This is a genomic window from Allostigmatella hybrida, assembly GCF_020103775.1.
In the GTDB taxonomy this organism is placed as follows: Bacteria; Myxococcota; Myxococcia; order Myxococcales; family Myxococcaceae; genus Hyalangium; species Hyalangium aurantiaca.
Genome location: NZ_JAHXBH010000017.1, coordinates 57,672 through 113,492, shown reverse-complemented (window position 1 = coordinate 113,492; position 55,821 = coordinate 57,672). Strand labels below are relative to the sequence as shown.

At 67.9% G+C, this 55,821-nt stretch carries 51 protein-coding genes, 6 tRNA genes and 2 pseudogenes (2 of these 59 running past the window's edge); 41 read left to right on the top strand and 18 right to left on the bottom strand.

The features are described from left to right. Positions 1-62, bottom strand: the start of a protein-coding gene (locus KY661_RS23785) for a hypothetical protein (RefSeq protein WP_398577230.1). The gene continues 451 nt to the left of window position 1, outside the view; only the first 62 of its 513 coding nucleotides appear in the window; the start codon lies at positions 60-62; its stop codon lies off the left edge, out of view. Between the two features lie 85 nt (positions 63-147). Between KY661_RS23785 and KY661_RS23780 the strand changes: the two genes are divergently transcribed. The 4 genes from KY661_RS23780 to KY661_RS23765 all read left to right on the top strand — a co-directional run bounded on the left by KY661_RS23780 (position 148) and on the right by KY661_RS23765 (position 4,753). After that, positions 148-2,214 (top strand): ATP-dependent helicase, encoded by a 2,067-nt coding sequence (locus KY661_RS23780; RefSeq protein WP_225412386.1) that lies wholly within the window; start codon positions 148-150, stop codon positions 2,212-2,214. A gap of 167 nt (positions 2,215-2,381) precedes the next feature. Beyond that, positions 2,382-2,828, top strand: coding sequence for a 50S ribosomal protein L13 (gene rplM, locus KY661_RS23775; protein ID WP_075004780.1), 447 nt, complete (start codon positions 2,382-2,384; stop codon positions 2,826-2,828). A 36-nt stretch (positions 2,829-2,864) separates the two neighbouring features. Then, positions 2,865-3,266: a 30S ribosomal protein S9 gene (gene rpsI, locus KY661_RS23770; RefSeq protein ID WP_075004781.1), complete on the top strand. Its 402-nt coding sequence runs from the start codon at positions 2,865-2,867 to the stop codon at positions 3,264-3,266. Between the two features lie 122 nt (positions 3,267-3,388). Next, positions 3,389-4,753: a type IV pilus twitching motility protein PilT gene (locus KY661_RS23765; RefSeq protein ID WP_225412385.1), complete on the top strand. Its 1,365-nt coding sequence runs from the start codon at positions 3,389-3,391 to the stop codon at positions 4,751-4,753. Between the two features lie 60 nt (positions 4,754-4,813). On the opposite strand, the gene KY661_RS23760 is transcribed toward KY661_RS23765, so the two are convergent. Continuing rightward, a complete protein-coding gene (locus tag KY661_RS23760) occupies positions 4,814-5,551 on the bottom strand; it encodes a hypothetical protein (RefSeq protein WP_225412384.1) in 738 nt (245 codons plus the stop codon). Between the two features lie 34 nt (positions 5,552-5,585). Between KY661_RS23760 and KY661_RS23755 the strand changes: the two genes are divergently transcribed. The 13 genes and pseudogenes from KY661_RS23755 to KY661_RS23695 all read left to right on the top strand — a co-directional run bounded on the left by KY661_RS23755 (position 5,586) and on the right by KY661_RS23695 (position 13,057). Next, positions 5,586-6,092 (top strand): regulatory protein RecX, encoded by a 507-nt coding sequence (locus KY661_RS23755; RefSeq protein ID WP_225412383.1) that lies wholly within the window; start codon positions 5,586-5,588, stop codon positions 6,090-6,092. Between the two features lie 15 nt (positions 6,093-6,107). After that, entirely contained in the window at positions 6,108-6,884 is a 777-nt protein-coding gene (locus tag KY661_RS23750; protein ID WP_075004785.1) for an outer membrane protein assembly factor BamD, read from the top strand. After that, on the top strand, positions 6,881-7,582 hold the full coding sequence (locus KY661_RS23745) for a hypothetical protein (RefSeq protein ID WP_225412382.1): 702 nt from the start codon (positions 6,881-6,883) through the stop codon (positions 7,580-7,582). The genes KY661_RS23750 and KY661_RS23745 overlap by 4 nt, the downstream gene beginning before the upstream one ends. A gap of 27 nt (positions 7,583-7,609) precedes the next feature. After that, a pseudogene (locus tag KY661_RS23740) lies at positions 7,610-8,347 on the top strand (tetratricopeptide repeat protein); the annotation flags it as partial. 37 nt (positions 8,348-8,384) lie between these two features. Beyond that, a complete protein-coding gene (locus KY661_RS23735; protein WP_225412380.1) occupies positions 8,385-9,332 on the top strand; it encodes an FHA domain-containing protein in 948 nt (315 codons plus the stop codon). 2 nt (positions 9,333-9,334) lie between these two features. Further along, positions 9,335-10,390: a selenide, water dikinase SelD gene (gene selD, locus KY661_RS23730; protein ID WP_225412379.1), complete on the top strand. Its 1,056-nt coding sequence runs from the start codon at positions 9,335-9,337 to the stop codon at positions 10,388-10,390. A gap of 6 nt (positions 10,391-10,396) precedes the next feature. Then, the gene (locus KY661_RS23725; RefSeq protein WP_225412378.1) at positions 10,397-11,206 is read left to right on the top strand and encodes an N-acetylmuramoyl-L-alanine amidase family protein; all 810 of its coding nucleotides are present in this window, start codon (positions 10,397-10,399) and stop codon (positions 11,204-11,206) included. A 58-nt stretch (positions 11,207-11,264) separates the two neighbouring features. Next, positions 11,265-11,978: a ribonuclease PH gene (gene rph / locus KY661_RS23720; protein WP_225412377.1), complete on the top strand. Its 714-nt coding sequence runs from the start codon at positions 11,265-11,267 to the stop codon at positions 11,976-11,978. Continuing rightward, a complete protein-coding gene (gene rdgB / locus KY661_RS23715; RefSeq protein ID WP_225412376.1) occupies positions 11,975-12,583 on the top strand; it encodes an RdgB/HAM1 family non-canonical purine NTP pyrophosphatase in 609 nt (202 codons plus the stop codon). The genes rph and rdgB overlap by 4 nt, the downstream gene beginning before the upstream one ends. 49 nt (positions 12,584-12,632) lie before the next feature. Further along, a tRNA-Pro gene (locus KY661_RS23710) sits at positions 12,633-12,706 on the top strand. 22 nt (positions 12,707-12,728) lie between these two features. Further along, a tRNA-Arg gene (locus KY661_RS23705) sits at positions 12,729-12,805 on the top strand. Positions 12,806-12,888: 83 nt separating this feature from the next. Then, positions 12,889-12,962 (top strand) — tRNA-His (locus KY661_RS23700). A 21-nt stretch (positions 12,963-12,983) separates the two neighbouring features. Next, positions 12,984-13,057 (top strand) — tRNA-Arg (locus KY661_RS23695). Between the two features lie 718 nt (positions 13,058-13,775). On the opposite strand, the gene KY661_RS23690 is transcribed toward KY661_RS23695, so the two are convergent. The 6 genes from KY661_RS23690 to bet form a co-directional block, all read right to left on the bottom strand. Next, entirely contained in the window at positions 13,776-14,465 is a 690-nt protein-coding gene (locus KY661_RS23690; RefSeq protein ID WP_225412375.1) for an imm11 family protein, read from the bottom strand. Then, on the bottom strand, positions 14,455-15,012 hold the full coding sequence (locus KY661_RS23685) for a Wall-associated protein precursor (RefSeq protein ID WP_075004795.1): 558 nt from the start codon (positions 15,010-15,012) through the stop codon (positions 14,455-14,457). The genes KY661_RS23690 and KY661_RS23685 overlap by 11 nt, the downstream gene beginning before the upstream one ends. Positions 15,013-15,306: 294 nt before the next feature. Then, positions 15,307-15,456, bottom strand: coding sequence for a helix-turn-helix domain-containing protein (locus tag KY661_RS23680; protein ID WP_225412374.1), 150 nt, complete (start codon positions 15,454-15,456; stop codon positions 15,307-15,309). Between the two features lie 74 nt (positions 15,457-15,530). Next, positions 15,531-17,330 (bottom strand): cytochrome c3 family protein, encoded by a 1,800-nt coding sequence (locus KY661_RS23675; protein ID WP_225412442.1) that lies wholly within the window; start codon positions 17,328-17,330, stop codon positions 15,531-15,533. A 274-nt stretch (positions 17,331-17,604) separates the two neighbouring features. Further along, positions 17,605-18,390: a ceramidase gene (locus KY661_RS23670; RefSeq protein ID WP_075004797.1), complete on the bottom strand. Its 786-nt coding sequence runs from the start codon at positions 18,388-18,390 to the stop codon at positions 17,605-17,607. Positions 18,391-18,479: 89 nt separating this feature from the next. Beyond that, positions 18,480-19,529 carry a phage recombination protein Bet gene (gene bet / locus KY661_RS23665; protein ID WP_225412373.1) on the bottom strand — a complete coding sequence of 350 codons (1,050 nt, stop codon included), beginning with the start codon at positions 19,527-19,529 and terminating at the stop codon, positions 18,480-18,482. A 332-nt stretch (positions 19,530-19,861) separates the two neighbouring features. On the opposite strand from bet, the gene KY661_RS23660 reads away from it, so the two are divergent. The 15 genes from KY661_RS23660 to KY661_RS23590 all read left to right on the top strand — a co-directional run bounded on the left by KY661_RS23660 (position 19,862) and on the right by KY661_RS23590 (position 35,303). After that, positions 19,862-19,934 (top strand) — tRNA-Lys (locus tag KY661_RS23660). A gap of 87 nt (positions 19,935-20,021) precedes the next feature. After that, positions 20,022-20,103: transfer RNA gene (locus KY661_RS23655), tRNA-Leu, on the top strand. A gap of 102 nt (positions 20,104-20,205) precedes the next feature. After that, on the top strand, positions 20,206-21,486 hold the full coding sequence (tig, locus tag KY661_RS23650; RefSeq protein ID WP_225412372.1) for a trigger factor: 1,281 nt from the start codon (positions 20,206-20,208) through the stop codon (positions 21,484-21,486). A 35-nt stretch (positions 21,487-21,521) separates the two neighbouring features. Beyond that, positions 21,522-22,148 carry an ATP-dependent Clp endopeptidase proteolytic subunit ClpP gene (gene clpP, locus KY661_RS23645; RefSeq protein ID WP_075004800.1) on the top strand — a complete coding sequence of 209 codons (627 nt, stop codon included), beginning with the start codon at positions 21,522-21,524 and terminating at the stop codon, positions 22,146-22,148. A gap of 218 nt (positions 22,149-22,366) precedes the next feature. Then, positions 22,367-23,644, top strand: a complete 1,278-nt coding sequence (clpX, locus tag KY661_RS23640; RefSeq protein ID WP_013375452.1) for an ATP-dependent Clp protease ATP-binding subunit ClpX — start codon at positions 22,367-22,369, stop codon at positions 23,642-23,644. A gap of 221 nt (positions 23,645-23,865) precedes the next feature. Continuing rightward, positions 23,866-25,938, top strand: coding sequence for a prolyl oligopeptidase family serine peptidase (locus KY661_RS23635; protein WP_225412441.1), 2,073 nt, complete (start codon positions 23,866-23,868; stop codon positions 25,936-25,938). 202 nt (positions 25,939-26,140) lie between these two features. Further along, positions 26,141-28,603: an endopeptidase La gene (lon, locus tag KY661_RS23630; RefSeq protein ID WP_225412371.1), complete on the top strand. Its 2,463-nt coding sequence runs from the start codon at positions 26,141-26,143 to the stop codon at positions 28,601-28,603. 236 nt (positions 28,604-28,839) lie between these two features. After that, positions 28,840-30,420, top strand: a complete 1,581-nt coding sequence (locus KY661_RS23625) for a peptide ABC transporter substrate-binding protein (protein WP_225412440.1) — start codon at positions 28,840-28,842, stop codon at positions 30,418-30,420. Between the two features lie 3 nt (positions 30,421-30,423). Continuing rightward, positions 30,424-31,308, top strand: coding sequence for an ABC transporter permease subunit (locus KY661_RS23620; RefSeq protein WP_225412370.1), 885 nt, complete (start codon positions 30,424-30,426; stop codon positions 31,306-31,308). Continuing rightward, a complete protein-coding gene (locus KY661_RS23615; RefSeq protein WP_225412369.1) occupies positions 31,305-32,114 on the top strand; it encodes an ABC transporter permease subunit in 810 nt (269 codons plus the stop codon). The genes KY661_RS23620 and KY661_RS23615 overlap by 4 nt, the downstream gene beginning before the upstream one ends. A gap of 128 nt (positions 32,115-32,242) precedes the next feature. Next, positions 32,243-32,698: a response regulator gene (locus KY661_RS23610; RefSeq protein ID WP_225412368.1), complete on the top strand. Its 456-nt coding sequence runs from the start codon at positions 32,243-32,245 to the stop codon at positions 32,696-32,698. Between the two features lie 94 nt (positions 32,699-32,792). Beyond that, complete coding sequence (locus KY661_RS23605) at positions 32,793-33,338, top strand: YqgE/AlgH family protein (protein ID WP_075004808.1); 546 nt, start codon at positions 32,793-32,795, stop codon at positions 33,336-33,338. Then, positions 33,338-33,595, top strand: a complete 258-nt coding sequence (locus KY661_RS23600) for a BolA family protein (protein ID WP_075004809.1) — start codon at positions 33,338-33,340, stop codon at positions 33,593-33,595. Before KY661_RS23605 ends, KY661_RS23600 begins: the two co-directional genes overlap by 1 nt. Before the next feature lie 15 nt (positions 33,596-33,610). Continuing rightward, positions 33,611-33,934, top strand: a complete 324-nt coding sequence (grxD, locus tag KY661_RS23595; protein WP_225412367.1) for a Grx4 family monothiol glutaredoxin — start codon at positions 33,611-33,613, stop codon at positions 33,932-33,934. Between the two features lie 67 nt (positions 33,935-34,001). After that, positions 34,002-35,303: a DUF2914 domain-containing protein gene (locus KY661_RS23590; protein ID WP_225412366.1), complete on the top strand. Its 1,302-nt coding sequence runs from the start codon at positions 34,002-34,004 to the stop codon at positions 35,301-35,303. 15 nt (positions 35,304-35,318) lie between these two features. On the opposite strand, the gene KY661_RS23585 is transcribed toward KY661_RS23590, so the two are convergent. After that, positions 35,319-36,608 (bottom strand): patatin-like phospholipase family protein, encoded by a 1,290-nt coding sequence (locus KY661_RS23585; RefSeq protein WP_225412365.1) that lies wholly within the window; start codon positions 36,606-36,608, stop codon positions 35,319-35,321. 136 nt (positions 36,609-36,744) lie between these two features. Between KY661_RS23585 and KY661_RS23580 the strand changes: the two genes are divergently transcribed. Then, entirely contained in the window at positions 36,745-37,545 is an 801-nt protein-coding gene (locus KY661_RS23580) for an MOSC domain-containing protein (RefSeq protein ID WP_225412364.1), read from the top strand. 9 nt (positions 37,546-37,554) lie between these two features. On the opposite strand, the gene KY661_RS23575 is transcribed toward KY661_RS23580, so the two are convergent. The 4 genes from KY661_RS23575 to KY661_RS23560 form a co-directional block, all read right to left on the bottom strand. After that, a complete protein-coding gene (locus KY661_RS23575) occupies positions 37,555-39,057 on the bottom strand; it encodes an aminopeptidase P family protein (protein ID WP_225412363.1) in 1,503 nt (500 codons plus the stop codon). Between the two features lie 33 nt (positions 39,058-39,090). Then, positions 39,091-39,855 (bottom strand): 16S rRNA (uracil(1498)-N(3))-methyltransferase, encoded by a 765-nt coding sequence (locus tag KY661_RS23570; RefSeq protein WP_225412362.1) that lies wholly within the window; start codon positions 39,853-39,855, stop codon positions 39,091-39,093. A 107-nt stretch (positions 39,856-39,962) separates the two neighbouring features. After that, positions 39,963-40,382, bottom strand: coding sequence for a hypothetical protein (locus KY661_RS23565; protein ID WP_225412361.1), 420 nt, complete (start codon positions 40,380-40,382; stop codon positions 39,963-39,965). Between the two features lie 262 nt (positions 40,383-40,644). Next, complete coding sequence (locus KY661_RS23560; RefSeq protein ID WP_225412360.1) at positions 40,645-42,267, bottom strand: choice-of-anchor A family protein; 1,623 nt, start codon at positions 42,265-42,267, stop codon at positions 40,645-40,647. A 714-nt stretch (positions 42,268-42,981) separates the two neighbouring features. On the opposite strand from KY661_RS23560, the gene KY661_RS37765 reads away from it, so the two are divergent. From KY661_RS37765 to KY661_RS23545, 3 genes are read left to right on the top strand one after another with little or no spacing between them, the layout of a single operon-like run. Beyond that, on the top strand, positions 42,982-43,176 hold the full coding sequence (locus tag KY661_RS37765) for a cytochrome P450 (protein ID WP_225412439.1): 195 nt from the start codon (positions 42,982-42,984) through the stop codon (positions 43,174-43,176). Between the two features lie 29 nt (positions 43,177-43,205). Continuing rightward, on the top strand, positions 43,206-43,637 hold the full coding sequence (locus KY661_RS23550) for a MarR family winged helix-turn-helix transcriptional regulator (protein ID WP_225412359.1): 432 nt from the start codon (positions 43,206-43,208) through the stop codon (positions 43,635-43,637). A 30-nt stretch (positions 43,638-43,667) separates the two neighbouring features. Then, complete coding sequence (locus KY661_RS23545) at positions 43,668-44,414, top strand: NADPH-dependent F420 reductase (protein WP_225412358.1); 747 nt, start codon at positions 43,668-43,670, stop codon at positions 44,412-44,414. Positions 44,415-44,547: 133 nt separating this feature from the next. Here the strand turns inward: KY661_RS23545 and KY661_RS23540 are convergent, their stop codons facing one another. Then, the gene (locus KY661_RS23540) at positions 44,548-45,267 is read right to left on the bottom strand and encodes a hypothetical protein (RefSeq protein WP_225412357.1); all 720 of its coding nucleotides are present in this window, start codon (positions 45,265-45,267) and stop codon (positions 44,548-44,550) included. A 274-nt stretch (positions 45,268-45,541) separates the two neighbouring features. Here KY661_RS23540 and KY661_RS23535 point away from each other — a divergent pair, with 274 nt between their 5' ends. After that, positions 45,542-46,924, top strand: a complete 1,383-nt coding sequence (locus KY661_RS23535; RefSeq protein WP_225412438.1) for a serine/threonine-protein kinase — start codon at positions 45,542-45,544, stop codon at positions 46,922-46,924. Positions 46,925-47,145: 221 nt separating this feature from the next. Continuing rightward, a complete protein-coding gene (locus tag KY661_RS23530) occupies positions 47,146-47,766 on the top strand; it encodes a hypothetical protein (protein WP_225412356.1) in 621 nt (206 codons plus the stop codon). A 208-nt stretch (positions 47,767-47,974) separates the two neighbouring features. Here KY661_RS23530 and KY661_RS23525 read toward each other — a convergent pair. Together KY661_RS23525 and KY661_RS23520 are read right to left on the bottom strand one after the other, a co-directional pair. After that, positions 47,975-49,414: pseudogene (locus KY661_RS23525) on the bottom strand (RCC1 domain-containing protein); the annotation flags it as partial. A gap of 12 nt (positions 49,415-49,426) precedes the next feature. Next, positions 49,427-50,227, bottom strand: a complete 801-nt coding sequence (locus KY661_RS23520) for an RCC1 domain-containing protein (RefSeq protein ID WP_225412354.1) — start codon at positions 50,225-50,227, stop codon at positions 49,427-49,429. 274 nt (positions 50,228-50,501) lie between these two features. On the opposite strand from KY661_RS23520, the gene KY661_RS23515 reads away from it, so the two are divergent. Next, complete coding sequence (locus KY661_RS23515) at positions 50,502-52,070, top strand: thiol-activated cytolysin family protein (protein ID WP_225412353.1); 1,569 nt, start codon at positions 50,502-50,504, stop codon at positions 52,068-52,070. Positions 52,071-52,134: 64 nt separating this feature from the next. Here the strand turns inward: KY661_RS23515 and KY661_RS23510 are convergent, their stop codons facing one another. Next, complete coding sequence (locus KY661_RS23510; RefSeq protein WP_075004822.1) at positions 52,135-52,497, bottom strand: GFA family protein; 363 nt, start codon at positions 52,495-52,497, stop codon at positions 52,135-52,137. A 59-nt stretch (positions 52,498-52,556) separates the two neighbouring features. Next, positions 52,557-53,192, bottom strand: a complete 636-nt coding sequence (locus tag KY661_RS23505; RefSeq protein ID WP_225412352.1) for a gamma-glutamylcyclotransferase — start codon at positions 53,190-53,192, stop codon at positions 52,557-52,559. Positions 53,193-53,389: 197 nt separating this feature from the next. On the opposite strand from KY661_RS23505, the gene KY661_RS23500 reads away from it, so the two are divergent. After that, positions 53,390-54,112: an alpha/beta hydrolase gene (locus KY661_RS23500; RefSeq protein ID WP_225412351.1), complete on the top strand. Its 723-nt coding sequence runs from the start codon at positions 53,390-53,392 to the stop codon at positions 54,110-54,112. A 243-nt stretch (positions 54,113-54,355) separates the two neighbouring features. After that, positions 54,356-55,821: the 5' portion of a beta propeller repeat protein gene (locus KY661_RS23495; RefSeq protein WP_225412350.1), read on the top strand. It continues 607 nt past the right edge of the window; 1,466 of the gene's 2,073 nt are visible here — the first part of the coding sequence; it begins with the start codon at positions 54,356-54,358; its stop codon lies off the right edge, out of view.

The following is a 55,821-nucleotide window of genomic DNA, read 5'->3' as shown; positions in this document are numbered from 1 at the left end:
GCCTCGCCCAAAGCGGAGGCCCCCTCGGAGCCCGTGCGCTCTTCCAGACAGCCAGTGCCCAGGGCCAACCCGAGCACCCCCAGCAGGCGCACCAAGGATTTGATTTCGGTCACGGGGCGATCAAAAGGTATCCCCGCTCTCCGCGCAATGGACCTCTCCAAGCTCAACCCGCCTCAGCGCGAGGCCGTCGTCACGACGGAAGGCCCCCTCCTGGTGCTCGCCGGCGCAGGCAGCGGAAAAACCCGCGTCATCACCCACCGCATCGTTCACATCCTGAACACGCGGCCGGGGGGGGCCCTGGCCCGCAACATCCTCGCCGTCACCTTCACCAACAAGGCCGCCACCGAGATGAAGGAGCGGCTGGTGAAGATGGCGGGCCCCCGCGCACAAGGCGTGCTGGTGTGTACCTTCCACGCTTTCGGCGCGGAGATGCTCCGCGAGGACATCCACCGGCTGGGCTGGCCGCGGAAGTTCGCCATCGCGGACATGGGGGACCAGCTGGCGCTCATCCGCCGGGCCATGCGCGACCATAAAATCGACGACCGGTCGTTCGATGCGCGCAAGGTCCTCAACCTCATCTCCAAGGCGAAGAACTCGGGGCACGAGCCCAGCCCCAAGCCCGAGGGCCTGGGGGACGACTACGATCTCATCACCCACATGGTCTATCCGAGCTACCAGCTGGGCCTGAAGGCCCAGGGCTCGGTGGACTTCGATGACCTGCTGCTGCTGCCCGCCCGCCTGCTGCGCGAGCACGAGGACCTGAACGAGAAGTACACCCGGCGCTTCCGGTACCTGCTGGTGGACGAGTTCCAGGACACGAACCTGGCGCAGATGAACCTGCTGCGGCTGCTGGCGGGCAGCGTGCGCAACGTGTGCGCGGTGGGAGACGACGACCAGGCCATCTACAGCTGGCGCGGCGCGGAGGTGCGCAACATCCTCGAGTTCGACAGCCACTTCCCGGGCAGCCGCGAGGTGCGGCTGGAGCAGAACTACCGCTCCATGCAGGTGGTGCTGGACGCGGCCAACGCCGTCATCGCCAAGAACCCCGAGCGCAAGGCCAAGCGCATGTGGACCGACCGCCTCGGGGGCGAGCGCATCAAGGTGGTGACGTGCCCCAACGAGGAGGAGGAGGCGCGCTTCGTCGCGCATGAAATCCAGAAGCAGATCGCCCTGGGCGTCCCCGCCGACGACATCGCGGTGCTCTACCGCACCAACGGCCAGTCCCGCCCCATCGAGGAGATGCTGCGCGAGAAGGGCGTCGCCTACGAGGTGGTGGGCGGCAGCGAGTTCTTCGACCGGCGCGAGGTGAAGGACGTCATCGCCTACTTCAAGGTGATCGCCAACCCGCGGGACGAGGTGAGCCTGCTGCGCATCGTCAACGTGCCGGCGCGCGGCATTGGCGACGTGACGATGGAGCGGCTGCACGCGCACGCCCGGGCGGACGGCGTCTCCCTGTGGGCGGCCATGGGCCGCAGCGAGGGCTACGAGGACCTGCCCGCGGGCGCGGCCGGGAAGGTGGGCGAGTTCCTCCAGCTCATCGAGAAGTACCGGGGCCTCTTCGAGGAGGGGAAGCTCGCCCAGGTGACGCGCCAGCTCCTGGAGGAGATCGGCTTCCGCGAGGCGACGCGCGCCCTGGCCACCTCCATCACCACGGCGGACAAGAAGCTGAAGTCCGTGGACCACGTCCTCAACTCCCTGGAGTCCTTCGAGAAGCGCGAGGGGCCCAAGGCGAGCCTGCTCACCTACCTGAACCGGCTGAGCCTGGACACCCGGCAGGAAGAGGAGGAGGTGCCCGGGGGCCACCGGCGCGTCACCCTGATGACCGTGCATGCCTCCAAGGGGCTGGAGTACCGGCTCGTCTTCTTCATCGGCATGGAAGAGGACCTGATGCCCCACAAGGGCATGCAGGGCGAGCCCCAGAACCTCGAGGAGGAGCGGCGGCTCTGCTACGTCGGGATTACCCGGGCCAAGGAGTTGCTCTACCTCACCCGGGCGGCCGTGCGGGTGAAGCGGGGCAAGGACGTGCCCTGCACCCCCTCCCGGTTCCTGGAGGACCTGCCCCCCGAGGTGGTGGAGAAGGTGGACCTGGCGGCCCCCCGGACGGGTGCGCCCACGGATCAGGAACGCAATTTCTTTGCCAACCTGAAGGACCGCTTCAAGCCCAAGGGAGTAGGCGGGGGAGCAGGGCCTACACCGGCTGATCGCAAGCTTTGAGCCCCCGGGCGCGGTGCGGCCTTGACTTACCTCTTGGCTCCTCCTAAGAGGGTCGGCCTTTCCGGGCATCGTCCCAGCAGTGGAGTTTTGGGACAGGACCCGTGGTTGGTTCGACTATGTCAGGCGGCCATCGCAGGAGGCCGCTGCCGAGTTTTGGAGCGCATACAATGTCGCAGAGGACCTACAGCGCGAAGGCGTCGGATATCAAGCGCGAGTGGCACGTGGTGGACGTCTCGGACAAGGTGCTGGGCCGTGCCGCCAGCCAGATCGCCACGCTGCTCAAGGGCAAGCACAAGGCCATCTACACCCCGTCCATCGACACGGGCGACCACGTGGTCGTCATCAACGCCGAGAAGGTGAAGGTGACGGGCACCAAGGAGCAGGCGAAGATGTACTACCGCCATCCTCGGGCCGGTTTCCCGGGCGCCCTGAAGATCACCAACCTCGCGAAGCTGCGTCAGCGGCACCCCGAGGACGTCATCCTCAACGCCGTGCGCCGCATGCTTCCGCGCAATGCGTTGGGCCGCCAGATGATGACCAAGCTCAAGGTTTATGCGGGTGACACTCACCCCCACGCCGCGCAGAAGCCCACCGCGCGCGAGGTCGAGGCGTAACCTTCTCCCCCCTTTGAATGACGAGAGCAGAACCCCATGCCTATCAACCCTGAGAATGGTTTTTACGCCACGGGCCGCCGCAAGGAGGCCACCGCCCGCGTGTGGCTCAAGCCCGGCACCGGCATCGTGACGATCAACGGCCGCGAGCTGAATCACTACTTCGGCCGTGAGACCTCCAAGATGGTGATGTACCAGCCGCTGGAGATCATCGAGCAGAAGGGCAAGGTCGACCTGACCGTGAACGTGCGCGGCGGCGGCCTGTCCGGCCAGGCCGGCGCGATCCGCCACGGCATCGCCCGCGCGCTGTGCGCCTTCAACCCGGAGTTCCGCCCGGCGCTCAAGAAGGCCGGCTTCCTGACCCGCGATGCCCGCGCGGTCGAGCGCAAGAAGTACGGTCAGCCGGGCGCGCGCCGCCGGTTCCAGTTCTCCAAGCGCTAGTCTGTTTGCTCCTCACGGAGCTGCTTGCACGGCGGGGGTCCTTTCGGGCCTCCGCCGTTGTGTTTTTGCCCCGTGGGTCCTCTTCGCCCAACTGGAGGGCGGTGTTACCATCCGCGCCGACCATGGAACTCAACGAGATTCTGCAGATCGCGCTTCGGGGGGGTGCCTCCGATATCCACCTGAAAGCCGGACTCCCTCCCATGTTCCGAGTGGATGGTTCGCTCGTGCCCCTCAAGGACGGCAAGCGCCTGCCGCCGGAGGAGGTCGCGCGCATGGCCTTCGGCATCATGAACGAGTTCCAGAAGGAGAAGTTCAAGGCGAGCAACGAGGTGGACCTGGCCTACGGAGTGCCGGGCCTCGGGCGCTTCCGCGTGAACATCTTCCAGCAGCGCGGCACCATCGGCTCGGTGCTGCGTGTCATCCCCTTCAAGGTGATGACCATCAAGGACCTGCTGCTGCCGCCCATCCTCGAGAAGATCTGCGGCGAGGAGCGCGGGCTCGTGCTCGTCACGGGCACCACCGGCTCGGGCAAGTCCACCACGCTCGCGGCGATGATCGATCACATCAACGCCAACGAGACCAACCACATCATGACGGTCGAGGACCCCATCGAGTTCCTCATCCGTGACAAGCGCTCCATCATCAACCAGCGCGAGGTGGGCGTGGACACCATGTCCTTCTCGCAGGCGCTCAAGAGCGCGCTGCGGCAGGACCCGGACGTCATCCTCGTGGGCGAAATGCGCGACTACGAGACCATCGAGACGGCGCTCCACGCGGCGGAGACGGGCCACCTGGTGATGTCCACGCTGCACACGCTGGACGCCACGGAGACCATCAACCGCATCGTGTCCGCCTTCCCGCCGCACCAGCAGAAGCAGGTGCGCTTGCAGCTCGCCGCCGTGCTCAAGGCCGTCGTCAGCCAGCGCCTCGTTCCGCGCGCGGACGGCAAGGGCCGCGTGGCCGCGGTGGAAATCCTCCGCGTCACCACGCGCGTGCGCGAGCTCATCGAGGACAAGGACCGCACGAAGGAGATCCACGACGCCATCGCCCAGGGCTTTGACTCGTACGGGATGCAGACCTTCGATCAGTCGCTGATGGGGCTGGTGCGCAATGGCCTCGTCTCCTACGAGGAAGCCCACCGGCAGGCGACGAACCCGGACGACTTCGCGCTGCGCTTCTCTGGCATCAGCGGGACGGCCGACTCCAAGTGGGACAACTTCGATGGCAAGACGGGCGAGGCCAAGCCCGTGCCGGGCACCGCGCAGTTCGCCCAGAAGGGGGCTCCGGGGGGCGGCGCCGTGCCTCCGCCCGCTCCCGGGGCCGCGCGCGCTGGTGCGCCGCCGCCGCCTCCTCCTGCCGCCGCCCGTGCCGCGGCGACGCCTCCGCCGCCTCCGGGCGCCCGTCCCGCCGCGGGTGGGCCTGCCCGGCCTCCGCCGCCTCCGGCCGCCGCCGGGGGAGACGACGACTTCAGCATCGAGCGCTTCTGAGCCGGGCCCCGGCACGGCCCATCCTCGGAAAGAGGGTGGGCCCAAGGCCGTGAGGGTTGATCAGGCGTCGTCGTCGCCGAGCTGGGCGCGCAGGCGGGACAGGCGCATGGGGCCGATGAGCTTCTCCCGGGAGAGCACCTGCAGCAGCTCCACCGTGGCCCGCAGCCGCGCCTCCTGGAGCTCCTCGGGCTGCCCGGAGATTTCCGCTTCCATCAGCGTCTCCAGGTGCTCGGGGTTGATGGGGGCAGGGCCTTCGGACCAGGCGATGTCGAACAGGGCCTTGGCGATCTGCGTCCGGGCTTCGCGCTCCGCCTCCGAGGCCCCCGTCTGGGAGAACTTCAGCAGCAGGGCATCCACGCCCTCCCGGGTGAGGGCCGCGAGCGCGGGCACCTCGCCGAGCGCCTCCGCCACCCAGTCGGCATCGAAGTCATCCACCTCGTCCTCGTAGCCAAAGGCCTCCTCCAGGAGGATGGAGGCGATGAAGGATTCGGTCTCCTCCTCGCTGGCGCCTTCGCCCAGGAGGGCCTCCCGGGCCTGGGCGGTGGCGGTGGCGAGCTTCGGCTCCTGGGCCAGGGAGCGCACGGCGGTGTGCGCGGCCAGCAGCACCAGCGTCGCCTGGACATCGGAGGCCAGCTTGCGGCCAGAGACGCCGAGGAGCTCGGCGCGCTGCTGGGGGTGGGCGGCCGCGGTGGCGGCGAAGAGCTGCTCCTCGGGGGAGAGAGGCTCACCCGACTTCTCCTTCTGGAGCGTTTCCCGGGCGGCATCGAGGTTGAGAAAGTGGGCAATGAGCGGGTGCATGTCCGGCCTGTTACCACATGCTAGAGAGCGGGCGATGACCACCGAAGCGGACGGGCCAGGGGACGTGCAGCGGGCGACGGATGCTTGCTTGCGGTTGCTGGCCCTTCGCGCCCGGAGCCGCCACGAGCTGCAAGCGGCCCTGCGGCGCAAGGGCTTCTCCGAGAAAGTCCAGGCCCAGGCCCTGGAGAAGCTCCAGGGCTTCGGCTACCTCGACGACGCGCGCTTCGCCCAGGACCGGGCCGCCGCGCTGCTGGGCAAGGGACGGCTGGGGCCCGAGGCGGTGCTCCAGCGGCTCCAGGCCCACGGGCTGGAAGGGGAGGTGGCCCGCGAGGCGGTGTCCGCCGCGGCCGGCGCGGTGGGGTTCGATGCCCTGGCCACCGCCCGCCAGGTGCTCGAACGCCGGGGCCTGCTCGGGCGGCCCCTGGCCCCCAAGGAGCGGGCCCGTGCCGCACGCCTCCTCGACAGCCGGGGCTTCGCTCCGGACGTCATCCATCGGCTCCTCGGTGATCCATCGCTGGACCCCTCGGGGCTGGACGACTAGCTTGCGTGGGTGCTCATGCGCCTCACCGCTTCCTGTCTGACCGCTTTCCTGTTGCTGTCCACCGGCTGTGCCTCGCTCTCCGAGCGTCAGGCGGGGGACCCGGACTATGCCGCCCAGGCCGACGAGAACCTCCGTCTGGGGGCCGAGGCCCTGGAGGGCCGGGACTTCTTCAAGGCCGAGCGTTACTTCGAGTTCGTGAAGACGAAGTTCCCCTACCTGGAGGCCTCCAAGACGGCGGAGCTGCGGCTGGCGGACGTGGACTTCGCGCAGGACCGGTTCCCCGAGGCGCGCGAGAAGTACAACGCCTTCATCAAGGCCTTCCCCACCCACCCCCAGGTGGACTACGCGGCGTACCGCATCGCGCTCTCCCACGTGGAGGACATGCCCTCGGACTTCTTCTTGCTGCCGCCCTCCGAGGAGAAGGACCAGACGGAAGTGCAGTCCGCCATGCGCGCGCTGAACGACTTCCTGCGCCAGTATCCGGAGTCGCAGTACGTGCCGCAGGCCCGGGTCCAGGCGGACGACGCGAAGCGGCGGCTGGCGGAGCACGAACTGTACGTGGCCGCCTTCTACCGCAAGCGCGAGCGCTGGCGGGCGGTGGCCCAGCGGCTGGAGGGCATGCTCAAGCGCTACCCCGGAACGCAGTACGAGGAGTCCGCCCTCTTCTCGCTCCACGAGGCCTACGTGAAGCTCAAGGAGCCCACCCGCGCACAGGAGACGCTGCGCCAGGTCATCCAGCGGCTGCCGGGGACGCCCGCCGCGGAGCGGGCGCAGCGCATGCTCGGCTCGTGAGGTCCAGCGAGGAGTGGAGCCGGCTGGGCGGGGGCCTCATCGTGGTGCTCGCGCTCGGCACGGTGCTCGCGGTGATGGCCCCCCGGGTGCTGGGGCTCGCGGCGGGGCCCGAGGTGGAAATCATCACCGCCCTGAAGCGCACCGAGGCCGACGGCCTGTCCGTGGTGCTGCCGGGCGTCTCCACCCCGCTCACGGGGCGCACGCACCGCTTCGCCCGCATCACCGTGCGCCTGGAGCCCGGGGGCCAGCGCGCCGAGGCCCTGGCCACCTTGGACTTCGACGGCAAGCTGGGCAAGACGGAGATCAGCTCGCTGGGGGTGGAGCGGGTGCCGTTCGTGCTGAAGGACGGGAGCTGGGAGCCCGAGGGCTCCGCGGCACCCCGTCTGGCGGCGGTGGTGGCGGCGCTGGAGTTCCGGCGGCGGGCGCTGGAGGCCGGGGACACCTCGGCGCTGAACCGGCTGGTGGGGCGGGACGCGGGCGTGGAGGCCACGCAGCTGGACGCGGTGCTGGCCCTGGGGCGGCGGCGCTACCAGTCCCAGGCCTGGTACATCCGCATGGAGCGGGACGAGGCGGTGGTGACCGAGCGCTGGCGCCTGGAGGGTGTCCTGCCCTCCCGCCCGGTGGATGAGCAGGGGGAGCGGAGCCTTTCGCTGCTTCGGGACGGCGACGAATTCTTTTTTTCGCCCACTCTCATGTAGGCTAACGGCTTCGATCGCCGGACCTGGCAAGGTTGGGACATGGACGAGCCGCTCAAGCAGCTACTGACCCTCGGGCGGGGGTACTTCGACAAGAAGCAGTACGCGCAGGCTGAGCAGTACCTCGCGCAGGTCGTCGAGCAGAACCAGTCGTTCGCCGACGTCTACAACATGCTCGGCATCATCTACCACGACCAGGGCCAGTTCGCCCGGGCGCAGCGGGCGTTCGAAGCAGCGCTCCGCATCAACCCGTCCTACACCGAGGCGGCGCTCAACCTGGCGGTCATCTACAACGACATGGGCAAGTACGCCGAGGCGAAGGAGGTCTACCAAGGCGCCCTCGCCCAGCAGAAGAACGGCCCGGGCGAGATGGACCCCTACGTGAAGGGGAAGATCGCCAACATGTACGCCGACATCGGCAACGTGTTCTCCTCCAACGGCGCCTGGACCCAGGCCGTCGAGGAGTACCAGCGCGCCCTGGCGCTCTGTCCTCAATTCGTGGATATCCGCATCAAGCTGGGAGATGCCCTGCGGGATGCGGGCCGTCACGCGGAGGCGCTGGCGCAGTTCGAACAGGCCATCGCGCAGAACCCCGCCTTCATGCCCGGTCGCATCCATTACGGAATCGCGCTTTACTCCGCGGGCCGCCGGGCGGAGGCTGTTCAGGTGTGGGAGGACGTCCTGTCGCGCAGTCCAGGCAACAAGAGCGCGCAGATGTACCTCAATCTGGTGAAGGAACCGGGCGGGAAGGCTGAACAGGCGAGCTGATAGTCATGGAAACCCTCTTCATCGAGGTTTCGGTACCGTGAGCGCTTCGAGCGGGCTGGCGAAGTCCTTTGCCCTCAAGTTCATTTCGGGGAAGTACCAGGGCGGTGAGTTCCCGTTGACGGGGGACAAGCAGATCGTCATTGGGCGGTCGAGCGAACTGGACATGGTGCTCGTGGAGGACATGGTCTCGCGCAAGCACGCGAAGATCATGATCGCCAGCGGCGCCATCACCATCGAGGACCTGGGTTCCACCAACGGCACCTTCGTCAACGGCGAGAAGGTGAAGCAGGCGCGCCTGAAGGAAGGCGACCGCATCCTCATTGGGACGTCCATCCTCAAGCTCATCCACCAGGGCGCGGACTCCCCGGAGCTGGACGCCAAGGCGGCCAAGGCCCGGCTGGAGGAGGCCGCGGCGGCGCAGGCGGCGCGCTCCACGAAGACTTCCTCCATGACGGGGAAGATCGAGGAGATTCCCCTGCCGGACCTGCTGCAGCTGTTCCACACGTCCAAGAAGAACGGCGTGCTGGTCATCAGCAGCCAGACCGAGGGGCGCATCTACCTGCGCCAGGGCCGCGTGTACTACGCGGTCATCGGCGACAACCACAACCTGGGCCCCCAGAAGAGCTTCAACCGCATCATCACCTGGGAGCACGGCGACTTCGAGCTGCGCCAGCCGGACAACCAGGAGTTCATGGTGGAGCTGGACTCGTCCACCGAGGCGCTGCTGATGGACGCGCTTCGCCAGCTCGACGAGTTCAAGCGCATCCAGCCGCAGCTGCCGGAGCTGGTGGCGCCCATGCGGCTCTCGCAGCCCCTGATGGCCCAGCTCAAGGAGCTGACGCCCGAGCTGCTGGACGTGCTCCAGCTGGTGCATAACCACAAGACGCTCAGCGGCGTGCTGGACCACGCGGACCAGGACGACGTGATGACGGCCGAGTCGGTGCTCGAGCTACTCAAGCGCGAGTACATCCAAGCGGAGGGCTGACCATGCCGGACGCGCCGAGCAAGCCCTTGCGCCTGACGGAGCGGAGCCACTGCGCGGGGTGCGCGGCCAAGCTGAAGGTGGGGGACCTGACGAAGGTCCTGCGCGGCCTGAAGACGGCGGCCGTGCCCCAGGCCCTGGTGGGCTTCTCCACCCACGACGACGCGGCCGTGTACCGGCTGTCGCCCGACATGGCGGTGGTGGAGACAGTCGACTTCTTCCCGCCGGTGGTGGACGACCCTTTCCAGTTCGGGGCCATCGCCGCGGCCAATGCGCTCTCGGACATCTACGCCATGGGCGCCCGGCCGCTGTTCGCGCTCAACCTGGTGTGCTTCCCCACGGACCTGCCGCTCTCGGTGCTGTCGAAGATTCTCGCCGGGGGCCAGTCGAAGGCGGAAGAGGCGGGCATCCCCATCCTGGGAGGCCACAGCATTCAGGACCCCGAGCCGAAGTTCGGCATGGCCGTCACGGGCGTGGTGCACCCCAAGCGGGTGCTCACCAACGCAGGGGCGAAGCCGGGGGATGTGCTGCTGCTCACCAAGCCGCTGGGCATTGGCATCGCCACCACCGCCATCAAGCGGGGCGTGGCCTCCAAGGCGCTGACGAAGCGGGTGGTGGGCCTCATGTCCACGCTCAACCGCGCCGCGGGGGAGACGTTCGCCTCCGGGAAGTTCCAGGTGAACGCGCTCACGGACGTGACGGGCTTCGGCCTGCTCGGGCACCTGCTGGAGATGATGACGGGCTCGAAGACCCGCGCCGCGCTGGCGCTGGAGCGTGTCCCCCTCATCCAGGACGTGCCCGCGCTCGCGGCCCAGGGCGTCATCCCCGGGGGGACGAAGACGAACCTCCAGCACGTGAAGAAGCGCGTGCGCTTCCCCAAGGGGCTCCCCGAGGACATCCAGTGGGTGCTGGCGGACGCGCAGACCAATGGCGGGCTGCTGGCCTCCGTGCCTGCCCGGGAGGCGATGAAGGCGCTCAAGGCCCTGGAGAAGGCGGGGGTGGACGCGGCCCTCATCGGCGAAGTCTCCCAGGGACGTCCGGGGATCGACGTGGTGGGGTGAGCGGGGATGACGGTGCGCGCCCTCGTTCCCCTGCTGTGGCTGGCCCTGGCGTCCTCCGCCAGCGCCGCCGGGCCCCGCATCGTCATTGATCCGGGGCATGGCGGGGCCAAGACGGGCGCGCTGGGGGCCGCGGAGCAGGTGGAGAAGGCGCTGGTGCTCCAGCTTTCCCTGAAACTGCGCGAGCGGCTCGAGGAGGAGACGGGCGCCCAGGTGTTCCTCACCCGGGAGAAGGACGCGCTGCTGCCGCTTCCGGACCGGGTGACGTTCGCGAACGGCAAGCGGCCGGACCTCTTCATGTCCATCCACGCCAACTCCATGCCCACGCGCAAGCTGCGCGAGCGGGTGGAGGGCATCGAGACGTACTTCCTCTCCGCCTCCGCCTCCGGGGCGGGCGCGCGCGCCACGGCGGACCGCGAGAACGCGGACGCGCCACGCGCCCAGGCCGTCCAGAACGACTCCACGCTGAACTTCATCCTCCATGACTTGGTGCGCATGGATGCCCACGCGGGCTCGTCCCGGTTGGCGTACGCCATCCACCAGCGGCTCATCGCCAGCACGGGGGCCTCGGACCGGGGGGTGCTCCAGGCGCCCTTCTTCGTCCTCACCGGCGTGGAGGCGCCCGCGGTCCTCATCGAGGTGGGCTACATCTCCCATCCCCAGGAGGGGGCCCGGCTGGCCCGCGCCGACTACCAGGAGAAGCTCGTGAGCGCCATCACCTCGGGGGTGAAGGACTTCCTGAAGGACATGCGCAAGCGCGACGCCCATGCCGAGGAGGCCGCCGGGCCGCCGCAGGTGGCCGCGCCCACATCTCCTTGAGGGCGGACCCTCCGGCTCTGCTAGACAGCACTTCTCACTCTTGCCCGAGGAGCTGCCCGTGCGGTCCTTCCAACGTGGTGCGCTGGATCTTCGTCCCGTTATCCTCACGCCCGGAGTCTCCCGCCATGCGGAAGGCTCGGCCCAGGTGGAGTTTGGCCACACCCGCGTCCTCGTCACCTGCTCGGTGGAGGAGCGCGTCCCCCCGCACCTGATGGGGAAGGGGACCGGCTGGGTCACCGCCGAGTACGGCATGCTGCCCCGCGCCACGCACACCCGCTCGCAGCGCGAGGCGGCCAAGGGCAAGCAGACCGGCCGGACCATGGAGATTCAGCGCCTCATCGGCCGCTCCATGCGCGCGGCGGTGAACCTGTCCACCCTGGGGCCCCGTACCCTGACGCTCGACTGCGACGTCATCCAGGCGGACGGGGGCACGCGCACCGCCTCCATCACCGGCGCCTACGTGGCCCTGGTGCTGGCGCTGCGCGCCCTGCAGAGCAAGGGCACCCTGTCGAAGATGCCCAGCCTCACGCCGCTGGCCGCGGTGTCCGTGGGCGTGGTGAAGGGCGAGGTGCGGGTGGACCTGGACTACGACGAGGACTCCGCCGCGGACGTGGACCTCAACCTGGTGGCCACCGGCGACGGCCGCATCGTGGAGGTGCAGGGCACCGCCGAGCACCAGCTGTTCGACCGCAAGGCGCTGGATGCGATGCTGGACGGAGGCATGGCGGCCATCCAGCAGCTCATCGTGGCGCAGGCGAAGGTGCTGGGATGAAGCCACGCCTGCTCTTTGCCACCACCAACGCCGGCAAGCTGAAGGAGCTGCGCGGGCTGGTGGGCGAGGCGGTGGAGGTGGTGTCCCTGAAGGACCTGCCGCCCCTGCCCGAGCCGGTGGAGGACGCGCCCACCTTCGAGGGGAACGCGGCCAAGAAGGCCCGGGAGTACGCCCAGGCCACGGGCCTGGCGGCCCTGGCGGATGACTCGGGGCTGTGCGTGGACGCGCTGGACGGCCGCCCGGGCGTGCTCTCGGCGCGCTACGCGGAAGGGGATGACCGGGCCCGCTACGAGAAGCTGCTCCGGGAGCTCGCGGACGTGCCCGAGGCGCGGCGGACGGCCTCCTTCCAGTGTGCGCTCTGCCTGGTGACGCCCTCGGGCGAGGTCCGCACCGAGGTGGGCCGGTGCGAGGGGCGCATCCTGACGGCGCCCCGGGGCACCCAGGGCTTCGGGTACGATCCGGTCTTCCTCCTGCCCACGCTGGGCAAGACGATGGCGGAACTCACGCCGGAGGAGAAAGCGCGGGCGTCCCACCGGGGCGAGGCCTTTCGGCGGATGCGCCCCTGGCTCACGGCCCTTCAGGCAACTGGGGAACAGGGCCGGTAACTTCACCTTGCGTGGGCGCTTCCAATGGAACAAGAATGGGCGCCTTCATCGGGGCGTAGCGCAGCCTGGTAGCGCACCTGCCTTGGGCGCAGGGGGTCGGAGGTTCGAATCCTCTCGCCCCGATACCGCAGTACCGGACATACAGGCTCCAGTAGCTCAGCTGGATAGAGCACCGGCCTTCTAAGCCGGGGGTCGCAGGTTCGAGCCCTGCCTGGGGCGCCACCGTCCCGAACGCACTTGGGACTTGAAACGGTCCCGGTTTCCGCGATAGGGAAGCCGCCGATTCAAACGCCGAGCACCTTGCGGCGGCCATAGCTCAACTGGTTAGAGCGCTGGACTGTGACTCCAGAGGTTGCCGGTTCGATCCCGGTTGGCCGCCCACTTCTTTCCCATCCGCCAAGCGTCCATAGCTCAACTGGATAGAGCATTGGCCTTCGAAGCCAAGGGTTGGGGGTTCAAGTCCCTCTGGGCGCACTCCTCTAAGGGGCTGGAATCCCTGGGCAACTCTCCCCGGCGGCTCCAGCCCCTTCGCTTGCGCTGGCCGGGACTTGAAGCAAGGGTGCAGCAAGCGCGCTCCGCACCGCTCCTATGAGACCCGGACCCAGGCTCAAGCTGTCCACTTTCGCCCGGAGGTAGTCCGGGGACAGGTGGCCGTAGACCTCCATGGTGACGCGCGGGGCCCGGTGCCTCAGGATCTTCTAACTCCCCCTTGCGGAGCCCGTATAGAGCGCAGTGGCGTAGGGCGGGCGCCAACGGTTGGCCATGGCATCGAAGAGTCGCGGCACCTCTTCAAGGCGGAGGAAGTGCCCAGCCCGGCGTGTGACGGTGCGCTTCTTCACGTCCTCGACCGGATTGGCCCGCTGTAGCGCCCGAGGGAGCGCGCTTCGTTCCTCCCGTAACGCGGGCTTTCTATCGAGGGGACCGCAGGATCGGGCCGCACTGCTCAGCGATAATTACTTCTCTCCACTGATGACAATCATTCCTCCCATCCTGAGAGAGGTCGCCGTCAGTAGAAGCCACCGGGACGAGGAGGTCGCCGGTGGCAGCGACGGACGCCCGAGGAAGCTGATGGGGGAGTTGAGCAAGCACGGCAAGTTCGCGGTGGCCGCGATCGAAATTCCGCACTTCCCGAGGATCGTCTCCACTCAGCGTGGAGGGAGCAACTTGTTCATCGAGCGCACAGCCTACCTCGTCACGTCGAAGGCACGGCATTGTCCGCCGGGGGACCGAGACGGAGTGGGTCCATGACGTACTCCTCCATGGGGATCAGCTTCATGTTCGTGAACCCGTGCCGCTGGATGAATTGGGCGAAGCGCTCGGAAACGAGGATGCTCCCCCGGAGGCCACGAGGGCGGAACACGTCCTCGCCCTGCCAGGTACCCGGCTCGAGAGTGAAGCCATGGACGGAGTTCACTCCGGCAGAGCGGCACTCGGGGCATGTGATGGGCTCGGTGCGACGCAGGCGGCTGTGCACCTCATCCACGGCGCCGCGTCCGAAGCAGGCGGTGACGGCGAAGTAGCGAGGCATGGCATCGGGCTTGGCACCCTTGCGCTTCCTCCGAACGCGTACCACCTCGACGGGATGGAAGCCGAGTAGCCCCGTCAGTTCTTCGTCCCTGAATGCCTCTGCCATGCGTTCGGAGATGAGTACGTCATAGCCATGCCCCTCGACGTAATCGCCCAAGCCTTCGCCATACAGTTCCAGCCCACCTCGATAGGGCGGCAGCCATGTCAACATCCCCATGGGCTCGCCACACTGCGGGCACGGCGGGGGCTCTCCGAGATTGACCGGCTTGACGTCACGGAACTTCGTGTCGTGCCGGCCGAACATGTCGTCTTTGAGGACAAAGAAACGCGGGTTCGGCGGCGTGTCAGAAGCCATTGGGAAACCTCTCCAGCATCTCCTTGCGGTTGTAGATCTCCCGCAGCACCTTCATGAACTGCTCAGGAGAGGCCTTCTCATGGGCCTTGATCCACGCGATCACCTCCGCATCGACTTTGCGGTGCCACTCCTGGTAACCACAGTGCGACTTTTTGTCCTTGGCCTTCGCCACGAAGCGCTTATCCCGAGGCTCGTACAACCCGCGGAGGGTTTGGTGCCTCTCCAACTCCTCGGCGATCGGCCGGGAGATGAGGTGGTGATTCTGGCCATTGCAGTTGGGGGGCTCGCCCGAGGCCTCAGCTTTGGAGGACTCGTCGGCCTTGGCGTCCGCTTGTTCTCGGCCCTCTTCCTCCGCGGCCTTCAGGGCCTCCCGACTCAGTACAGCCTTCGCGAGTTCTGCCTGAATCTCAGCGGCTTTCTGCGGGTTGATGTTGGCCAGTTCCTGGCATGCCGTCAGCCTGCCCTGCTTGCAGAAGGACACCAGGGTACCTTCACCGGGCACAGCAGGGACCTGTGCAGCCACGAGAAGGAGCAAGACAGGAAGCATGCGCCTCATCGTAAATGACCGGTGGGCACATTCGAAGGGCCTCCCAAACGCGATCCAGGGCGCAAGGATGCTCGCGGATCTCAGGCGCGACCTCCCGGATGCTGATGAGCGTCTCGCCATCGCATTCGCCGAGAAGGTCACCGAGGAAGTTTCGGCTTGGGCCGCCGCCGGTGGCGCTCTCGTCGTTCCAGGAAACCCGCCTCCGCAATGACGGGAGGAATCCTTGTTGCGCTTGCGCAGTACCCCAGCGGTTCCCGGCTCCCGCTATAGGGCCGGGAACCACCGTCCGTGCCTTCAGCGGCGACTTCGGGCGAGGAAGGCTTCCAGGTCAGTCGGCCGGATGCGGATCGCGTTGCTCACCCGCACGTGGGGCAGGTCGCCGCGCCCGCACAGCCCGTAGACGGTGGCCGTGTTGACCCCCAGCCGCTCGGCCACCTCACTCATGGTGAGCAGGCGCTCGGAACCTTCCGGCAGAACGCGCAGAGCACCCCGGTGGCTCCAGCCCCTTCGCTTGTTGCCTACAACCCGCTTTCCGGGTGGGTGGTGTGGCAGCTGCCCGTGCACTGCTGGAAGGACTCGCGGCCACCGCCCACGTACATGTTCTCGATGGGCCCGAACTTCTGCACGTGGCTCGCGGGGTAGCTCTTGTGGCACGAGAGGCACGCGGCCTTGCTGGTGCGCTGCACGCTCTCCTTCGTCAGGTGGCACTTGCTGCACTGGGCCGGGGAGACGTCGAAGCGGTCCGAGCGGCTGTGGATGAAGTGCACGCGGACGAACACGGGGCCCTCCAGCTCGAAGCCCAGGGGCGCGTGGCAGCCGGCGCACGCGGCGCGGTTGTCGTTGGCGTGGAGCACCTTGCTCAGCTCGCCGCCCTGGCTGTGGCAGCTGTTGCAGGGGCCGGTGGTCAGCACCGGCGTGGTGCGCTGCTGGGTGCCCACCTGGATCTCAATGGTTTGGGTGTAGGGGATGTCCTCGCCCAGGTAGGTGCGGCGGCCCTTGGTCGTCACCAGGTAGGTGCCGGGCAGGGCGTCCGGGGGCAGCTGGTAGCTCCACGTGTCGCTCACGGGCGCGGCCCAGCCGGCGTGGTCCGACTCGAACGCGCCACCGAACAGCTTGTTGGCCGCGGGGAACGTGCGGAACTGCGAGTAGACACCGTCGCGCTGGATCGTCGCGATGGTCTGCACGTCGGGCGGGGCGAGGAACGTGTCCAGCTCGACGACCGAGCGGATGGGCTGGATGCGCTGCGCCGGGCCGATGATCTGCGACATCAGCATGCGCTCGCGGTGCTTGCGGCGGTAGTACGTGGCGGTCGGATCGAAGAAGGCGCGGTAGTACTGGATGCCCGGCTCGTTGGAGCCGAAGATGACCTCGTTGTAGGTCGGCAGCGAGCCCTGGGGGTGCAGGCGCTTGCCAGCGCCATCCTTCAGCGTGAGGCGGAAGGACACGTTCGTGCCGGGCGCGTAGGTGCCGTCCTTCCGGGGCGGCGTCACCGGGGTGGCCTCGATGGAGAAGCCGTAGTCGTACTTCGGCTTCTCCACCTGCTCCACCGGGATGGTGTAGGGCGCGAACGGACGCAGCGTCCAACGCAGGCGCAGGGCCTTGGTCTTGGCGTTGAGGGTGATGGTCTTGCCCTGGGCGGCCGTCCGCGCGTTGCGCAGCTCCAGCAGCCCCTCTTCCAGGTAGCTCTGCGCGCCCGTGCAGTTCGTGGCGGTCTGGCAGTCATACGTCCACTGGATGGCGCCGAAGCGGCGCACGAAGAAGTCGTCGCTCTCGTTGCGATCGTCGGAGCCCGCGAACAGCAGGATGGGCAGGCCCGTCAGGCGGCCCTGGTCATCCACCGGCTCCACCGTGAAGGCGCTGGGCACGTCCATCCACGCGGCGTCCCGGTAGAAGCGGCGGCGCTTGAAGCCTTCCTCGCCCGCCAGCAGATCAAACGACTCGTCCACCAGCTTCACGCCGTTCCAGCCCAGGCAGGCGAAGTCGCCCGTGCGGTTCAGTCCGCTCACGCCCTCGTCCTTCGTGGCGGAGAGGCTGGTGCGGATGTCGATCTGGTTGATGTAGAAGGTCTGCCCGGCGCGCACGCGCAGCGGCATGGCCTCGCCGTCCTCGACTTCCAGCGCGATGCCGATCTTCTGCTTCGAGGCGGAGCCACGCGACAGCTCGGAGAAGTCCCCCTCCATCAGCTGCTCGGCGTTCTCCAGCGTCTGCGTGCCGTCCGTGGACGCCTCGGCGCCGCCACAGCCGCCCGCCAGGGGCGCGAGCAGCGCGAGCAGGAGCGCCAGGCTCGACGCGCTGAGCTTCCAGGCCGTGCCACCCATCGCTGCGTGTTTTCCGGTTGTCTGTTCCACGGTGCCTCCAGTCGATGGCTCGGGCGTCTCTTGGCTGCCTGGCGTGCCTTCAGGCGGAACGCATTGAAGCCACACGGAGAATATCCGGTTCGAGCGGAACTGAAATACCAAAACGCGAAATAATTCCAGCCCTCTACAGCTCGCAAAATCCAGTATTCCAGGTCTCGATTACTTTTCTTGATTCATCTTTTCTTGAGAATGAAGAAAACCGGACAGGGGCGGGAGGCGGGGGCTTGGCAACGCCTCACGGAGGTGTGTGGCCGCGGACGAAGGGAATGCCGGCCGCCCAGCGCACCCGGGGGGCATGGCCGAGCGTCTTGAGCCGGTCGTGGGCGATGACCATCAGCAGCGCGTAGAAGCCGCAGGAGACCAGCACGTGCCACCACGCGTGGAACTGCGGGTTGGGGAGGCCCCGCGCGGGGAGGGCCTCATTGAGCGTGGGACAGAACTGGATGTCGCTCAGCCACAGCACGATGGCGAGCGCATAGGCGCTGACGCCGAGCTGGAAGAGGCGCCGGGCCGAGGCATCCTGGCTGCGGCGGTGGATGAGGTAGACGCGCCCGAGCGCGAAGAACTCGAGGGACGCGAAGCTGATCTGGAAGAGGAAGAACTGGAGCGGCCCCCGGGTGAAGGAGCACAGATAGGTGGACAGCACCGCGTAGGCGAACAGCGCGAGCGGGAACCAGGCGCCGAGCCGCCGCTGCGGCCGGTTCTCCACCAGGATGTAGACCATGATGAGGGCCAGGTAGAGCATCGGCAGCTCGTCCAGCATCTGGAGCTGGAAGCGGAGCGTGGCGTGGAACCCGATGCTGCCCAGGCCCACCACCGCCAGCATCGCGAAGGCCGCCAGGAAGCGCCGCTCCAGCACGCGGTGGTGGAGCAGGATGGCCAGCAGCCCGCCGAACACCATGGCCAGGCTGGAGACGGAGTTGAACAGCTCCGCGACGTGGTGGAAGTGCTCGTAGTTCGTCTCGCACCAGTCCACCGTCGAAGTCGGGGGGCCCCAGAAGCCTTCCGCGGGAGTTGTCATCGGGGCGCGGACCCTAGCGGACGCAAGAACGCCGTGCCAGGCAATGCCCGGCACGGCGTTCGGTCTTCACAGGGAGGCCGCGGGGAGGACTAGGCCTCGGCCGAGGCTTCCTTCTTGCCCGTGGTGGGCACCCGGCAGCGCAGCTCCGTCTCCACCTCCAGCGCCACGAGGTTCTCGCGCATTGCCTTGGCCCACTTCGCCTTGGGCTGCTCCATCAGCTTCTCGTGCGCCAGGTCGATGGTCTCGCTCAGCTCGTCATCGCTGAGCTCCGAGGCCGTCTTGCCCTTGTACGGGCCGAACGCCACCACCGTGGCCGTGCTGCGAGGGCGGGGCGGGGGGACGTCCACCACCGGCTGGGGCTCGGCCGCCGGAGGGGCCACCACGGGGGTGGCAGGCGCCACCTCCATCGTGAGCTGTGCGGCCGGCAGGGCAGGGAAGGAGGCCTTCACGGGCCCCGGCCGGGCGCCGAGCACCTCGTAGGTGCCGTTGCCCGTGGCGGGCGCGGGCTCCTCCACCGGCGTGGCCGGCTCGTACTCCTCGGCGGGCATCTCCTCGCGCACGTACAGGCCGCCGAAGGCCTCCGGGTACGCCTTGCGCAGGGCCGCCACGCGGGCGCACTTCTCGATCATCGTCGTGGGAATCTTGGCCCACAGCGGCGTCTGCTGGACGTACCCCGAGAAGTCCAGCCACACCACCACGGGCAGCTTGCCCTCGCGCACCACGCGGGCCCAGGCGCCCACCAGCGCGCCCTTGCGCTTGGCCGGGTTGAAGCGGTGCACCACCTCGCCCTTGCCCTGGTCGACGATGATTTCATCCTCGGCGTACACGGCGCTGGCCTGGATGCCCTTGAAGTCTGGGAAGCGCTCGGCACGCGCCAGCATCCCCGCCTCGGAGGGCTGGAACTCGTACCGGGTTACCCAGGTGGGCCGGTCCCGGCTGCCGGCGTTCTGCCGGCGGCCCACGCAGAAGGCCTCCTTCAAGAGCGGATCCAACCCGGACCGCTTGCACTGCTCGATGAAGAGGGCGAACTCGTCCTCTCCGATGCCCTTGGGGCAGATGGTCCGCTTGATGAGCTCGACGCGCTCACGGCCCCACGCCTGCTGAGCCGCCGTGTTCTCCACCTTGTTGTGTCCGTCCATACGGTGCTTCTCCTGAGGTTCTTCCCGAAAAGGCGGACGACCCCCGTCCGCCAACTGGCGTGTTGCGGTACCGCCATGCTTGGAGTGACTTCCGCGGACCCTCCGGGGCACCCCCGGGCAGATCGCGGCCGCAGCCTGGATTAACAGCGTCGGCGGATCAGGGCTTCACGGCCTGCACGGGCCCGCCGGGGCCCGGCCGGGAAGCAGGCGCCCAGGCGCGGAAAGGAAGATTCAGCAGGGGGCGCAAAAACTTTTTGACAGGGCCAGCGGGCTTCTGTAGACACCGCGCCACTTGGTCAACGCGTTCCGCGCGTGACGCCAAGAGCCAAAGTGGGAGCGTAGCTCAATTGGCAGAGCAATGGACTCTTAATCCATAGGTTGTGGGTTCGATTCCCTCCGCTCTCAAAGCCGGGGCCCCTTCAGAAATGAAGGGGCCCCGGCGCCTTTTTGGGCTCCAGAGCGGTTCGGAGTAGAAGGGCCTGCAGCGCCGCTGGGCGGGTGGCGAAACTGGTAGACGCGCCAGACTTAGGATCTGGTACCGCAAGGTGTGAGGGTTCGAGTCCCTCCTCGCCCATTTCGCGTTGACCCGCCCGCGCGTATCCCCTAAAGGCGCACCCCCACCCATTTACATTCGGCGCTGGCGCGGGGACTGCTCGCGCGGCGAGCGAGGCGTCCCATGAAGGTCCAGGTCGAGGAGCTTTCTCCCGTTGAGAAGAAGCTCTCCATCGAGGTCGACAGCACGCGCGTGGCGGACGAGCTGACGCGCGCCTACACGGCGCTGGGCCGGCAGGTGAAGCTGCCAGGCTTCCGTCAGGGCAAGGTGCCCCGGCGCATCCTCGAGCAGCGGTTCCGCCAGCAGGTCGAGGACGACGTCATCCAGCGCGTGGTGCAGAGCGCCTACGTCGAGGCCGTGCGCGAGCACAAGGTGGAGGTGGTGAGCCAGCCGCAGGTCACCAACACCGGCCTGAAGACGGGCGCGCCCTTCTCCTTCGAGGCCCGGGTGGAGGTGAAGCCCAAGCTGGAGCTGAAGGAGTACAAGGAGCTGCCCCTGAAGAAGACGGAGGTGACCGTCGACGACGCCCAGGTCAACGAGCAGCTGGAGAAGATGCGCCAGTCGCTCACCCGCCTGGAGCCCGTGGAGGGCCGGGACGTGGGCCAGGCGGGCGATGTCGCCACCGTGGACTACGAGGCCTTCATCGACGGCCAGCCCTTCGCCGGCAGCAAGGCGGAGGACGTGGCGGTGAACATCGCCCCCGGTGAGCTTGTGGAGTCCAACCTGGCCGCCCTGGAGGGCGTGAAGGTGGGGGAGACCAAGGAGCTCGACTACGCCTTCCCGCCGGACTACCGGGTGGAGGAAGTGAAGGGCAAGACGGCGCACTTCAAGATGCACGTGAAGGGGCTCAAGTCGAAGATCGTCCCCGAGCTCAACGACGAGTTCGCCAAGGAGACGGGCGCCGGGGTGGAGACCCTGGAGGCGCTGCGCGCCAAGGTGAAGGCGGACCTGGAGCGCTCGCAGCGCGCCAAGGCCGAGGCGGAGGACCGCGAGGCGGTCATCAAGGGCCTCGTCGAGCGCAACCCGTTCGAGGTGCCCAAGGCCATGGTGGAGCGCGCCATCGACTCCATGCTGGAGGGCGCGGTGCGCCAGATGGCCCGCTCGGGCCTGGACGTGCGCAACCTCAACCTGGACTTCCTGCGCCTGCGCGACGAGATGCGCGAGCGGGCCGTGCAGGAGGTGAAGGGCACGCTGCTCTTCGAGGCCATCGCCGAGAAGGAGGGCATCCAGGCGTCCGACGGCGATGTCGACAAGAAGATCGAGGAGCTGGCGGCCGAGGCGGGCCAGCCCGTGGCCGCGGTCCGCAAGTACTTCAACAAGCCGGAGGACCGCATGGGGTTGTCCCTCCGACTGCGGGAAGAAAAGACGATTGAATTCTTGAAGGCCCAGGCGAAGTATTCCTAGGCGTCCGTTCCCTTCGCCCAGGTCCCGAGGCCGACATGCCCTTCATGCCCATTCCCTACGTCATCGAGCAGACCCACCGGGGTGAGCGCTCGTACGACATCTACAGCCGGCTCCTGAAGGACCGCATCGTCATGCTCGGAACAGAGATCGACGACGATGTGTCCAACGCCATCGTCGCCCAGCTCCTGTTCCTGGAGTCGGAGGACCCGGACAAGGACATCAACCTCTACGTCAACTCGCCGGGAGGGTCCGTCACCGCGGGCCTCGCCATCTACGACACGATGCAGTACGTGAAGTGTCCGGTCTCCACCATCTGCGTGGGGCAAGCGGCCTCGATGGGGGCGGTGCTCCTGCTCGCAGGCGCGAAGGGCAAGCGCTACAGCCTGCCGAGCTCGCGCATCATGATTCACCAGCCGCTCGGCGGGGTGCGCGGCCAGGCCACGGACATCGAGATCCAGGCCAAGGAAATCCTGCGGATGCGGGCCAAGCTCAACGACATTATCGTCAAGCACACGGGCCAGCCGCTGGAACGGGTGGAGAAAGACACCGACCGCGATTACTTCATGGGGGCCACGGAGTCCAAGGCCTACGGAATCATCGACGAGATCCAGAACCCCCGGAAGCCCGGGGTGGCCCCCAAGGTGGACGAGAAGAAGCAGTAGGCGCGCGCGCGCCCCGCAGTTCGGCAAGCAGCCGGAGCCGTGGGAATGTGCCCCCACGCCTCCGGCTTTGTGCTTCCTGGGCCTCGGGGGAAGTTTGCTGTTAACTAACCTGCAGGTGAATGGACGCCCCGTGGCAGGGCTGACTAGATTGGGTCGAGGCAGGGCACAGGACGGATACTTGGAAGGTCTCTTCCAGACCGAGGGCTGAGAGGGCACTCATGGCGGGCAAGAACGTAGAGAAGCGGGACAATCAGACCCTCTGCTGCTCCTTCTGCGGCAAGTCGCAGAAGGAGGTGAAGAAGCTCATCGCTGGGCCGACGGTCTACATCTGTGATGAGTGCATCGGTCTGTGCAACGACATCATCGCCGAGGAGATCGACCGCGAGGAGACGAAGGACACGAAGATCCGCATCCCCCGGCCCAGCGAAATCAAGAGCATCCTCGACGAGTACGTCGTGGGCCAGGACCGGGCCAAGAAGGTGCTCTCGGTGGCGGTGCACAACCACTACAAGCGCATCGAGTCCAAGGTTCAGATGGACGATGTGGAGCTGCAGAAGAGCAACATCCTGCTCCTGGGCCCCACCGGCAGCGGCAAGACGCTGCTCGCGCAGACGCTGGCGCGCATCCTCAACGTGCCCTTCACCATCGCGGACGCCACGTGCCTCACCGAGGCCGGCTACGTGGGCGAGGATGTGGAGAACATCATCGTCAACCTGCTCCAGGCGGCTGACCACGACATCGAGCGCGCTCAGCGCGGCATCGTCTACATCGACGAGATCGACAAGATCGCCCGCAAGTCGGAGAACCCCTCCATCACCCGGGACGTTTCCGGTGAGGGCGTGCAGCAGGCGCTGCTGAAGATCATCGAGGGCACCATCGCGAACGTGCCCCCCAAGGGCGGCCGCAAGCATCCCCAGCAGGAGTTCCTGCAGGTGGACACGACGAACATCCTGTTCATCTGCGGCGGCGCGTTCGGCGGACTGGAGCAGGTCATCGAGCGGCGCCTGGGCGGCCGCAGCCTGGGCTTCGGCGCGGACATCCAGTCGAAGAAGCAGCGCAACCTCACGGAGCTGCTCAAGCACGTGGAGCCGGAGGACCTGCTGAAGTTCGGCATGATTCCGGAGTTCATCGGCCGTCTGCCCATCATCACCGCGCTGGAGGAACTGGACGAGCCCGCGCTGGTGAACATCCTCAGCCAGCCGAAGAACGCGCTCACCAAGCAGTACCGCAAGCTCTTCGAGCTGGACGGGGTGACGCTCAAGTTCACCGACGGGGCGCTCAAGGCCATCTCCACCGAGGCCATCCGCCGCAAGGCGGGCGCACGTGGCCTGCGCTCCATCCTGGAGAGCGCTATGCTCGATGTGATGTACGAGCTGCCCTCCCGCAAGACGGCCCGCGAGGTGCTCATCTCCGAGGAGGTCATCCTCAAGAAGAGCGAGCCGGTGGTGCTCTACGCCCACGACAAGGACGCGGAGCCCAAGAAGGAATCCGCCTAGCGCGCGGGCCTGCTTCCGGAAGCAGGCGAGGGCTCCTTCCCGCACTTTTTGTGGGACGGGCGGGAGCCTTCCGGTATCTCTCTCCGGACATGACTCGATCGCTGCTCCCCGTGGTGCTGCTGCTCGCCGCGTGCGCTGGCCCGAAGGACGCCGCGCACCCGAAGGGCCTGGGGCCTGCCCTGGCGGCAGCGGACGTCCCGTCCCCCCCAGGAGCCTCGCCGATGGTGTACCCGCCCACGCGTTCCGAGCCCGTCTCGGAGACCCTTCACGGCGTCCAGGTGAAGGACCCCTACCGCTGGCTGGAGGAGGAGAAGTCGCCGGAGGTCCAGGCGTGGATGCGGGCGCAGGATGCGCTCACGCGGCAGGAGCTGGCGCGCATCCCCGGCCGGGAGGCGCTCGCGCGGCGCTTCCGCGAGCTGTTCTACACCGAGTCCATCTCCACGCCGGTGCGCCGGGGCAACCGCTACTTCTACACCCGCACCCACAAGGACCGGGAGAAGGCCGTCCTCTACTGGCGCGAGGGGCTGGAGGGCGCCGAGAAGGTGCTCCTGGACCCGAACGGCTGGAGCCAGGATGGGACGGTGTCCCTGGGCGCGTGGGTGCCCTCGTGGGATGGCCGCAAGCTGGCCTTCGCCCAGAGGCCCAACGCCGCGGACGAGGCCGTGCTCCACGTGATGGAGGTGGACTCGGGCCAGTGGTCCCCGGTGGATGTCATCGAGGGCGCCAAGTACGCCTTCCCAAAGTGGACGCCGGACGGCAAGGGCTTCTATTACGAGTGGCTTCCGGTCGATGCCACCCTCCCCGTGGACCAGCGGCCTGGGTACACGGAGATCCGCTTCCACACCCTGGGCACGGATCCGAAGAAGGACCCGCAGGTCCACCCGCGCACGGGCAATGCGTCGACCTTCCTCTCCTCGTCGCTCAGCCGGGACGGCCAGTATCTCTTCGTCTCCATCCTCCGGGGGTGGAACGAGAACGACATCTACTGGCGGCGGGCGGGGGAGAAGGACTTCCACCTGCTGGTGAAGGGGCAGGGCGCCAACTACGGGGTGCTCGCCTGGAAGGACCAGTTCTACGTCCTCACCAACGAGGGAGCCTCGCGCCAGCGTGTCTTCCGCGTCTCCCCGTCGAAGCCCGAGCGCGCCGCGTGGCGCGAAATCATCCCGGAGGATCCCAAGGCCTCCCTGGACAACATGGCCATCGTGGGCGGGCACCTGGTGCTGGACTACCAGCGCGATGCCGCCTCCGAGCTGCGCGTGGCCACCCTGGAGGGGAAGGACGTGCGCACCGTGGCGCTGCCGGGCATTGGCGCGGCCACCCTGCCCGAGGGGCTGGAGGACCAGGACGAGGCCTTCTTCCTCTTCAGCTCCTTCACCACGCCCCGGCAGGTCTACCGGCTGACCGTCTCCTCCGGAGCGGTGGCGCTCTGGGCCAAGGTGGAGCTGCCGCTGAACACGGCCCTCTACACGGTCGAGCAGGCCTTCTACCCGTCGAAGGACGGCACGCGGGTGCCCCTGTTCCTGGTGCACCGCAAGGACCTGAAGCGCGATGGGGCCCGCCCCACGCTGCTCTATGGATACGGCGGCTTCAACGTGAGCCTGCCGCCGTCCTTCCGCTCCAGCATCTTCCCGTGGCTGGACCAGGGCGGCGTGTACGCCGTGGCCAACCTGCGCGGCGGGGGCGAGTACGGCAAGGACTGGCATGAGGCCGGCCGCCTGCACCACAAGCAGAACGTCTTCGACGACTTCCATGCGGCGGCCGAGTACCTGGTGAAGGCCGGCTACACCCGGCCCGAGCGCCTGGCCATCTATGGCGGCAGCAACGGGGGGCTCCTGGTCGGGGCGGCCATGACCCAGCGGCCGGAGCTCTACGGGGCGGTGGTCTGCGCGGTGCCCCTGCTCGACATGGCGCGTTACCACCTCTTCGGCAGCGGCCGGACGTGGATTCCCGAGTACGGCTCGGCGGATAACCCCGAGGATTTCAAGACCTTGTACGCCTACTCCCCCTACCACGCGGTCAAGCCAGGGGTGCGTTACCCGCCGCTGCTCATGCTGTCCGCGGACCATGATGACCGGGTGGATCCGCTGCATGCGCGCAAGTTCGTGGCGGCCGTGCAGGGCGTGGCGGGGGCCGCGTCCCCTCCGGTCCTGCTGCGCATCGAGGCCAACGCGGGGCACTCGGGCGCGGACCAGGTGGCCCAGGCCATCGCGTCCAACGCGGACATGTACGCCTTTCTCTTCCAGGTGTTCGGCCTGGGGGAACCCTCCGGCGGCGAGGGGGGCGGTGCCCGCTGAACCAGCAGGCGGACGCTCGTGGCAGGCGGGTGTTCCCTTGATGGCAGGACAACCTCCGCCCAATCTTTACTTGGGAACGGCGGCTGAAATCGCCGTGTTATAGAACGGTGTTTCACCCCGCATGCATGCCGAGCAGGCAGGCGGGTAACTTTCTCTTCAGGGGCTTGCGGTTCCAGCACGCGGGCCATCGGGTGGCGAGCAAATGTTCTTCGGACGTGACGACAAGAAGGATGCCCAGAAGCGTGGACTCACGGTCCCGCTCTTGCCCCTTCGGGACATCATCGTGTTCCCGCACATGGTGGTGCCGCTGTTCGTCGGCCGGGAGAAGTCCATCGCGGCCCTCAAGGACGCGATGGCCCACAAGGGCCCCGACGACAAGGCTGTCATCCTCCTGGCCGCGCAGAAAAAGGCCAAGACGAATGACCCGACTCCGGACGACATCTTCCACTTCGGTACGGTGGGCCATGTCATCCAGCTGCTCCCGCTGCCCGACGGCACCGTGAAGGTGCTCGTCGAAGGCGTGCGCCGGGCCAAGGTGCGCAAGTTCCTGACCAACGACGCCTTCTTCATGGTGGAGGTGGAGGAAGTCGAGGAGCACACCGAGAAGACGGTGGAGCTCGAGGCGCTGGTGCGCAGCGTCCACTCGGTGTTCGAGGCCTTCGTCAAGCTCAACAAGCGCATCCCGCCCGAGATGCTCATGCAGGTGGCGAGCATCGATGATCCGGCGCGCCTGGCCGACACCATCGTGGCGCACCTGTCGCTGAAGCTGAACGACAAGCAGGCGCTGCTCGAGACGGAGAGCCCGGCCAAGCGGCTGGAGAAGCTCTACGAGCTGATGCAGGGCGAGATCGAGATTCTCCAGGTGGAGAAGAAGATCCGCACCCGCGTCAAGAAGCAGATGGAGAAGACCCAGAAGGAGTACTACCTGAATGAGCAGATGCAGGCCATTCAGAAGGAGCTGGGTGAGCGCGACGAGTTCAAGAACGAGATCCAGGAGATCGAAGAGAAGCTGAAGAACAAGCGGATGAGCAAGGAGGCCACGCTCAAGGTCAAGAAGGAGCTGAAGAAGCTCCGGATGATGAGCCCGATGAGCGCCGAGGCCACCGTCGTCCGCAACTACATCGACTGGATCATCAGCCTGCCCTGGTACGACGAGACCCAGGACCGCCTGGACGTCACCGAGGCCGAGCAGGTGCTCAACGAGGACCACTACGGGCTGAAGAAGCCCAAGGAGCGCATCCTCGAGTACCTGGCCGTGCAGCAGCTGGTGAAGAAGCTCAAGGGCCCCGTGCTCTGCTTCGTGGGGCCCCCGGGCGTCGGCAAGACGTCGCTGGCGCGCTCCATCGCGCGGGCCACGGGCCGCAAGTTCGTGCGCCTGTCCCTGGGCGGCGTGCGCGACGAGGCGGAGATCCGCGGCCACCGCCGCACGTACATCGGCGCCATGCCGGGCAAGCTCATCCAGAGCCTCAAGAAGGCGGGCAGCAACAACCCCGTGTTCCTGCTGGACGAGATCGACAAGATGTCCACGGACTTCCGGGGCGATCCGAGCGCGGCGCTGCTGGAGGTGCTGGACCCCGAGCAGAACCACAACTTCAATGACCACTACCTGGACCTCGACTACGACTTGTCCAAGGTGATGTTCATCTGCACCGCGAACACGATGCACAACATCCCCGGTCCGCTCCAGGACCGCATGGAGGTCATCCGCATCGCCGGCTACACCGAGCCGGAGAAGCTGAGCATCGCGCGGCGCTACCTCATCCCGAAGGAGCAGGAGGCCAACGGGCTGGCGGACGTGAAGATCGACATCTCCAACGAGGCGCTGAAGACCATCATCCACCGGTACACGCGCGAGTCCGGCGTGCGCTCGCTGGAGCGTGAGATCGGCGGCGTGTTCCGGAAGATTGCCCGCGACGTCCTCAAGAAGGGCAAGCGCGACATCGACGTGGACCGCAAGCTGGCGATGAAGTTCCTGGGCACGCCGCGCTTCCGCTACGGGGTGGCCGAGAGCGAGGACCAGGTGGGCATCGTCACCGGCCTGGCCTGGACGGAGATGGGCGGCGAGATTCTCACCACCGAAGCCACCATCATGCCGGGCAAGGGCAAGCTCATCATCACCGGCAAGCTCGGTGAGGTGATGCAGGAGTCCGCCCAGGCGGCCATGTCCTACGTGCGCTCGCGCGCCGAGCGGTTCGGCATCGACCGCAAGGTGTTCGAGAACTACGACATCCACGTCCACTTGCCCGAGGGCGCCATTCCCAAGGATGGCCCGTCCGCCGGCGTCACCATCTGCACGGCGCTCGTGTCCGCGCTCACCCGCGTCACGGTCCGCAAGGACGTGGCGATGACGGGGGAAATCACCCTGCGCGGCCGCGTGCTGCCCATCGGCGGCCTGAAGGAGAAGACCCTGGCGGCGCACCGCGCCGGCATCAAGACGGTCCTCATCCCGAAGGCGAACAAGAAGGACCTCAAGGACATCCCCAAGAAGATCCGCATGGCGCTGCGCATCGTGCCCGTGGAGTTCGTGGACGATGTGCTGCGCGAGGCGCTGGTGCTGGAGAAGCCGGAGGAGTTCGGCCGCAACGGCAAGTCGCTGGGCGATAACCTGAAGCCCACGTCGCAGGTGGTGGACGCGCAGCCCGGTTCGTCCTCGGCGCCCGTCTAGCCTTCTTCCCCGCGGAAGAAGTCCGTGGCCAGGCCGCGGGTGTCTCCTCTGTCCCTCCTGGGGCAGAGGGGGCCCGGGTGCCTGGCCGCTTCTTTTTGGCCGCTGGCGCGGTACAACGCGCCCCGGTGGCTCTCCGTCCTCGACTCCTGCTGGCGTTCCTCGGGCTGTGCGTGCTCGCGGCCTGGGGGCCTTGCGGCTTCCAGCCCGAGCCCGGCATCAAGATCATCGTCCCGGCGATGCCCACCACGCTGGACTGGAGCTACTCGGATCCGGCCAGCTGGGCGAACTACCCGGTGATGCTCGCCACCCAGAAGGGGCTCACCACGCTGGGGGAGGACCACGCGGTGCGGCCCGGCCTCGCCGAGCGCTGGGAGCAGGGCCGCGATGCCCAGGGCCGTGAGCTCTACACCTTCCACCTGCGCCGGGACGTGCGCTGGTCGGATGGCACCACCCCGCTCAGTGCCCGGGACTTCGTGGTGGGCTGGCGCCGGGCGATGCTCGGCCGCGAGCGGGGCGAGATGGCGGACATCGCCGGGGTACGCGAGGTGCTGGCGCTGCTGGAGCGGGGCGCCCCCGCCGGGCAGGTTCAGGAGGCCCTGGGACGCACGGGCGTCGAGGCCCTGGATGCGCACACCCTGCGGGTGACGCTGGAGCGGCCGCGCAACTACTTCCTGTCCCGGCTGGCCAACGTCTACCTGTTTTTCCCCGCGCCGTCCGCGGACCTGGAGGGGCTGACGGAGGAGGCCCTCCGCGATTACTTCGACCGGCCCCGGGACGGGCGGCCCCTGGCGCTCGGCCCCTACCGCGTGGAGCGCTGGGACCGGGCAGGAGAGCGGGTGCGGCTGGTCCACAATCCCGCCTCGGCCTTCCAGCCGCCGCTCGAAGCCGGGGAGCGCCCCTCGCCTGTCGTTACCTTGATGCGGTCCGAGATTGGCACGGCCCTCTATGCCCGGGACCGGGTGGACTTCGTCTTCATCGACAGCGCGTTGGCGCTGAGGGGCCCCCGCCCGGAGGACCTGCGGCACGAGCCCCTGCTCTCCACCTATTTCCTCGTCTTCAACACCGAGCGGCCCCCGCTGGACCGGCCCGAGGTGCGGCGCGCGCTGGCGCGGGCGCTGGACCGGGAGGCCCTGCTGGCGGGGCTGCTGCCCGAGGTGCGGCCCACGAACGTGCTGCTGCCCCCGGAGCTGCCCGGTGCCGCCACGCCGGAGGAGGCCGCGCGCCTGCCGCGTTTTGACCGGGAGCGGGCGCGGGAAGCGCTGCGAGGGCAGCCGGGACTGCAGCGGCCGTTGCGCCTCGTCTACAAGTCGGGGGATTCGTTCGTTCCGGAGGTGGCCATCGCCGAGCGCATCGCGGCGCAGCTCGCCCAGGTAGGCGTGACGGTGGTGCTCGATGCGCGGTCCGACTTCTCGTCCGAGGTGGCGCGCCGGACGCCCGAGGGCCCCCGGGCCTACGACTTGTACATGCGGCGGCTGGGCGCCGACTACGCGCACCCCAACACCTTCTTCACCCTGTTCGAGCGTGAGGGCAACCACCAGTCAGGCTGGGAGACCCAGGCTGGCGGAGAGCCGATGGCGCGCTTCGAGCGGCTCCTGGAGGAGGCGGATGCGGAGCCCACCCTGGCGCAGGCGCGGACACGGTATGCCCAGGCCCAGGAGGTGCTCGTGGGAGAGCAGGCCGTCATCGCCCCGCTGTACCACCCGGACCGCTACTTCCGCGTCCGGCCCGTGCTCAGAGGCCTGGACGTGGACCCGTTCAACTTCCTGGCCCTGTACCAGCTCCGGCTCGCGCCCGGGCGGCCCCCAGGGGAGCGCTAGCGCATGCGGCAGCTTCTCCTCCGGGTGGGCCGGCAGCTCGTGCTCGTTCCCATCGTGGCGCTGGCCTCGTACTTCCTCATGGCCAGCCTGCCGCTCACCACGGAGGACGACTCCAAGCGCCAGGTGTCTCCGGAGCTGGCCGCCTCGTACCGCAGGGACCTGGGCATTGGCGAGCCGCTGGGGTTTCTGCGCCCCTGGCAGAAGTTCTTCCGGGGCGAGCGCCTGGGCACGAGCGCCCAGGGCGTCACGGGCGATGAGCTGCTGCGCAAGCTCTCCGGCAGCGTGGGCGTGGGGCTGGTGGCGCTGGGGCTCGCGCTCGTGTGGGCCCTGTCCTTCGCCCTCTTCAAGAGCCGCTGGCGGCGGGGGCGGTGGGCCGTGCTCGGGGACGCACTGCCCGCGGTGGCCTTCGGCACGCCTGTCTTCATCCCCGCGCTGCTGCTGGCCCCCGCGGTGGTGGAGCGGGGCTACCTCTTGCCGGAGCTGACCTCGGCGCTCGTCACCTCCATCTGGCCCGGCATCTTCTTGGGCACCTTGCTCGCGGACGCCCTGGAGACGGAGCTCTCCCGGGACTACGTGCGCACCGCCGCCAGCAAGGGGCTGGCGCCGGGCGTGGTGCTGCGCCGCCACGTGCTGCCGAACGTGCTGCCCGCGTTGCTGGATGCCATCGGCCCCATGGCCACCTCGCTGCTCGCGGGCTCCTTCGCCGCCGAGCGGGTGCTGGGGCTGCCGTACTTTGGCCAGCTCTACGTGCTGGCCGTGCTTCAGAAGCAGGTGGCCGTGGTGGTGGTGGCCACCACCGTCTTCGCCTCGGTGCTCGTCCTCGTGGGCCTGGTGGTGGAGGCGGTCCGGCTCCTGGTGGATCCGCGGGCCCGGGAGGCGCGCGCATGAGCCGGGTGCCCGCGCGGGCGTGGGTGGGCTTCGGGCTGCTCGGAGGCCTGGGGCTGCTGAGCCTCCTGATGGGACGCCTCTTCCCGGAGGTGCTCGCCTCCACGTGCCCGCTGGGGAGTGATCTCACCCGTCCGGACCGGACCGTGTGCGAGCTGGCGTTCGGAGGGCTGTGGATCTCCCTCGCCATCGGCCTGGCCGCGGGTGGGCTCTCGACGGGCCTGGGCCTGGGCGTGGCGGCCGTGGCCCGCCTGTCTGGCGGGGTGCTGGAGCGGTGGGTGATGCGGCTGGCGGATGCCTTCTTCGCGCTGCCCGACGTGCTGGTGGTGATGGTGCTCCAGCTCGCGGGCCAGTCCCTCGTGGACTCGGGGGGCGGAGCAGGGCTGGGGCCGTTCGGCCTGATGGTGGTGTCGCTGGCCATGGTCGGCTGGGCGGGGCCCGCGCGCATGTTCCGCAACCGCCTGAGCACGCTGGAGGGGCAGGAGTTCGTGGCGGCCTCCCGGGCGCTGGGGGCCAGCCGCTTCCACGTGCTCCGGGTCCACCTCTGGCCCGCCTTGCTGCCCTTCGTGCTGGCGGTGTTCCTCAGCCGCCTGCCTGCCGCCATCCTCGCGGAGTCCACGGTGAGCTTCTTCGGCATCGCCCGGATGGAGCCCATGTCCCTGGGGCGCTACCTGGGCACCAGCTATGCGGCGCTCATCTACGAGGGGGGCACCCGCGTGGTGCTCCCTGCCTGGGGGCTGCTGGTCCTGCTGGTGCTCGGTGCCTCGCTTGCTTCCCAGGCGTTGGGGACGGGTTCACGCAAGGGCTAGGTCCGCCCAAACCCCCGGTTCACCTGGGCTTTTTTGGGAGGTATGGCGGAATGCCACCCGCCGCGAGGAGGGTTCTTAAACAGCACACTTCCTGACACACACACCTCGTTACTTCCCAGGTCGAGCCCATGTCCTTTCCGATTGATGATCTTCCCATTGCGACCGGTCACACGCCTGTGCGTGAGCAGCGTGACGACGACCTGAAGCTGGAACAGGTCCGGGGCTCGGTGCTGGTGGTGGAGGACGATCCGTCCAGCCGGGAGCTGCTGGTCGAGATGCTCTCCCAGTGGGGCTATGAGCCCTTGCCCGTGGGCAGCGCCGAGGAGGCGGAGTTCGCCGTGCGCAACAAGCGCATGGACGCCGCCATCGTGGACGTCTTCCTGCCGGGCCGCAGCGGCGCCATCCTGATGTCCCGCCTGCGCGAGCGCTTCCCCCAGGCCATCCTCATTGGCGTGAGCGCCATGAGCGATGCGTCCATGGCCCGCAAGTGCAAGGGGCTCGGGGCGGACCTCTTCATCGGCAAGCCGGTGCTGCCGGAGCGGCTGGCCCAGGCGCTCCAGTCGAAGCACCAGAGCTGGCACTGACCCCTACGGGGTTTCCCTCCATCCAGGGAGGGGGCGCCGGAGGGCAGGGCGGTATGCGGTTGCGCGCCCTGCCCGAACGGCCGATGCTTCCCGTGTGAAGACGCTCGCTCCCGGCCTCCTGATGGCGATGCCCCAGTTGGGGGATTCCAACTTCCATCGCTCGGTCGTCCTGATGCTCGAGCACGGGGACGGGGGCTCCATGGGGCTGGTCATCAACCGGGGCGCGCCGCTGACGCTCGGTGAGCTGGCCCGGGGGCAGTCCATGAAGGTTGCCAGCGAGCGCACCCAGCAGCCCGTCTTCGTCGGGGGGCCGGTGGAGGCCCACCGGGGCTTCCTGCTCCATGACGAGGAGTCGGTGCCGGAAAAGCACGTCATCCTGCCGGGGCTGTTCCTGAGCGTCACGCTGGACGCGCTGAGCCTGCTCCTGGAGAACCCGCGCCCCCGGTTGCGCTTCTGCCTGGGGTATGCGGGCTGGGGCCCGGGGCAGCTGGAGCGGGAGATGGCGACGGGCTCGTGGCTGTTCGCGGAGGCGGCCGTGGACGCCGTCCTGGAAGGGGATGCGTCCCGGCTCTGGGGAGACACGCTGCGGGGCATGGGGGTGGACCCCGCCATGCTGATGGTGGGAAAGGGTTTGAACTGATGTTGAACGAAGAGACCATCCGGGCACGCATCCTCGAGGCCCTGCCGGGCGCCGAGGTGGTGGTCCGTGACACGACGGGCACCGGGGACCATTTCGAGGCGCAGGTGGTGAGCCCGGCGTTCACGGGAAAAACCATGGTGCAGCAGCACAAGCTCGTCTATGCGCCGCTCCAGCCCTGGCTGGCGACGGGCGAACTGCACGCGCTGGCGCTAAAAACGTATTCGCCCGAGCAATGGCAGAAGCTCGGGCCTCGCTGAGGAAAGACCGACCCGATGACTCCAGAACTCAAGGCCCAGCTCGAGGAGCACATCCGCTCCCACAAGATCGTCCTGTTCATGAAGGGCAACGCCCTGTTCCCCCAGTGCGGCTTCTCCGCGCGCGCGCTGCAGCTGCTCCAGCCGCTGGGCCCGGTGCACACGGTGGACGTGCTGGCCGACCCCGCCATCCGCCAGGGCATCAAGGACTACTCGAACTGGCCCACCATTCCCCAGGTCTACATCAACGGGGAGTTCGTCGGCGGCTCGGACATCCTGATGGAGCTGGCCGAGCGCGGAGAGCTGCCGGGGCTCGTCGCCGGCACCCCGAACGGGGGCTGAGCGGTAAGTCTTACCGGTGCCCCCCGGTAGCGGCGGCGGCTCATTCCTTCCTAGAATGAGCGCCGCTTTGGCCACCGCGACACCGCCCCCTTCGGATGAGACGGCCGGCGCCCCTGAGGCGTCGCCCGTCTCCGCTGCTTCTCCCGCCCCCAACGTGCTGAGCACGGCCCCGGCGCTGGTTCCTCCCGCGCCCACCGTGCCCCTGGGGGACGCGGAGGATGCCATTCCCACGGCGAAGACGCCGACGTTGCTGGATCGCGTGCAGTCCTTCCGCGCCCGGAACGAGAAGTGGGAGATGGCGGCCTTCTTCTTCGTCGGGTTCGCCTACGACGTCTTCACGCTGGGCCGCATCGACGACACGCTCGCCATGGTGCAGCAGTTCGTGTACCTGGGGGTGCTGGCCTCGCTGCTGGTGCTGGAGCAGCGGTACCCCGAAGGGGTGGAGCCGCCGAAGGCGCTGGCGAAGGTGTGGCGCTGGCGCGAGGACGCCATCCACTTCTTCTACGGAAGCCTGCTCAGCTCCTTCACGCTCTTCTTCTTCAAGAGCGCCTCGGGGCTCGTGGCGCTCTCGTTCCTGGTGGTGATGTTCGGCCTGCTGGTGGCCAACGAGCTGCCGCGCTTCCGCAAGCTGGGGCCCGTGGTGCGCATGACGCTCTTCAGCCTGTGCGTCAGCATGTACCTGGCCTACACGCTGCCGGTGCTCACGGGCCGGTTGAACGTGTGGATCTTCCTGCTCGCGCTGGTGCTCGCGGGCGGGGTGATTTACGGGCTGATGGGGATGCTGCGCCGCTGGACCGTCCTGGAGGCCAAGGCGCTGCTGCGCCAGGTGGCGCTGCCCGGCTTCGGCATGCAGGTTCTGCTCCTGGGGCTCTACCTGCTCCGGGTGCTGCCGCCGGTGCCCCTGTCGGTGACCTACAGCGGCATCTACCACGAGGTGAAGCGCGTCAACGGCCCGGAGGGCGTCGAGTTCCACCTCTCGCACCAGCGGCCCTGGTGGAAGTTCTGGCAGAAGGGCGACCAGTCCTTCCAGGTGCGCGAGGGCGACAAGGTGAACTACTTCGTCAGCGTCTTCGCGCCCGCGGGCTTCCACGACTACTCGGTCTACGTGCAGTGGTACTTCGATGATCCGAAGAAGGGCTGGCGCTCGTTCTTCCGCAAGGCGCTCAATGCGCGGGGCACGGGGGCCGAGGCGGGCTTCCGCACCTATGCCAACCTGACGAACCCCGCTCCGGGCGACTGGATCGCCGTGCTGGAGACGGAGGATGGGCACGAGATCAACCGCCTGTCCTTCAGCGTGGAGAAGGACGAGGGCACCGAGCCGCGCCAGTTCGAGGTGTTCGTGCACAAGCACGGCTCGCGCACGAAGTAGCTGGTGGGCCCCGGCTCAGGCCGCGCTGGCCTCCTCGGAGGGGGTCAGCGTCGCGGCCTCCGCGAGGCTCTGGGGCTCCTCGGACCAGAAGCGCTCCCACTCAGGGCGCAGGGCCCGGGCATCCTGCCGCCCCAGGTCGATGAGGATGTCCGCGAAGCCCCCATCGAACAGCAGGTACGAGGCGAGGTCTGCGTCGCGCGGGGCCTCGCGCTCCACGAGCTTCAGGATGGTGCGGTGGGCGAGCCCCTGGCTGCGCTTGCGGAAGCCCGGCGTCCGGACGTACTCGGCCGCCAGGGTGCCCAGGTCCTTCGAGGGGCGCACCAGCATCTCCCGGACGGCGCGCACGGGCTGGCCGCGGTGGGGGTGGACCGCGGCGCTGAGGGTTTGCGCGAAGCCCGGCCCGTACTTCTTGGTGCCCGCCTCGAGGATGGCATTGAGCCGCCGCAGGCGTCCCAGGTCCTGGTCGATGCGGTCCGTCATCAGCATGTTCAGCATCTGGCCGATGAGGAAGGGCGCGGTGACGGAGGCCTGCTCGCGCTCCTGGACGGTGGGGCCGGGGGGCTCGCCCTGCACCTGTACCTGGGTGGGGTTGGGCCGCAGCGAGATGATGAGCACGCGCTGCGCGCCCAGCCGGAGCGCGGGGCTGAGCGGGACGTTGAGCCGCAGCCCCCCATCCATGTGGAGCTGGCCGCGGACGCGCACCACCGGGAAGACGATGGGCAGCGCGGCGGACGCCAGCGCGTGGTTCGGGCCGATGCGCGTGGCCACGGCCCGGTAGTTGGGGTCATCGCTCCAGGTGGGGGCGCCGCCGCCACGGCGCTGGAGGAACACCACGGCGCCCCCGGTGCCGATGTGCGTGGCGCTCACCGCCAGGGCATCCAGGTGGCCGGAGCGCAGGTTCCCGCTGATGTTGCGCCAGGGAACGCCACGGCCCACCAGGGCCCGGAGCCCCCGGGGGTCCACCAACCCGCCGTGCTGGATGTCGCCCGGGAGGGCGGGCTTGCCGAGCGTCTCGCGCAGCAGCCGGACGATGTCCCCGTAGCCGCAGCGGAGCACCTCCTCCACCTTCATCGCCGTCCAGTGGGCGATGAGCCCCCGGGCCTGCTCCAGGGGCTGGTGGTTCGTCGCGGCCAGGTAGCAGGCGTGAATGGCCCCCACGGACGTGCCCACGATGATGTTCAGCTTCAGCTCCCGCCCGAAGCCGGGTTCGAATTCCTCCCGGAGGTAGGAGAGGACTCCTGCTTCGTAGGCGCCTCGCGCGGCACCACCGCCCAGTACCAAACCCGTCTTCAGCCGGCTCGTCACAGGGCAGGAGTCTAGGGCGGATGGCGCGGGGACGGTTAGTGCGGCCCGCCTGCCTGCCCGGGTCCGCGGGCCACCACCCCGTGACGCACGGCGCCGTCTGTACGGTGGGCAGCCAAGTGCGCTAGACCCGGAACTCATGCTGACCGTCACCGAGCTCTTCCTCTATCCCCTCAAGTCCGCCGCGGCGCTGCCCCTGACCCAGGCCCAGGTGGAGCCCCTGGGCGTGGAGCACGACCGCCGGTGGATGGTGGCCGAACCGGATGGCACCTTCATCACGGGGCGAAGGGACCCGGCGCTGCTGCGCATCCAGGCTGTTCCCAGCACCACCGGCCTGCGCCTGTCCGCCCCGGGCCTGCCCGGCCTGGAGGTGCCGGTGCCGCCCCGGGACGCGCCGCGCCTGGAGATCTCCATCTGGGACGACACCTGCTCGGCGGCGCGGGCCGGGGAGGCCGCGGACGCGTGGCTCTCCGCGTTCCTGGGGCGGCCCGTGTGCCTCGTCTACGTGGATGAGCGGATGGAGCGGCCCGTGGACCCGCAGTACTCGGCGCCGGGGGACAAGGTGGGCTTCGCGGATGGGTTTCCGCTGCTGTTGCTGTCGCGCGCCTCGCTGGCGGCGCTGAACCAGCGCCTGGCCCGTCCCGTCTCCCTGCTGCACTTCCGTCCCAACCTGGTGGTGGAGGGCTGCGAGCCCTTCGCGGAGGACACCTGGAAGCGGCTGCGCATCGGAAGCGTGGAACTGGAGGTGGTGAGCCCCTGCGCGCGGTGCGTGCTGACGACCTTCGATCCCCTCACGCAGGAGCGGGACCCGGAGGGGGAGCCGCTGCGCACGCTCACCGCGTTCCGGCGGCAGCAGAACAAGGTGATGTTCGGCCAGAACGTGGTGGTGCGCCGCCCCGGGAAGCTGCACGTGGGCGACGCGGTGGAAGTGCTCGAATAGCCCGGGCGGCTACTTCTTCTTCGCCCAGATGCGTTTGATCCAGGCCTCCACGTCCTTCGCGGAGCGGGGGATGCCGTCGGAGAGCACCTTGCAGCCCCGGGACGTCACCACCACGTCGTCCTCGATGCGCACGCCGATGCCGCGGTAGCGCTGGGGGACGGTGAGGTCATCCGTCTGGAAGTACAGGCCCGGCTCCACGGTGAGCACCATGCCCGCCTGGAGCTTGCCGTACTTGTAGACCTCCTGCCGCGCCTGGGCGCAGTCGTGCACGTCCAGGCCGAGCATGTGGCTGACGTTGTGCAGCGAGTAGCGCTTGTAGAACTGGTGCTGGTCCTTCAGGGCCTCCTCGGCGTCCGGGAGAATGCCGAGCCGCTCCAGGCCGTGGGCGAGCACGCGCATGGCCACGCGGTTGGGCTCCATGAAGTCGTTGCCGGGCTTCACGGCCTTGAAGGCCTGGAACTGGGCTTCCAGCACCAGCTCGTAGATCTGCCGCTGCTCCTTGGAGAACTTGCCGGAGACGGGCAGCGTGCGGGTGATGTCGGCCGTGTAGAGGCTGTTGCCCTCCACGCCCGCGTCCAGGAGCAGCAGGTCGCCCTTCTTCACCGGGCCGTCATTGCGCATCCAGTGCAGGACGCAGGCATGGGCGCCGCTGGCGGCGATGGTGTTGTAGCCCACGTCATTGCCCTCCACGCGGGCGCGCAGGTTGAAGATGCCCTCCACCTCGCGCTCGCTCCGGGCGGACTTGAGCCCGCGGATGACGTCCTCGAAGCCCCGCTGGGTGGAGTCGATGGCGGCCTGGAGCTCGCGGAGCTCCTGGGCGTCCTTGAGCAGCCGCAGCTCCGAGAGCGCCGTGGCGAGCGCCTTGTCCCGCTCGGCCTGGGCGGGCAGCACGCTGTCCACCTTGTCCGAGAAGCCGCGCAGCACGCGGGTGGGGCGGGAGACCTCGCCGTGGAGGTTGGCGAGGAACCCCTGCAGCTCGGGCAGGCCGCGCGCCTCGTGGACGCCGAAGCGGGCCTGGCTCTCCTTCACGCCCAGGCGGGGGCCTACCCACAGCTCGCCCTTCATCCGGTCGGTGAAGAAGGTGGCGTCGCTGCGGCCGGGGTTCGGTTCGGTGAAGAGGATGTCCGTGTGGCCGCCACCCTCCTTGGGCTGGAGGACGAGCACGCAGTCCGGCTCGGTGTTGCCGGTGAGGTAATAGAAGTCCGTGCCGGGGCGGAAGCGGTAGTGCGTGTCGTTGGCGCGCACCTTCTCGTGGCCGGTGGGGATGACGAGCGTCTCCCCGGGGAAGAGCTTGGAGAGGGCCCGGCGCCGCGCCAGGAAGGCATCCGCGTACTTAATCTTGGGAGGAAGCTTCCGGTTGCTGGGCTTCCAGCGCTTCATCATGAAGTCGAGCAGGGCGGGGGGCGGCACGGTGTCGTGACCGGCGGGCTTCGCCTGGGGCTCGGAGGTGACGGGCTGAGCGGACGTGGCTTCCGTGGCAGCAGCTTGGGCGGCTTCGGATGAGGTCGTCATGGTGGCAACTCTTGAACAACCCACCGAGCGGCTTCAAGTCCGCTGCGGCCCTTCCGGGGGTGGGATGTTGTCTCGCAGAAGGGCCACCTGCCCCAGCAGGACGGGGACCGCCGTCTCCACCCGGAGGATGCGGGGGCCCAGCGTGAAGGGCTGGAAGCCGTGGGCCTCCAGGAGCGCGGCCTCGAAGGGGACCCACCCCCCATCGGGCCCGATGGCCAGGAGCACCCGGGGGGCGGTGCCCACACGGGTGGCGGTGAGCGGCTGGTGCGCCGGAGGGTGGGGGAGCAGGCGCAACGCCTGAGGGCCCAGCAACGCCTCCAGCTCGTCCTCCACGAACGGGCGGAACCGCTCGCGCACGAGCACCTCGGGCAGGCGGGTGTCCCGGGCCTGCTCGAGGCCCTGGAGGAGCAGCTCCTGGATGAAGTCCGGGGCGAGGACCTTGGAGTCGAAGTAGCTTTTCTCCACCCGGGCAGCGTTGACGAGCACCACCCGGTCCACTCCTAGCGAGGCCACCGCGGGCAACACCTTCTTGAGGGCCTTGGGGCGGGGGATGGCCAGCAGCAGATCCACCCCGGCCCGGGGTGGGGGAGGCTCGGTGAGCTGCACGCTCAGGCGCAGCAGCCCCGCGCTGTTCTCCAGCACCTCGCCAGTGCCCACGAGGCCACCGACGCGGCCCACCCGGAGGACTTCACCCGGCTCGGCCCGGAGCACCTCCCGGGCGTGCTGGGCCCGGCGCCCCGTCAGGTGTGCGGTCCCATCGGGAAGGAAGTCCTCGTCGAAGAGCAGAAGCAGATTCACGCAGGAGCCCCTTGCCTGGAAAGGGAGCCTGGCTGCAACAGAAGAGCACGCATCCAGCGGATTCAATGCCCCCGGGGCCCAGGGGCTCACAGGAGAGATGCCGGGCGTCAGAGGTCCTGGCGCGCGTCCACAATGGCGCTGAAGTGAAACGCGTACGTGCTGTCGTAGAACTTGATGCCGGTGCCCAACGGCGCGTTCAACCCATAGGCGCTGCCGGTGCAGCCGGCGCAGATGAGTGCGCCGTTGCGCTTGATGTTCCACAGCCCGGTAATGTTCGAGGCGGTGACGGACGTCACCGAGCCGACCAGCTCGAAGTCGTAGCTGTTGCCGTTCGCGATGCCGTGGAAGCTCGCGAACGCGGACATCGTGCTCTCGTTCCAGCTGATCGTCATGTTGACGCCGGTGGCCGGAGAGGACGCGCCGTTGTCACCAATGTACAGGCCATGGGTTGACCAAATGCTGTGCGCTGCCAGGGCGGGGGCGGACACGAGCAGCGCGGCGGCGGCGAGGGGACGGAAAGCGTTCATGGAGGGGCTCCGGTGTGGGGACAGGGCGGGGCCGAGGGGCCCCGCGTGGAGCCATCCTGCTGAAGTTAGTTAAACTTGGAAAGTCAGTTTTTAAGCTTAAGCAGGATAAGCTCAGAGAGGCTGGGGAGGATTACGGACGGGGTCTCCCGTTCTGCTCAGAAGGGCATGCGCTGCGACATCCTCGCGGTCACCGCCTGAGAGAGCTCATGAAGAGAGCCCCTGGCACTCTTCAGGACAGGGGCCCCCCTTGGCGGGCGTGCGGCTACAGGCAGATGTCGTGGTCTTTCAGAGGGTTGATGTGGCCCTCGGCATTGCCCGTCAGGGACTTGGCGTAGATGCCGCCATCCCAGCTCCCATCGTTGAACTCGAAGTCGGCGAAGGGCGCCAGCACGGTGCCCCAGAAGCCATACCCATGCGCCTCGATGTGGGTCGCATCCACGAAGTTGAAGAGCACGCCCTGCTGGTCAATTCCTCCGCTGAAGGCGTGGCCAAAGCCCGTGAACGTGGCGGAGCTTCCCCGGATGTTCACCACCGCCAGCGAGTTGGCTGGTGCCTCGATGGACAGCAGCTTGGCCCCCGTGAACGCGCTGGCACTCACCTCGAAGACGTTCGTCGTGGGGTCCGTCCCCTTCAGGTACAGCCCTCCCCAGTTCTCTCGCTTCGTGGTGCCATTCACCGCCAGGCCACCCAGCTGCGAGGAGAGCTGCTTCAGCTTCGCTCCCTGCTCGACGAAGTTGATTGGTGCTCCCTTCGCCGCCACGCCTCTGGGGAACACCACCGTCTGGTCCACGCTGTAGCTGCCCCCGTACCACGCGTCTCCCCACACGCCGCCCCGCGACAGCGCAAGGTCTCCGCCCGCCACCAGCGTGTTGGTGAAGTTGCTGGTCAGCCCCGCCCCCACCGCGAAGTCCGTCAGGCGGATGTCTCCTCCGGCCGCCACCTTGCCCATCACGTCGTGGCCCCCGTGGTAGTCCTCCAGCAGGAACAGGTTGTACTCTCCCAGGCGCACGCCCACCTGTTCGATGCATTCCCCCGGGCAGATGGTATGGGTTTTCAGAGGGTTGATGTGACCCTCGGCATTGCCCGTCAGGGACTTGGCGTAGATGCCGCCATCCCAGCTCCCATCGTTGAACTCGAAGTCGGCGAAGGGCGCCAGCACGGTGCCCCAGAAGCCATACCCATGCGCCTCGATGTGGGTCGCATCCACGAAGTTGAAGAGCACGCCCTGCTGGTCAATTCCTCCGCTGAAGGCGTGGCCAAAGCCCGTGAACGTGGCGGAGCTTCCCCGGATGTTCACCACCGCCAGCGAGTTGGCTGGTGCCTCGATGGACAGCAGCTTGGCCCCCGTGAACGCGCTGGCACTCACCTCGAAGACGTTCGTCGTGGGGTCCGTCCCCTTCAGGTACAGCCCTCCCCAGTTCTCTCGCTTCGTGGTGCCATTCACCGCCAGGCCACCCAGCTGCGAGGAGAGCTGCTTCAGCTTCGCTCCCTGCTCGACGAAGTTGATTGGTGCTCCCTTCGCCGCCACGCCTCTGGGGAACACCACCGTCTGGTCCACGCTGTAGCTGCCCCCGTACCACGCGTCTCCCCACACGCCGCCCCGCGACAGCGCAAGGTCTCCGCCCGCCACCAGCGTGTTGGTGAAGTTGCTGGTCAGCCCCGCCCCCACCGCGAAGTCCGTCAGGCGGATGTCTCCTCCGGCCGCCACCTTGCCCATCACGTCGTGGCCCCCGTAATAGTCCTCCAGCAGGAACAGGTTGTACTCTCCCAGGTTCACCTCGATGCAGGTTTCCGCCGTCTTCACTGGGGAATGGCGATCGGCCTGAGCCGGAGAGGCGTTTTGCGCCACGTCTCCGCAGGCCGCCAGCATGATCAGGGACAACACCCTCAGACCAATTCCTGCATTCCAGAGCTTCTTGTCATTCCTGCTCATATTTGATTTTTCTCTATTCCCTTGTTTCGAGATGCCTTCGTGCAAGTGAAGGGTGCAAAAGGCTCGTTGCGATGGGGAGGAGCGGCGCGAGCCCGTTTGACTGTCTTTGAGGCTGGGGTCAACGTATTTGTTTGGCTTGTTTGCCAAGAGCTTCTCCCGGGCAGGGGGGGGCGAGCAGTGCGGATCACGCCATTCCCGAGGGCGCCCTCATCAGACAGAGGTGCCCTTCACGCGTGAAATCCCTGCTGGGGTCAATTCGAGATGGCGATCCAGGACCCTGCTAAAGGAGGCGGGGCTCTGAATTGCTATGCACAGAATCTTGCACTTTCTGCCGAGCCGAAATCAGGATTTCTCGCTAATGAATGAATGAGCCCAGAGCCTGCCGGGAGCGCATGGTGTTCTAGACTGTCAGCTTCGTCTTCCCCCGTCGCAATGTGTAGCACCCTGTAACGCCTCCGCCAGAAGAGCGGTTTGGGCGAGATGGGTAGCGCTCTTGGGCTGGTGGGCGATGAGGAACTGCTGTGAACGTTGTCACATCCAGCGGGTGAACCTCGTCACAGCTCTTATCTGGCGCACCTGTCAGAACGAGGGTCAACCAAGCCAATCGTCACCCTCCGGCAGGACTTGAATCAGCTCATCCACTAACGGCCCGATCGAAACGGCGGCCTGCCGAGGAGCCCCTGGGGTCCTCACCGGGACCCGAGGTGGTTCGCGGACCCTGATGCTTTTCGCCCGGAGCGCTGGCTCGGCGGCTCGCTCGAGGGGCTCCCGAAGTTCGCATGCCTTCCCTTTGGGGGGGAGCACGCCTCTGCATGGGGCCTCGTTGGCGGCTTGACAGGCCACCCTCTCGAAATTATCTAGTGCACTAGATTGTAGAACGCTAGAGACCAATGGCTTCGAAACGGCAAACCGTCGGCACACACCTTTCCTTCGCGCTTTATGGCGCGGCGAACCGTATGGCGCGCCTGCACAAGCCATTTCTTGAGCCGCTGGGCCTGACCTTCCCCCAGTATCTCGTGATCCTCGCGCTGCTGGATGGCGCCCCCCTGTCCGTTGGCTCGCTTGGCACCCGTCTCGGCATGGACACGGGCACGATCACGCCGCTGGTCAAGCGGCTTGAGGGAGCCGGCTTCGTGGCGCGCACCCGCGACCGCACCGACGAACGCCGCGTGCTGGTCGACCTGACACCCCGGAGCCGCACCCTCGCAGCCGAGATCCGGGGCATCACGGACAAGATCAAGTCGGCATGCCAGCTCACCGACGAGGGCCTGGACGACCTCCGTCGCACGCTCGAAGCGCTCGCCCACCCGGCGGGCGAATGAAGCCTTCAAGAACTACAAGGAGATTCAATCATGAAGATTGGCATTTTAGGAACCGGCCACATTGGGAAGACCCTGGTCCGAAAGCTGAGTGCGGCCGGACATGACGTGAAGGTCGCCAACTCCCGAGGCCCGGACACGATCGAGGCCGACGTGCTGGCCTTCGGCGGACGCGCGGTCACGGCGGCGGAAGCCGTGGCGGACGTTGACGCCCTGATCCTTTCGATTCCCCTCAACCGTCTTCCCGGGATCGCGCCGCTCATCGCCAGCGTACCCGCCGAGACGGTCGTCATCGACACGTCGAACTACTATCCGGGGAGGGACGGCAGGATCGACGCGATCGAAGCCGGTCAAGTCGAGAGCCTGTGGGTGTCCGGACTGTTGGGCCGTCCCATCGTCAAGGCATGGAACGCGATCGGTTCCGACTCTTTGGCGAAGAAGGGCAAGCCCGCGGGGAGCCCGGACCGCATTGCGATTCCCGTTGCGGCCAATAGCGAAACAGAACGCAAGGTGGGAATGGCACTCGTCGAGGCCACCGGGTTCGACGCCTTCGACGCAGGGACGCTTTCGGAGTCGTGGCGGCAACAGCCTGGTGCTCCGTGCTACTGCACGGACCTCACCCGTGAGGAGATGGCGGCCGCCCTTGCTGCGGCAGAGCGGGCGCGATTGCCGAAGCGGCGCGACCTGGCTGTTGCGGCTGTCATGGAAAGGGTTGGAGATGGCACAACGAACCCAGATGCGGAATACGGCGTTCGCCTGAGCCGTGCGTTGTACATGTGAGCGGCGGCAATCGAAGCCGCCGCTCGGCGGTGCAGTCTTTGCCGATGCTCCGGCGGGGGCCATGGTCAGCCCCACGCCCGCGCACACGAGGCAGTTGAGCGCAACACCGCCGGGCGGCCTCCTCCCGGCGCATTCATTTCCCTGCGGCGCGTGGCGTCATCGAGCCCCCGGGCTCCATCGCGCGCTCGATTTGACAATCCACAGTGCCTCTTTTGCTGGCGCTCTCGTCGACGGCGGCGCTCCCGGCGGGGCACGCCGGGCTCTGAAACACGAACTCGCTCAGCCCGACCGCCAGCACCTCCGCGCCCTTGAGCACCATGGGCGGCACCACGGAAGGACGAGCGGGCGTCACGGCTGCTGCCGACGGCGCATAGGCGGGAGCCGCCTGGCCCGCCGGCGCCTTCAGTTGAGGCTGCTCGGGCCGGTCCGTTTGAACCAAAGGCGCCGGCGGAGACTCCTGGGTCTTCACCCGGGGAAGGGAGGCACGCTCACCCGAGCCCAGTTCCTTGCGGACCTGCGTCCGCACCTCCTCGAAATCCCGCTCCAGCTTGGGCGAGACCCGAAGGGGGAGCCTGGCCTCCGGATCCAGCAACAAGCCCTCCCGGAAGGCCGTCTGTGCCTTGGCCCACTGGCCCAGGTCCGCCAGGACGATGCCTTCCCGGAGGGCCACGGCCACGTCCTGGGCGAGGCCCCGGGCCAGCTCCCGGACCCGTTGGAGCTGGGCCAAGGCCCGCTCCTTCTCCCCACTTTTGTAAAGCTGCTCTGCGGCCAGGAGAGACCGCTGGAAGTCATCCTGCGCTTGGGCCACCTGGGGAGCGGTGGCGCCCAGGACCATCACGCAAAGGGCGAACAACCGGCACATCCAAGCAGGCAAGGGTCCGTTCATGGCCGCGGATAATACTGGCCCCTCCGCTCTCTCGAAAGGTGCTCACGGGAGCGAATTCGATCTCGTGGTAGTTCGGGGGATGCGCGCCGCGTCCCAGCCGTGCTCGTCGCGCAGCACCTCGTAGGCGTTGAGCGTCTCGATGTCCTTGTAGCGCTCAAGCCTGAAGGAGGAGGGCTGACGCTAGGTAACCCTCTGGGTAGGATGTGGGAAGGCCCGTTGATTGCCTTCTTTGGAGGTCCCCCTGGATACGCTGTCCCCCGAAGCGCTCCCGGACGGGACCCGGTTGGGTCCCTGGCAGGTGGAAGGCCGCGCGGGGTACGGCACCTATGGCGCGGTCTGCCGGGTGCGCCGGACGCGGCAGATCCTTCCTCAATGGGTGGCCCTCAAGCTGGCGCGATACCCGAATGACCTGCGGTTCGAGCGAGAGGCGGAGCTGCTCACCCGGATCCGGCACCCCAGCGTCCCGCGCCTGCTGGGCAAGGGCACCTGGAAAGCGGGCCCTCAGGGTGACACGCACCCCTATGTGGTGATGCAGTGGGTGGAGGGCATCCGGCTGTATGACTGGGCGGAGGATCGGCCGTTCACGTCCCGCCAGGCGTTGTGGCTCCTGGCGCAGGTAGCAAGGGCACTGGAGGCCACCCACGCCCGCCAGGGGCTCCACCGCGACGTCAAAGGCGACAACATCCTGGTGAGCCCCGAGGGGAAGATCTTTCTCATGGACTTCGGCTGTGGCACCTGGGCCGGGGCGCCGCCGCTCACCGAGGGGTTGCTGGCTCCCGGCACAAAGCCCTACCGCAGCCCCCAGGCCCTGCGCTTCCAGTGGGAGCACCGCCGCGAGGCCCACACTTCCTACCGTGCCACACCCTCGGATGACGTGTACGCGCTGGGGGTGACAGCCTACCGCCTGTGCACGGGAATTTATCCGCCCCCGGCGACGGACCCATCGCTGGTGGGCGATGATGCACGGGACACCCTGGAGGTGATGAAACCTCCAGGCCAGCTCAAGCCGCTGGCGCCCTCGTTGGAATCGCTCATCCTCCGCATGCTTTCCGAGAATCCTCAGGACCGAGGGACTGCGAGCGAGGTAGCCGCAGCATTGGAGACAGCAGCGGCAGCCGATGGAACAGAAGCGAATGAATCGCTGCGCCTGGGCACGCCGCACGTGACCCCAGAAGTGTCCCCCCCCGTCTCCGAGCCTCGCAGAGGCTGTCTTGGCCCCATGGTGCTCCTGCCCTTGGCCATGGGGCTTGTCATCCTGATTTCAGGATACGTGAACTTGGAAGAGTTGGGGGCATCTCCTCCCATCATGGACGGTGGAGAGAACGTGAGCGTGGCGGACGCAGCCGTAGAGGATTCGCCGCTCTCTGGCGCGGCGCACGAGCGCGAGCAAGGTGGGCTGACCCTTGAGATGCCCAAGGAGCCTCTACCACGCCAAAGCCGTCCTCCCTGTCCACTCAATCAAGTCAACATCCGAGGAGGCTGTTGGTTTGAAATTTCTCAGGTTTCCCCACCCTGTGGAGAAACCTATTATGAATGGAAAGGCTCTTGTTACTTTCCAGTGGTTGTACCTCCGAGACCTAGAACCTCGGACAAACCGTGGCATTTCCCGCACACCTCACCGTAAAACCTCCTGCCCAGAGGCGATTGGGTGCCATTGCCGGGCACCCGGCTGGAGGCCCGGAGCATCCAGCACCTGTTACGCCGCAACCTGCTGGCAGATTCAGGGCCTTCCAGGCTCAGCCGTGGTTGCGTGCGCCACGCACTCAAGGCGTGTATGCTCATCACCCGCAGTCCATATGAATTGAACCGAGGGACAGTTGGTCCCCCTTCTTTCGGAGAGGCGAGATGCAAAAGCGAGCATGTCTGATTGCCATCATGGCGTTGAGTATCAGTGGATTGTCGAGGACGGCCGGCGCAACCGAGTCCCTCGCTGAACTCTCAGATGTGGACTTGGCTTCGGACGTGTTCGAACCGAGAGCCTGTACCGCTGCCACGACACCAACAACCACGGAGATCACGAACGCCTGCTCCATCGCAACCAGCGGCCCGTTCCAGAACCTGGCGCCCGGAGGCCTTGACAGCTCCGCCTACTTCTATCCGGACATCGCCTATTCCTTCAAACTCGGCCTGCGCAGCGCCATCGGAACGCAGTTCACGTACGAGGGAACCCTGTACACCAAGCCCAGCGTGAGCGGCTATTACACCGTTTATAGAAAGGGCCTTTCAGGCAGCTACACGTATCGGGTCAATTCCTTCGAGCAGCAGCAGCCCGCCACCATCGCCTGCTCCACCACCCTCTCGCAGTGCTCAGCGATTGCCTCGGCCACAACCCTCTACATGACGGCTGGGTATTGGTACTACATCAAGTTTGGCCCTATCACGACCAGCAGCTCCACGGCGCCCACCGTGAAGGTGCTCCTGCGCGCGAAGACCGCGTCTCTGAATGGAGCTGCCGGCGGCAAGTGACTGCCTGACGGCTGACCGTCTATGGGAAACTGGTACAAGGTCCGCCTGCTGCTGCACCAGTTCTCGATCCGAACTCCCACCGTAGCAAGGCGGCCGTGGAGATGTTGGCGGCCAGAAAAAGACGCCGTGCTGGCGGGAGTGGCTGGCACGGCGTCTGCTGGAAGTGGGTGCCGGGGGGGGGCGTCAATGACAGACACCCGCCGCGGGCTCAGTGCTCCGAGGCGCAGTGCCACAGCCCGCCGGGGGCCTCATGCTCGGCACCGGAGACCTTCAGCCGGCAGGGCAGCAACACCCGCGCCGGCTCCAGGTGCAGGGGCGAGACGCCACTGCCGAGCAATCCCGCCGCATTGCTCCCCCAGCTCGCCACGGTGCCGTTCCCACGCAGGGCGAGGACCGTCTGGCTGAAGGGGCCGCTGGAGAGGGACACCACCCCGGTCAGCCCTGGTACCCATGAGGGGCCCGGAGGCGTGAGCTGCTCCGAAGGAAACCCGCGCTCACCACTGAAGTTCTCCCCCAGGTTCCACACGGTCCCATTCGAGCGCAGGAGCTGGAGCGTGTTGAAGCTGTAGGCTGTGTCCACGGCGTCCGTGGCGCCCGCCACCTGCTGGGGAGGCGTGCCGGTCTGCCGATCCGTGACGCGCCACTGCCACACCGTTCCGTCCGAGCGCACGGCGGCGATGCCGAACCGGTTCACCGCCACGGTGGTGATGTCCGTGAGCCCCGGCACCTGCAGAAGCTGGGGCTCCTCCACAGAGTCCTCGGAGGCCCCCCAGTACCACACGCTGCCATCGCCGCGAACCGCCACGGACAGGTCCATGCCGGTGCGGATGGACACCACGCCCGAGAGGCCCTGCACCTGGGTGGGCGTCATCGCATTGTCCTCGCTGGGCTCGCCGCTGGACTGGCCGGCCCAGTTGCTGCCCCAGCCCCACACCGTGCCGTCCGCCCGGAGCGCAAGCGAATGGGTGCTGCCCGCGGCCACCGCCACGATGCCCGTCAAGCCCTGCACGGGCATCGGGGAGGGATTGCTCACGAGGGTTCCATTCCCCAACTGGCCGGAGAAGTTATCGCCCCAGGCCCACACGGTGCCGTCCTCGCGCACCGCCAGGGAGTGCTCCGGACCCGCCGAGGCACTCACCACACCAGAAAGCCCCTCGATCCGCGCCGCGGCCGCGACATAGGGCTGGCCAGGGGAAAGGCGGTTCACATTCCCCCAGGTCCAGACGGTGCCATCCTCGCGCACCGCCAGCACGTGAATCATGTTCGAGGTCAGCTCCCGCACCTGTCCCAGGCCCACGGCGAGGCCAGGAAGGCTCCGGCGGCCGGTGCCCGTGCCCAGCGTGCTGTCTCCATTGTCTCCCCATCCCCACAGGGTGCCGTTGCGCCGCAACGCCAACGAGTGTCCATCGGCGGCGGCAATGGCGGTGACGCCGTGGAGGCCTGGCACGGGCTGCGGAGCGCCAGACTCGCTGGTCATGCCCCGGCCGAGTTCCCCCCGGCGGTTGCTCCCCCAGGCCCACACGGTGCCGTCCCGCCGCAGGGCCAGCACATGGCTACTCGCGGCCAGGGAGACCACCTGGCTCAGCCCGGGAATGGGTCCTGGCACCCGCCGTCCGCTCGCCGGGGTGCCGTCGCCGAGCTGACCGGCGCTGTTGCTCCCCTAGGCCCATACGGTGCCATCTCCTCGCAGCGCGTACGAGTTACCGGGCGAGGCCGCTACCGCCACCACGTTCGTCAACCCCTGTACTTGCAGGGGAACGAGACTCTCGTTCGTTGTCCCATTTCCCAGTTGGCCATAGGTGTTGCTGCCCCAGGCCCACACCGTTCCATCTTCGCGGAGCGCCAGGGAGTGGGTGTAGTTCGCCACGGCGGCTACCACCTGGGTCAGTCCTGGTACCTGGTTGGGCGTGAGACGCCGGGTCCGGGTCCCATCTCCCAGGGTGCCGTAAGAGTTGCTCCCCCAACCCCACAGGGTGCCGTCCTCGCGCACCGCCAGCGAGTAGTTCGCTCCCGCGGCGATGGACACCACGTTGCTCAATCCCACCACCCTTTCGCGCGTAGGGCGGGGGGCGCGCGTCCCATCTCCGAGCTGGCCGCTGAGGTTCGTGCCCCAAGAGAGCACCGTGCCGTCTTCTAGCAAGGCCAGGGCGTGCCCCCCAAAGGGGTCGCGGGCCAGCGAGATGGCTCCTGTCAGGCCTTCCATCCGCCTGGGCGTGGCGGAGAGCACTTGCTTGTCGGGCCAGGTTCCGTGTTCCGAACCGCGGCCGGTTCCCCAGCTCCAGACAGCGCCATCCCGGTCCAGGACCATGGAGGAGGTGCTGCCCGTCACGAGCACGTTCCGCGCACGTGCGGGAAGCGCCGCCTTCTCCGGGGGGCTCGCCCCTGCTCCCAGGGCCCACAACGAGACGGCCAGCAGCGCCGTCAGCCTCATCTTCTGTGCACAGCGGGGGGTGGGTGTCATGCGCTTCGGGTTAGCAGCGGACATGCCAGGGACGTGTGCCGTTGCAGCCTCGCGAAATCCCGGAGGAGCGCTGTGTCGAACCTCACGGGAGTGACAATTCATGCGCATGCCTGTGACCAAACGCGTCGCTTTTCACGCGACGGCAAGCCTCTGACACATTTTGAGAAAAGAGGATGGGAGGGGAGGCGGCTTTGGCCGGTTCTCCGGGACATGCTAGGCTGAGCCCGCGGAAACCCTTCCGCCTTTCCCTCTTACCTCCTGGATCCAGATGAGCATGTACAATGTAAGGAGCGTGTTGACGCTGACGGGTTTGTCTTTGCTGGCGCTTCACGGCTGTGGAGCGCCGGACGGCGAGGTGACGCCGCAGGAGCCGGCCGCGCTGGCGGTCCTGGGCCAGGAGGTCCAGAACCCGGCGGTCTTCACGTATCTCAATGGCATCTCCCCGCTCGTCCTGCCGGGGGTGTCGTCCCAGCAGTCCTCCCGGAACGGGGAAGAGGTCCTGGACTCGGCCGTCAACGTCTGCAAGTACACGGACGTCTCGGAGACGAACCACTTCGACAAGCTGGTGTCGTTCGATCCGAACGCGGACGCGCTCTGGCCGGGCGCCATCGTGCAGGGCCAGCCGCTGTCGCTGGGCTTGCTGGCGCCCATCGGCGGGCGCCGGGCCCCGGCAACCCTCACCCTGACCAACGCGCGCATCGACGGCTCCACGCCGGCCGAGTACGTGTACAGCCGCACCCTGGCCTCTCCCAGCCTCGCGAGTTCCCAGGACGCCATTCACAGCATCCTCTCGGCGGAGAGCGTCAACTTCGCGGCGAAGGTGGCCTATACGATTCACCAGGCGCACTCGCTCAACGAGGGCTCGGTCAAGGCGGGCATCGCGATTCAGTTCGGAGGCAACAGCCTCAACACCACCTTCGGCCAGCAGTGGACGCAGAGCAAGACGACCATGCTGGTGGACTTCACCCAGGGCTACTACACGGTCGCCCTCAACGCCCCGCCGGATCCCTCGGCGTTCTTCACCGCCGATACCTCGGTGGATGAGGTGCGGCCGTTCATCTACAACGGCAACCCCGCGGGCTACATCAGCTCGGTGACGTACGGGCGCCGGCTGCTCATCAAGTTCGAGTCCTCCGAGGACAGCTCCAAGGTGTCCGCCACCCTCGACGCGGTGTTCACCAAGGGCAAGGTGGGCGGCAGCATCTCGCTGAGCACCGAGCAGCTGAAGGTGCTCCGGGAGTCGAAGATGACGCTGCTGGCGCTGGGCGGCCCCTCGGGCAGCGCGGTGGAGGTGCTCGGCTCCGGAATGGACAAGGTCAGCTCCCTGCAGAGCTACTTCCAGGCGGGGGCCAACTACTCGCCGAGCTCGCCGGGCGTTCCGCTCTCCTACGCGGTGCGCTACCTGAACAACTACCAGCCGTTCGTGGTGGCCTCCACGAGCCAGTACACGGTCCCCTCGTGCGTGGGTAAGACGAGCCGCCTGGGCGTGTCGCTGCACGAGCTGTACATCCACTCCAATGGCGAGACGTTCGGCAAGGGCGAGATGAACTACGACGTGTACGTGGGGGACGAGGTGGTGGCCTCTGGCCGTAACGTCAAGCGCGGTGACAAGGAGAGCATCGGGCTGAACGTGTCGCGCGAGGTGGCCAGCCTGCAGCGGGAGGGCAACACCCTGGTGGTGCGCGCCAAGGTCTGGGAGAACACCAAGGAGGTCAATCCCCGGGTGACCCACGGCTTCAACCTGTCCTCACGGAACTGGTCGCCCCTGGGCTACCAGGACAACGTCGCGGAGTACAAGAACCTGAAGGTCAGCCTGCGCTACGCGATTTCCGCGGCCAACTGAGCCGCGTGCGCCGCGCTTCCGGTCCGGGCGGGTGTGCCCGGGCCGGAGGTGAGGACGGGGAAACCTAGAACTTGCGCCCGTCCACGGGCGTGGGCCGGAGGGTGGTCATGTCCACGCCCTCCAGGCAGCGCACGTTGATGGCAAACATCGTCTTGCCATCCGGCATCTTGCCCGTGCCGAACGACTCGACCCCACAGTGGGGGCAGAACAGGTGGTCGATGACCTTCTTGTTGAACTGGTACTTCGTCAGCTCGCCCTGGGTGCCCTTCTTGAGGGTGAACTGCTCGGGCGCCACGAAGGTGAGCACCAGGCCGTGCTTGGTGCAGATGGAGCAGTTGCAGGCGATGGCGGTGCTCAGGTCCGTGTCCACCTCGAACTCGAACCTGCCGCAGTGACATCCTCCGGTGTACCGTTTCGTCTCCGCCATGTGTGCTGTTCTCCTGGATGGGCTGTGCGCGCGACCTTGGCACAGGTTCCGTCCCTGCGTCAGCGCAAGGCGCGCACGCGCAGCGCGAGCTGGGCCAGCCCCGGGTCGGGAATGCCCACCTCTGCGAGCTGCTGGACGGTCTGATCGAGATACGCGGCGTTCGAGCCGTTCTCTCCCGCGCACGTGGCGAGCCGCTCGAGCATCGCCGGTTCGCTCAGGGACGGCTCGTACAGGGGGCCGTGGAGATCCGTGCAGAACGTCAGCACCGGGATGGGGCCTTGCCGGGTCTGCGCCTGGAGCCAGCAGGCGGCGTAGAAGGGCAACGCCATCTCCCGCTGCCAGACGCCCTTCAGGTCCTCGCGCATGGTGCGGACGGAGAGCCGGTAGGCCACCCCGACGCAGCGAGCACCCCGGACCAGGCCCAGGCTGAGCCCGGGGTGCTTCGGGGTGCCGCGCATCTTCGGGTCGGCGAGGCAGAACACCCGCTCCCATCCTTCGAGGACCGCGTGCCGCTGCTCCTCGGGAGAGAAGGGCGGATCCTTCAACATGGAGCCATAGACGAACAGCCAGGAGCCGCTCCGGGCGGTGTCCTGGGGCGCGGCGGCCAGGGCCTGGCCGAGCGATGCGTCGAGCTCTTCTGGTGTGCGGAGGCGGTAGTCCAGGGGGATTTCCTTTGCCAGTCCAGAGGGCAGCACCTGGATATAGGCCCTCGGTTCTTCGGGCGCAGCGCTTTGGACCGCGGCAGCAGGGTCCTTCTCATCGCTGGGAGAAGTCCCCTGCCTGCGCGGCCGGCAGGAGAGCGTGTTCCGGGGCCAGCGGGGAGAAAGCCCGGGGGCTGGGTGTTGCTCGAGGTTCAGGTTTCTCCATGGCGGAGAATCGGAGGAGCAGGACCATGAGCAGGACGCAGACGCCACCGCAAGAGCGCCAGGAGGGCCGGTTGCGGGCGCGTCCGCACCGTCCCTCCGTGGAGGCGCCGGAGTCCGGCACGCGGCCCCTGGGCCTGGGCGGCCGGCGGGACGGGTTGCTGCATGTGCCCCCAGGCTACCGGGCGGACCGGCCCGCGCCCTTGGGGGTGTTGTTGCATGGGGCAGGAGGCCATGCCCCCCACGCGCTCGCCCTCTGGCAGCGGCACGCGGACGAGGCAGGGCTCCTGCTGCTCGCGCCGGAGTCCCGGGGCCCGACGTGGGACATCATCGTCGAGAGTGGGTATGGCCAGGACGTGGCCTTCATCGAGCAGGCGCTGGCGTACGTCTTCGAGCGCTATGCGGTGGACCCGGCACACCTCGCGATCGGAGGGTTCTCGGATGGGGCGTCCTACGCGCTGTCCCTGGGCCTCACCAATGGGGACCTGTTCACCCACGTGGTGGCCTTCTCGCCGGGGTTCCTGGTGCCCGCGGCGGAGCGCGGTGAGCCGTCGCTCTTCATCTCCCATGGGGTGAAGGACACGGTGCTGCCCATCGAGCCCTGCAGCCGCCGCATCGTCCCGCGCGTGCAGCGGGCGGGCTACCCGGTGCGCTACCACGAGTTCGATGGGCCGCACACGGTTCCGGTGGACATCGCCCAGGAGGCGCTGACGTGGTTCCTCGCGCCGTCGCCTGGAGGCGGTAACGCCTGACTGCCTGCTGCCCTGGCGCCCGGGCGCTGCGGGGGCCCCGGGCGTGTCGTGTCCACGACGCTTGGGCGGGCCTGAGCGCAGGGCGTTCGGTCCCTTCGTCCATTTTGATTTCCAGAGGCATTCCCTTTCTCGAGGGCATTCGAGGGAGGCGCCATGGGCGGGGCAGGGGTGGTGGGGCGGAGGGTGGGGGCGATGGGAGGGGGAGGGAAGGGCAACCGCCCATGGCGCGGAGGATGGGTCTGCATGCTCCTGGTGCTCGTGGCATGCGGGGCGCAGCAGGAGGTGGAGGCGCCCAGCCCCGTTGCGCCTCCGGTGGAAACCGGAGGTGCCCCTCCGGCCCCTCCCCCGGAGACGTGCACGCTGGTGAGCTGTGAGGCGCAGGGCGCTCAGTGCGGCACCCTCTCCGATGGGTGTGGTGGAACCCTGGACTGCGGAGGGTGCGAGGAGGGCCAGCGCTGTGGCCTCTACCGGCCCCATGTCTGCGGCACCGTGGCGTGCACGCCGCGCACGTGTGCGTCGGTGGGCGCCTCGTGTGGCACGGTCGAGGATGGCTGTGGCGGCACGTTGCAGTGCGGCACCTGTGGCGTGGGCATGACGTGTGGCGGCGGGGGGCGGGACAACACGTGTGGACTCCCCGACTATGGCGTGGACACCGCGTGCTCGCGGGAGGGCGTCTGCTTCTTGAATCCCAGGCCGGTCTCCCATGACTTCAAGGGGGCCTGGGGCCGCTCCATCGAGGATTTCTGGGTGGTGGGCAACGCGGGCTTCATCGTCCACGGCAGTCCGCGGGGGCTGACCGTCCTGCCGAGCGAAGCGGAGCTGTCCGGCATCTGGGGCAGCGCGAGCGAGGATGTCTGGGCGGTGGGCTCGGAGATCCTCCATTTTGACGGGCGCCGCTGGCGTACCTCCCTGCGTCCGGAGCGCTTCCTGCGCGATGTCCACGGCACGGGCGCTGGAAACGTCTGGGCGGTGGGGGAGGGGGGACTGGCCTACGTGTGGAATGGCGTCCGCTGGGAGCGCCAGCACACGGGGACGTCCGCTGATCTCTACGGTGTGTGGACCCACGGCGAGCAGGTGTGGGCCGTGGGGACCGGGGCCACCATCCGCGTGCGCGATGCGCAGGGGTGGCGCGCGGTCGAGCCTCCCGCGCGGAACGTCACCTTCACCGCGGTGTGGGGCACGGGGCCCAAGGATGTGTGGGTGACGGGCTCGCGGAGCGGTGCCGTGCTGTTCCACTGGGATGGCAAGGGGTGGTCACCGGTCCAACTGCCCTTCTCGGCGCTCTATGACATCTCGGGACGTTCCTCGTGGGACATCCTCGTCGTCGGCGAGGAGGGCGCCGCGCAGTTCACCGGCAGCCGGTGGGACACGGTGAGCCAGGGCACTTCGCCCCGGTTCCTGGGCGCGCTGCACACGGCGGATGGCCGGGTGATGGTGGGGGCTCACGGGCAGGTGCTGCGCTCCGGATGGGAGAACACCTGGCTCGCCCTGGACCAGGGCATCCGTTCTGACTTCGTCTCGCTGTCGGCCCCGGAGGATGACGCGTGGTTCTTCGCGGACGGGAGCCGTGTCCGCAAGGGGCCGCCTCCCTTGGCGTCCTCGACGCTGGGGCCCGCCAACATGCTCGCGCGGCAGGGCCCGGGGCGTCTGTGGGCCGCGGGCCACGCTGGCCGGGTGGACCTCCACTCCTGGGACTCGTTCGGGGGCGG

Bases quoted from the DNA above. Each gene is read 5' to 3' on its own strand.
- KY661_RS23780 (WP_225412386.1), top strand. From the start codon at position 148: ATGGACCTCTCCAAGCTCAACCCGCCTCAGCGCGAGGCCGTCGTCACG.
- rplM (WP_075004780.1), top strand. From the start codon at position 2,382: ATGTCGCAGAGGACCTACAGCGCGAAGGCGTCGGATATCAAGCGCGAG.
- rpsI (WP_075004781.1), top strand. From the start codon at position 2,865: ATGCCTATCAACCCTGAGAATGGTTTTTACGCCACGGGCCGCCGCAAG.
- KY661_RS23765 (WP_225412385.1), top strand. From the start codon at position 3,389: ATGGAACTCAACGAGATTCTGCAGATCGCGCTTCGGGGGGGTGCCTCC.
- KY661_RS23760 (WP_225412384.1), bottom strand. From the start codon at position 5,551: ATGCACCCGCTCATTGCCCACTTTCTCAACCTCGATGCCGCCCGGGAA.
- KY661_RS23755 (WP_225412383.1), top strand. From the start codon at position 5,586: ATGACCACCGAAGCGGACGGGCCAGGGGACGTGCAGCGGGCGACGGAT.
- KY661_RS23750 (WP_075004785.1), top strand. From the start codon at position 6,108: ATGCGCCTCACCGCTTCCTGTCTGACCGCTTTCCTGTTGCTGTCCACC.
- selD (WP_225412379.1), top strand. From the start codon at position 9,335: ATGCCGGACGCGCCGAGCAAGCCCTTGCGCCTGACGGAGCGGAGCCAC.
- KY661_RS23725 (WP_225412378.1), top strand. From the start codon at position 10,397: ATGACGGTGCGCGCCCTCGTTCCCCTGCTGTGGCTGGCCCTGGCGTCC.
- rdgB (WP_225412376.1), top strand. From the start codon at position 11,975: ATGAAGCCACGCCTGCTCTTTGCCACCACCAACGCCGGCAAGCTGAAG.
- KY661_RS23690 (WP_225412375.1), bottom strand. From the start codon at position 14,465: ATGGCTTCTGACACGCCGCCGAACCCGCGTTTCTTTGTCCTCAAAGAC.
- KY661_RS23685 (WP_075004795.1), bottom strand. From the start codon at position 15,012: ATGCTTCCTGTCTTGCTCCTTCTCGTGGCTGCACAGGTCCCTGCTGTG.
- KY661_RS23680 (WP_225412374.1), bottom strand. From the start codon at position 15,456: ATGAGTGAGGTGGCCGAGCGGCTGGGGGTCAACACGGCCACCGTCTAC.
- KY661_RS23675 (WP_225412442.1), bottom strand. From the start codon at position 17,330: ATGGGTGGCACGGCCTGGAAGCTCAGCGCGTCGAGCCTGGCGCTCCTG.
- KY661_RS23670 (WP_075004797.1), bottom strand. From the start codon at position 18,390: ATGACAACTCCCGCGGAAGGCTTCTGGGGCCCCCCGACTTCGACGGTG.
- bet (WP_225412373.1), bottom strand. From the start codon at position 19,529: ATGGACGGACACAACAAGGTGGAGAACACGGCGGCTCAGCAGGCGTGG.
- tig (WP_225412372.1), top strand. From the start codon at position 20,206: ATGAAGGTCCAGGTCGAGGAGCTTTCTCCCGTTGAGAAGAAGCTCTCC.
- clpP (WP_075004800.1), top strand. From the start codon at position 21,522: ATGCCCTTCATGCCCATTCCCTACGTCATCGAGCAGACCCACCGGGGT.
- clpX (WP_013375452.1), top strand. From the start codon at position 22,367: ATGGCGGGCAAGAACGTAGAGAAGCGGGACAATCAGACCCTCTGCTGC.
- KY661_RS23635 (WP_225412441.1), top strand. From the start codon at position 23,866: ATGGTGTACCCGCCCACGCGTTCCGAGCCCGTCTCGGAGACCCTTCAC.
- lon (WP_225412371.1), top strand. From the start codon at position 26,141: ATGTTCTTCGGACGTGACGACAAGAAGGATGCCCAGAAGCGTGGACTC.
- KY661_RS23625 (WP_225412440.1), top strand. From the start codon at position 28,840: ATGCCCACCACGCTGGACTGGAGCTACTCGGATCCGGCCAGCTGGGCG.
- KY661_RS23620 (WP_225412370.1), top strand. From the start codon at position 30,424: ATGCGGCAGCTTCTCCTCCGGGTGGGCCGGCAGCTCGTGCTCGTTCCC.
- KY661_RS23615 (WP_225412369.1), top strand. From the start codon at position 31,305: ATGAGCCGGGTGCCCGCGCGGGCGTGGGTGGGCTTCGGGCTGCTCGGA.
- KY661_RS23610 (WP_225412368.1), top strand. From the start codon at position 32,243: ATGTCCTTTCCGATTGATGATCTTCCCATTGCGACCGGTCACACGCCT.
- KY661_RS23600 (WP_075004809.1), top strand. From the start codon at position 33,338: ATGTTGAACGAAGAGACCATCCGGGCACGCATCCTCGAGGCCCTGCCG.
- grxD (WP_225412367.1), top strand. From the start codon at position 33,611: ATGACTCCAGAACTCAAGGCCCAGCTCGAGGAGCACATCCGCTCCCAC.
- KY661_RS23580 (WP_225412364.1), top strand. From the start codon at position 36,745: ATGCTGACCGTCACCGAGCTCTTCCTCTATCCCCTCAAGTCCGCCGCG.
- KY661_RS23575 (WP_225412363.1), bottom strand. From the start codon at position 39,057: ATGACGACCTCATCCGAAGCCGCCCAAGCTGCTGCCACGGAAGCCACG.
- KY661_RS23565 (WP_225412361.1), bottom strand. From the start codon at position 40,382: ATGAACGCTTTCCGTCCCCTCGCCGCCGCCGCGCTGCTCGTGTCCGCC.
- KY661_RS23550 (WP_225412359.1), top strand. From the start codon at position 43,206: ATGGCTTCGAAACGGCAAACCGTCGGCACACACCTTTCCTTCGCGCTT.
- KY661_RS23545 (WP_225412358.1), top strand. From the start codon at position 43,668: ATGAAGATTGGCATTTTAGGAACCGGCCACATTGGGAAGACCCTGGTC.
- KY661_RS23530 (WP_225412356.1), top strand. From the start codon at position 47,146: ATGCAAAAGCGAGCATGTCTGATTGCCATCATGGCGTTGAGTATCAGT.
- KY661_RS23520 (WP_225412354.1), bottom strand. From the start codon at position 50,227: ATGACACCCACCCCCCGCTGTGCACAGAAGATGAGGCTGACGGCGCTG.
- KY661_RS23515 (WP_225412353.1), top strand. From the start codon at position 50,502: ATGTACAATGTAAGGAGCGTGTTGACGCTGACGGGTTTGTCTTTGCTG.
- KY661_RS23510 (WP_075004822.1), bottom strand. From the start codon at position 52,497: ATGGCGGAGACGAAACGGTACACCGGAGGATGTCACTGCGGCAGGTTC.
- KY661_RS23500 (WP_225412351.1), top strand. From the start codon at position 53,390: ATGAGCAGGACGCAGACGCCACCGCAAGAGCGCCAGGAGGGCCGGTTG.